General features: G+C 59.0%; 47 protein-coding genes (2 of these 47 cut by a window edge). 24 read left to right on the top strand and 23 right to left on the bottom strand.

Annotated elements, in window-relative coordinates; all coding sequences use genetic code 11:
- On the top strand, positions 1 to 455 hold the 3' portion of the coding sequence (locus HW556_RS03160) for a DUF1905 domain-containing protein (protein WP_176897889.1). Its footprint begins 40 nt before the window's first position; only the last 455 of its 495 coding nucleotides appear in the window; its start codon lies beyond the left edge, outside the window; it ends in the stop codon at positions 453 to 455.
- Positions 456 to 722: 267 nt separating this feature from the next.
- Here HW556_RS03160 and HW556_RS03165 read toward each other — a convergent pair whose 3' ends face one another.
- Positions 723 to 2,777: an alpha-amylase family glycosyl hydrolase gene (locus HW556_RS03165; protein WP_176897891.1), complete on the bottom strand. Its 2,055-nt coding sequence runs from the start codon at positions 2,775 to 2,777 to the stop codon at positions 723 to 725.
- Between the two features lie 174 nt (positions 2,778 to 2,951).
- Between HW556_RS03165 and ggt the strand changes: the two genes are divergently transcribed.
- Complete coding sequence (gene ggt / locus HW556_RS03170) at positions 2,952 to 4,742, top strand: gamma-glutamyltransferase (protein ID WP_176897893.1); 1,791 nt, start codon at positions 2,952 to 2,954, stop codon at positions 4,740 to 4,742.
- 167 nt (positions 4,743 to 4,909) lie between these two features.
- Here ggt and HW556_RS03175 read toward each other — a convergent pair whose 3' ends face one another.
- The 6 genes from HW556_RS03175 to HW556_RS03200 form a co-directional block, all read right to left on the bottom strand.
- Positions 4,910 to 5,245: a hypothetical protein gene (locus tag HW556_RS03175; protein ID WP_176897894.1), complete on the bottom strand. Its 336-nt coding sequence runs from the start codon at positions 5,243 to 5,245 to the stop codon at positions 4,910 to 4,912.
- Positions 5,246 to 5,460: 215 nt separating this feature from the next.
- A complete protein-coding gene (locus HW556_RS03180) occupies positions 5,461 to 5,835 on the bottom strand; it encodes a hypothetical protein (protein ID WP_176897896.1) in 375 nt (124 codons plus the stop codon).
- A gap of 227 nt (positions 5,836 to 6,062) precedes the next feature.
- The gene (locus HW556_RS03185) at positions 6,063 to 6,650 is read right to left on the bottom strand and encodes a YceI family protein (protein ID WP_176897898.1); all 588 of its coding nucleotides are present in this window, start codon (positions 6,648 to 6,650) and stop codon (positions 6,063 to 6,065) included.
- 86 nt (positions 6,651 to 6,736) lie between these two features.
- Positions 6,737 to 7,261, bottom strand: coding sequence for a hypothetical protein (locus tag HW556_RS03190; protein WP_176897900.1), 525 nt, complete (start codon positions 7,259 to 7,261; stop codon positions 6,737 to 6,739).
- 192 nt (positions 7,262 to 7,453) lie between these two features.
- Complete coding sequence (locus HW556_RS03195) at positions 7,454 to 8,134, bottom strand: helix-turn-helix domain-containing protein (protein ID WP_317170469.1); 681 nt, start codon at positions 8,132 to 8,134, stop codon at positions 7,454 to 7,456.
- A 63-nt stretch (positions 8,135 to 8,197) separates the two neighbouring features.
- On the bottom strand, positions 8,198 to 8,683 hold the full coding sequence (locus HW556_RS03200; RefSeq protein WP_176897904.1) for a hypothetical protein: 486 nt from the start codon (positions 8,681 to 8,683) through the stop codon (positions 8,198 to 8,200).
- A 403-nt stretch (positions 8,684 to 9,086) separates the two neighbouring features.
- On the opposite strand from HW556_RS03200, the gene HW556_RS03205 reads away from it, so the two are divergent.
- The 3 genes from HW556_RS03205 to HW556_RS03215 all read left to right on the top strand — a co-directional run bounded on the left by HW556_RS03205 (position 9,087) and on the right by HW556_RS03215 (position 13,295).
- The gene (locus HW556_RS03205) at positions 9,087 to 10,220 is read left to right on the top strand and encodes an acyltransferase family protein (protein ID WP_176897906.1); all 1,134 of its coding nucleotides are present in this window, start codon (positions 9,087 to 9,089) and stop codon (positions 10,218 to 10,220) included.
- Between the two features lie 86 nt (positions 10,221 to 10,306).
- A complete protein-coding gene (locus HW556_RS03210; protein WP_176897908.1) occupies positions 10,307 to 11,707 on the top strand; it encodes an alpha-amylase family glycosyl hydrolase in 1,401 nt (466 codons plus the stop codon).
- A 235-nt stretch (positions 11,708 to 11,942) separates the two neighbouring features.
- Positions 11,943 to 13,295: an alpha-amylase family glycosyl hydrolase gene (locus HW556_RS03215; protein ID WP_176897909.1), complete on the top strand. Its 1,353-nt coding sequence runs from the start codon at positions 11,943 to 11,945 to the stop codon at positions 13,293 to 13,295.
- A gap of 35 nt (positions 13,296 to 13,330) precedes the next feature.
- On the opposite strand, the gene blaOXA is transcribed toward HW556_RS03215, so the two are convergent.
- The gene (blaOXA, locus tag HW556_RS03220) at positions 13,331 to 14,167 is read right to left on the bottom strand and encodes a class D beta-lactamase (RefSeq protein ID WP_176897910.1); all 837 of its coding nucleotides are present in this window, start codon (positions 14,165 to 14,167) and stop codon (positions 13,331 to 13,333) included.
- Between the two features lie 104 nt (positions 14,168 to 14,271).
- Here blaOXA and HW556_RS03225 point away from each other — a divergent pair, with 104 nt between their 5' ends.
- A complete protein-coding gene (locus HW556_RS03225; RefSeq protein ID WP_176897911.1) occupies positions 14,272 to 15,225 on the top strand; it encodes an aldo/keto reductase in 954 nt (317 codons plus the stop codon).
- A 261-nt stretch (positions 15,226 to 15,486) separates the two neighbouring features.
- Here the strand turns inward: HW556_RS03225 and HW556_RS03230 are convergent, their stop codons facing one another.
- The 4 genes from HW556_RS03230 to HW556_RS03245 all read right to left on the bottom strand — a co-directional run bounded on the left by HW556_RS03230 (position 15,487) and on the right by HW556_RS03245 (position 19,557).
- Positions 15,487 to 16,608 carry a TolB family protein gene (locus tag HW556_RS03230; protein WP_176897912.1) on the bottom strand — a complete coding sequence of 374 codons (1,122 nt, stop codon included), beginning with the start codon at positions 16,606 to 16,608 and terminating at the stop codon, positions 15,487 to 15,489.
- A 72-nt stretch (positions 16,609 to 16,680) separates the two neighbouring features.
- On the bottom strand, positions 16,681 to 17,241 hold the full coding sequence (locus tag HW556_RS03235; RefSeq protein WP_176897913.1) for an NUDIX hydrolase: 561 nt from the start codon (positions 17,239 to 17,241) through the stop codon (positions 16,681 to 16,683).
- A gap of 33 nt (positions 17,242 to 17,274) precedes the next feature.
- Positions 17,275 to 18,042, bottom strand: a complete 768-nt coding sequence (locus tag HW556_RS03240) for a L,D-transpeptidase family protein (protein WP_176897914.1) — start codon at positions 18,040 to 18,042, stop codon at positions 17,275 to 17,277.
- A gap of 264 nt (positions 18,043 to 18,306) precedes the next feature.
- Positions 18,307 to 19,557: a ribonuclease D gene (locus HW556_RS03245; protein WP_176897916.1), complete on the bottom strand. Its 1,251-nt coding sequence runs from the start codon at positions 19,555 to 19,557 to the stop codon at positions 18,307 to 18,309.
- 228 nt (positions 19,558 to 19,785) lie between these two features.
- Here HW556_RS03245 and HW556_RS03250 point away from each other — a divergent pair, with 228 nt between their 5' ends.
- On the top strand, positions 19,786 to 22,740 hold the full coding sequence (locus HW556_RS03250; RefSeq protein WP_242478852.1) for a SusC/RagA family TonB-linked outer membrane protein: 2,955 nt from the start codon (positions 19,786 to 19,788) through the stop codon (positions 22,738 to 22,740).
- Between the two features lie 31 nt (positions 22,741 to 22,771).
- A complete protein-coding gene (locus tag HW556_RS03255) occupies positions 22,772 to 24,250 on the top strand; it encodes a RagB/SusD family nutrient uptake outer membrane protein (RefSeq protein WP_176897918.1) in 1,479 nt (492 codons plus the stop codon).
- A gap of 98 nt (positions 24,251 to 24,348) precedes the next feature.
- Here the strand turns inward: HW556_RS03255 and HW556_RS03260 are convergent, their stop codons facing one another.
- Positions 24,349 to 24,588, bottom strand: a complete 240-nt coding sequence (locus tag HW556_RS03260) for an SPFH domain-containing protein (RefSeq protein ID WP_176897920.1) — start codon at positions 24,586 to 24,588, stop codon at positions 24,349 to 24,351.
- A gap of 253 nt (positions 24,589 to 24,841) precedes the next feature.
- Complete coding sequence (locus HW556_RS03265) at positions 24,842 to 25,315, bottom strand: hypothetical protein (RefSeq protein WP_176897922.1); 474 nt, start codon at positions 25,313 to 25,315, stop codon at positions 24,842 to 24,844.
- Positions 25,316 to 25,482: 167 nt separating this feature from the next.
- Here HW556_RS03265 and HW556_RS03270 point away from each other — a divergent pair, with 167 nt between their 5' ends.
- Positions 25,483 to 25,743: a hypothetical protein gene (locus HW556_RS03270; protein WP_176897924.1), complete on the top strand. Its 261-nt coding sequence runs from the start codon at positions 25,483 to 25,485 to the stop codon at positions 25,741 to 25,743.
- A gap of 152 nt (positions 25,744 to 25,895) precedes the next feature.
- Here HW556_RS03270 and HW556_RS03275 read toward each other — a convergent pair whose 3' ends face one another.
- Positions 25,896 to 27,836: a CocE/NonD family hydrolase gene (locus HW556_RS03275; RefSeq protein WP_176897926.1), complete on the bottom strand. Its 1,941-nt coding sequence runs from the start codon at positions 27,834 to 27,836 to the stop codon at positions 25,896 to 25,898.
- A gap of 197 nt (positions 27,837 to 28,033) precedes the next feature.
- Between HW556_RS03275 and HW556_RS03280 the strand changes: the two genes are divergently transcribed.
- The gene (locus HW556_RS03280; RefSeq protein WP_317170467.1) at positions 28,034 to 30,634 is read left to right on the top strand and encodes a M14 family metallopeptidase; all 2,601 of its coding nucleotides are present in this window, start codon (positions 28,034 to 28,036) and stop codon (positions 30,632 to 30,634) included.
- A gap of 83 nt (positions 30,635 to 30,717) precedes the next feature.
- Here the strand turns inward: HW556_RS03280 and HW556_RS03285 are convergent, their stop codons facing one another.
- The 3 genes from HW556_RS03285 to HW556_RS03295 all read right to left on the bottom strand — a co-directional run bounded on the left by HW556_RS03285 (position 30,718) and on the right by HW556_RS03295 (position 33,432).
- On the bottom strand, positions 30,718 to 31,071 hold the full coding sequence (locus tag HW556_RS03285) for a hypothetical protein (protein WP_176897928.1): 354 nt from the start codon (positions 31,069 to 31,071) through the stop codon (positions 30,718 to 30,720).
- A gap of 215 nt (positions 31,072 to 31,286) precedes the next feature.
- Positions 31,287 to 32,513: an S-adenosylmethionine:tRNA ribosyltransferase-isomerase gene (locus HW556_RS03290; RefSeq protein ID WP_176897930.1), complete on the bottom strand. Its 1,227-nt coding sequence runs from the start codon at positions 32,511 to 32,513 to the stop codon at positions 31,287 to 31,289.
- A 139-nt stretch (positions 32,514 to 32,652) separates the two neighbouring features.
- Positions 32,653 to 33,432, bottom strand: coding sequence for a class I SAM-dependent methyltransferase (locus tag HW556_RS03295; RefSeq protein WP_176897932.1), 780 nt, complete (start codon positions 33,430 to 33,432; stop codon positions 32,653 to 32,655).
- 223 nt (positions 33,433 to 33,655) lie between these two features.
- Here HW556_RS03295 and HW556_RS03300 point away from each other — a divergent pair, with 223 nt between their 5' ends.
- Positions 33,656 to 34,249: a hypothetical protein gene (locus tag HW556_RS03300; protein WP_176897934.1), complete on the top strand. Its 594-nt coding sequence runs from the start codon at positions 33,656 to 33,658 to the stop codon at positions 34,247 to 34,249.
- A gap of 233 nt (positions 34,250 to 34,482) precedes the next feature.
- Complete coding sequence (locus tag HW556_RS03305) at positions 34,483 to 35,235, top strand: hypothetical protein (protein WP_176897936.1); 753 nt, start codon at positions 34,483 to 34,485, stop codon at positions 35,233 to 35,235.
- 22 nt (positions 35,236 to 35,257) lie between these two features.
- Here HW556_RS03305 and priA read toward each other — a convergent pair whose 3' ends face one another.
- The 5 genes from priA to rpsF all read right to left on the bottom strand — a co-directional run bounded on the left by priA (position 35,258) and on the right by rpsF (position 42,252).
- Positions 35,258 to 37,807: a replication restart helicase PriA gene (gene priA, locus HW556_RS03310; RefSeq protein ID WP_176897938.1), complete on the bottom strand. Its 2,550-nt coding sequence runs from the start codon at positions 37,805 to 37,807 to the stop codon at positions 35,258 to 35,260.
- Between the two features lie 300 nt (positions 37,808 to 38,107).
- The gene (locus HW556_RS03315; RefSeq protein WP_176897940.1) at positions 38,108 to 40,768 is read right to left on the bottom strand and encodes a GSCFA domain-containing protein; all 2,661 of its coding nucleotides are present in this window, start codon (positions 40,766 to 40,768) and stop codon (positions 38,108 to 38,110) included.
- A 294-nt stretch (positions 40,769 to 41,062) separates the two neighbouring features.
- A complete protein-coding gene (gene rplI, locus HW556_RS03320; protein WP_176897942.1) occupies positions 41,063 to 41,506 on the bottom strand; it encodes a 50S ribosomal protein L9 in 444 nt (147 codons plus the stop codon).
- 112 nt (positions 41,507 to 41,618) lie between these two features.
- Positions 41,619 to 41,870: a 30S ribosomal protein S18 gene (rpsR, locus tag HW556_RS03325; protein WP_019947036.1), complete on the bottom strand. Its 252-nt coding sequence runs from the start codon at positions 41,868 to 41,870 to the stop codon at positions 41,619 to 41,621.
- A 10-nt stretch (positions 41,871 to 41,880) separates the two neighbouring features.
- Positions 41,881 to 42,252, bottom strand: coding sequence for a 30S ribosomal protein S6 (gene rpsF, locus HW556_RS03330; RefSeq protein ID WP_176897944.1), 372 nt, complete (start codon positions 42,250 to 42,252; stop codon positions 41,881 to 41,883).
- Positions 42,253 to 42,718: 466 nt separating this feature from the next.
- On the opposite strand from rpsF, the gene HW556_RS03335 reads away from it, so the two are divergent.
- From HW556_RS03335 to HW556_RS03390, 12 genes are all read left to right on the top strand, one after another.
- Positions 42,719 to 43,993, top strand: coding sequence for a cytochrome c3 family protein (locus HW556_RS03335; RefSeq protein WP_176897945.1), 1,275 nt, complete (start codon positions 42,719 to 42,721; stop codon positions 43,991 to 43,993).
- A 165-nt stretch (positions 43,994 to 44,158) separates the two neighbouring features.
- Positions 44,159 to 47,188, top strand: coding sequence for a TAT-variant-translocated molybdopterin oxidoreductase (locus HW556_RS03340; protein WP_176897946.1), 3,030 nt, complete (start codon positions 44,159 to 44,161; stop codon positions 47,186 to 47,188).
- Between the two features lie 114 nt (positions 47,189 to 47,302).
- Complete coding sequence (gene nrfD / locus HW556_RS03345; RefSeq protein WP_246285049.1) at positions 47,303 to 48,757, top strand: NrfD/PsrC family molybdoenzyme membrane anchor subunit; 1,455 nt, start codon at positions 47,303 to 47,305, stop codon at positions 48,755 to 48,757.
- On the top strand, positions 48,750 to 49,274 hold the full coding sequence (locus HW556_RS03350) for a DUF3341 domain-containing protein (protein WP_176897947.1): 525 nt from the start codon (positions 48,750 to 48,752) through the stop codon (positions 49,272 to 49,274). Before nrfD ends, HW556_RS03350 begins: the two co-directional genes overlap by 8 nt.
- Positions 49,275 to 49,276: 2 nt before the next feature.
- The gene (locus HW556_RS03355; protein ID WP_246289507.1) at positions 49,277 to 50,017 is read left to right on the top strand and encodes a c-type cytochrome; all 741 of its coding nucleotides are present in this window, start codon (positions 49,277 to 49,279) and stop codon (positions 50,015 to 50,017) included.
- Between the two features lie 9 nt (positions 50,018 to 50,026).
- Positions 50,027 to 51,373: a quinol:cytochrome C oxidoreductase gene (locus tag HW556_RS03360; RefSeq protein WP_317170468.1), complete on the top strand. Its 1,347-nt coding sequence runs from the start codon at positions 50,027 to 50,029 to the stop codon at positions 51,371 to 51,373.
- A 94-nt stretch (positions 51,374 to 51,467) separates the two neighbouring features.
- Positions 51,468 to 52,544: a cytochrome c oxidase subunit II gene (locus HW556_RS03365; RefSeq protein WP_176897949.1), complete on the top strand. Its 1,077-nt coding sequence runs from the start codon at positions 51,468 to 51,470 to the stop codon at positions 52,542 to 52,544.
- Positions 52,545 to 52,568: 24 nt separating this feature from the next.
- A complete protein-coding gene (locus HW556_RS03370) occupies positions 52,569 to 54,419 on the top strand; it encodes a cytochrome c oxidase subunit I (RefSeq protein WP_218136851.1) in 1,851 nt (616 codons plus the stop codon).
- A gap of 252 nt (positions 54,420 to 54,671) precedes the next feature.
- Entirely contained in the window at positions 54,672 to 55,754 is a 1,083-nt protein-coding gene (locus HW556_RS03375) for a COX15/CtaA family protein (RefSeq protein WP_176897951.1), read from the top strand.
- 57 nt (positions 55,755 to 55,811) lie between these two features.
- Positions 55,812 to 56,663: a heme o synthase gene (cyoE, locus tag HW556_RS03380; RefSeq protein WP_176897952.1), complete on the top strand. Its 852-nt coding sequence runs from the start codon at positions 55,812 to 55,814 to the stop codon at positions 56,661 to 56,663.
- Between the two features lie 153 nt (positions 56,664 to 56,816).
- Entirely contained in the window at positions 56,817 to 57,404 is a 588-nt protein-coding gene (locus HW556_RS03385; protein ID WP_176897953.1) for a cytochrome c oxidase subunit 3, read from the top strand.
- 25 nt (positions 57,405 to 57,429) lie between these two features.
- Positions 57,430 to 57,671: the 5' end (the start) of a cytochrome c oxidase subunit 3 gene (locus HW556_RS03390; protein WP_176897954.1), read on the top strand. The gene runs 532 nt beyond the window's last position; 242 of the gene's 774 nt are visible here — the first part of the coding sequence; it begins with the start codon at positions 57,430 to 57,432; the stop codon falls past the right edge of the window.

Raw genomic sequence — 57,671 nt, forward strand, 5'->3', positions numbered from 1 at the left:
TTGATGCTCCCCTCGAAATGGACGGAGCCGACAACGGCGTGTTTGTAGTTGTACCCTTCGATGTGACGGCCGAATATGGCGTTAAAGGCGCGCTGCCCGTGCAGGGTACCATCGACGGATTTCCTATTCGCCTGAATCTGACGCCGATGGGCGGCGAGCACCATGGCTTCAGCGTGCGCAAAGAAGTGCGCAACGCCATCGATAAAACCTGGGCCGATACCGTGCATGTAGTGCTGTGGCACGATACCGACCCTAGTGGCCTGGAGCTGCCCGCCGAGTTGGCGCAGGCCCTCGACCGCACCGGTCTGCGGGCCAAGTTCGACGCCCTGCCCTTCACCCAGCGCAAGCAGCTGGCCCAGCACATCAGCCGTGCCAAAAAGTCTGACGCCCGCGACCTGCGCATCAACGAGGCGCTGGAACAAGCCGAATCGGGCCGCAGAACGAAGAACACCTGATTTGTTAGCTGTTAGCTGTTAGCTGACAAACGAAGAAGCCCGCACACTCGGTTGAGTGTGCGGGCTTCTTGTTTAGGCAAAAGCAAGAAGGCAGTTTAGACGAAACCCATTGACTGATCCAAGACTGTGGCGTGCATATATCGGCACGACGTAGGGGCGGGACTTTCCCCCGCCCGTCGTTGAACGATTCAAACCAGGACCGTTCGACGGCGGGCGGGGACAAGCCCCGCCCCTACATCGACCTCCCAGATTTCACAGGCGACCTGTTCAGATACGTTCCAGTACCAGGGCTGTGCGGCTTGTGAGGTAGAGGCTTAGCTTATGCACGCCGTTTTCCTCGAGGGTTTCGTAGCAGTAGTCGTCGTCGATGCGGGCGAAGCCGCCGAAATCGGGGGCATCGGAATCGAGTACGATACGGTAGCGGCCGGCAGCGGGCACCACGAAGCGGTAGTCAGGAATACTGTGCTCGGTGTGCAGGTTGAAGGCCAGCAGCAGCGGGCCGCGCTGGAAGACGAGGACCTGGTTTTCGGGGTCGAGGTGGAGCTGGCGGGCCGGGCCGGCGGCCAGCAGGTGGCTACTCCGGACCAGTTCAATCATGGCCCTATCGAAGTTGAGCAGGTATTGAAACTTGAGGTCGGGGTTGTCGGCCAGGCTCCATTGGCGGCGGGCAAAGTGGTGGCTCCAGTTGTTGCCTTCGCGCGGGAAATCGACCCACTCGGGGTGGCCAAACTCATTGCCTATAAAGTTGAGGTAGGCCTCGCCGCCCAGGCTGATAGTGAGCAGGCGGATGAGCTTGTGCAGGGCCACACCCCGGGCCGCAACCGGGTCGGTGTCGGTGCGGCCCATATGCTGGTAGATGGCGTCGTCGAGCAGCCATTGCGCCAGGGTTTTGTCGCCTACCAGGGCCTGGTCGTGGCTTTCGGCATAGGCCACGGTTTTTTCGCCGTCGCGGCGGTTGTTCAGCACATACCACAAGTCGTAGAGGTTCCAGTCTTCGTCGCGGGTGTGCTTGAGCAGCTTGATCCAGTAATCGGGGATGCCCATGCCCAGCCGGTAGCCGAACCCCACGCCACCCTCGGCAATGGGCCGACACAGGCCCGGCAGGCCGCTCATGTCTTCGGCAATAAGTAGGGCACTGCGCTTGATTTCGTGCACCAGCGTAGTGGCCAATTGCAGGTACAGCACCGCGTCCTCATCCACCTCGGGCCCGAAATACGACTCGTAGCCCCCGAAGCTCACGCCCTCGCCGTGGTGGTGGTAGAGCATGCTGGTAATCCCGTCGAAGCGGAAGCCGTCGATGTGGAACTCTTCGAGCCAGTAGCGCAGGTTGCTGAGCAGGAACTGCTGCACTTCGGGCTTGCCGTAGTCGAAGAGGCGCGAATCCCAGCCTGAATGCTCGCCCCGGGTTCCGGCATGAAAATATTGGTGGCCCGAGCCATCGAGGTTAGCCAGGCCCTCGGCCTCGTTTTTTACGGCGTGCGAGTGCACCACATCGAGCAGCACAGCCAGGCCTAGCCGGTGGGCTTCGTTGATGAGGTATTTGAGCTCTTCGGGCGTGCCGAAGCGCGACGACACGGCGAAAAAGTTGGCCACATGGTAGCCGAACGAGCCGTAGTATGGGTGCTCCATCACGGCCATCAGCTGCACGCAGTTGTAGCCACCGGCCGCAATGCGGGGCAGCACCTGCTCGGCAAACTCCAGGTAGGAGCCCACCCGGCCTTCTTCCAGCGCCATGCCTACATGCGCCTCGTAAATCAGCGGCTCGCGTACGGCGTTGGCCACCCGGAACTTATGGTCAGTCCAGGCAAACGGCGTTTCGGGCCGCCAGACCTGGCCGGCGAAGTCGTGGGTTTCCGGATTCTGCACCGCCCGGCGCAGGGTAGCCGGCAGCCGGTCCTGGGCACCCCGGGCCGATACCACGTGCACTTTATAGAGCGAGTGGTGCGTAAGGCGGTCTTTGTACTCTTTGTCGGGTAGAAAGACCTCCCAAACGCCGTCTGCGCCCTTGGTTAGCGGGGTGGCCTGCCGGTTCCAGTCGTTGAAGTCGCCAATCAGGCTCAGGGCCTGGGCGGCGGGCGCCCACTCGCGGTACCAGTGGCCCCGGCGGCGGCCGTCGTAGTGCAGGCCCAGGCGCTGATGGGCGGTAGCAAACTTGCTCAGCGAGCCATATTGCTGCCCGATTTCGGCCAGCCGGGCTTCCAGCCGCTCCTGGCGGCGGCGCAGCACTGGCTCGTAGGGAGCCAGCCAGGGGTCGTGCTGCACAAGGGGCAGCGCGGTGGCAGGAGCAGCGGCAGAGGCAGGCGAAGCAGTTGGCGTGGTCATGGCAGAAGCGGCAAAGGTGCAGGGTTGCGCTCAAAACTACGTGGAATCAGATGAGGTGGCTCAATTTTCCGGAAAGTTGGTGAACGGGTTGATTGCCGATAGGTAAATGCACTCCCGTTCAGGGCTCGGCGAAGAATGACGTTCTTTCGGCCGAAATCGAGCTCCACTACTCTTATGAAGCACTTTAGCCACTTTTTATTGCTGGCAGCCGGGCTGGCGGCCTGCACCACGGCCCCGCCCGCTACCTCGCCTGTGGCACTGGCCGCTCCGACACTGGCCGCTCCGGTACCAATGGCCACGCCCGTTGTTGCCAGCAAGGCCATGGTTACGTCGGCCCACCCCGAGGCCACCCGTATTGGGGTGGAGGTGCTGCAGCGCGGCGGCAACGCCTACGATGCGGCCGTGGCCGTGCAGTTTGCGCTGGCCGTAGCCTTGCCGGTGGCCGGTAACATCGGGGGTGGCGGCTTCGTGCTCTACCGCGGGGCCGATGGCCGGGAAGGAGCCCTCGACTTCCGCGAAACCGCTCCCGCCGCCGCCACCCGCGACATGTACCTCGATGCGGCCGGTAACGTGATACCCAACCTCAGCACCCGGGGCCACCGGGCAGCCGGCGTGCCGGGCACCGTGGCCGGCATGTGGGCGCTGCACCAGAAGCTGGGCAAGCTGCCGTGGCGCGACGTAGTAGAGCCGGCCGCACAGCTGGCACTGGGTGGCGTAACGCTTACCAAGAAAGAGGCTACCGGATTGAATGATAATCGGACGGCCTTCGCACGTTTCACCCCGCAAGGCAACGCATATATGCGACCCGACGCCAGTACGTACGACTTGGGCACCTACAGTAATCCGCAGCCTGATTTCCGTCCTTGGCAAGCAGGGGATGTAATTAAGTACGTACAGCTGGCCCGCACGCTGGGCCGCATCCGCGACCAGGGCGCGGCCGGCTTTTACGCGGGCGAAACGGCCGATTTACTCGTGGCCGAAATGAAGCGCGGCGGCGGCCTCATCACCAAAACCGACTTGGCCGCCTACCAACCCAAGTGGCGCACCCCGCTTAAAGGCAGCTACCGGGGCTACGAGGTGCTCACGTTTCCGCCGCCCAGCTCGGGGGGTGTGGCCCTGCTGCAAATGCTACAGATGCTGGAGCCCTACAACCTGCAGGCCGCCGGCTGGCACGCGCCCGAGGCCGTGCATTGGCTCACCGAGGCCCAGCGCCGCGTGTACGCCGACCGCGCCACCTACCTCGGCGACCCCGATTTTGGCCGCGTACCGGTAGTACAGCTGCTCGACCCAACCTACAACCGCCGCCGCATGGCCTCGGTGCAGCCACGCCGGGCCACACCCAGCGCCCAGGTAGCGGCCGGCACGGGCCTGCCAGCCTACGAGTCGGACCAGACCACGCACTACAATATCGTGGACGCCCAGGGCAACGCGGTGAGCTGCACGACCACCCTCAACGGGGCCTATGGCAGCAAAGTGGTAGTAGCCGGGGCGGGCTTTCTGCTGAACAATGAGATGGACGATTTCAGCAGCAAGCCCGGCACGCCCAACGCCTACGGGCTGGTGGGCGGCGCGGCCAACGCCATTGCGCCCGGCAAGCGCATGCTTTCCTCCATGACGCCGACCATCCTGCTCAAGGATAACAAGCTGGCCCTGCTCATCGGTACGCCCGGCGGCAGCACCATTATCACGAGCGTGCTGCAGGGCATACTCAATGTAATCGACTACGGCCAGAACGCCCAGCAGGCCGTAGCCGCGCCGCGCCTGCACCACCAGTGGCTACCCGACCAGCTCGATGTGGAAGCCGGCGCGCTATTGCCCGCCACCCAGGATTCGCTCCGCGCCCGCGGCTACCAGCTCAACGCCCGCAGCCCCTGGGGCCGCCTGGAAATCATCCGGGTACTACCAGACGGCCGCCTCGAAGGCGGTGCCGACCCCCGCGGCGACGACAACGCAGCGGGATATTAGGAGTGCGGAATTAGAAGCGAACGAAAACGCCTGCCGTCCTGACGAAGAAAGGACCTTACCTCACCGGAACAGCCGTAACAACGACTCGTTTCAGTGGGATAAGGTCCTTTCTTCGTCAGGATGGCAGGCGGCGTCATGCTGGCCTCTGGATCCTAGCTTTTAAGCTGCTACGACTTCAGCGACTTAGCGGCGTCGCTCAACGTCTGGCCGAGCTGCTGAAGCTTGTCTTTGGCATCTTCGGTGGCGCTGCCAGCGGCTTTGGTGGTGTGCTCGCCCAAGGTGCTCAGCGACTGGCTGATTTTGGAGGCGTCGCCGCTGCCGATGGCGGTTTTCAGGTTTTTCAGTTCGTCGGCAATAGCGCTTAGAGCAGGGCTATTGGCACCGTTGAGGGTTGAAACCCAGCTGTCGATGTTGCCGCCGGCCGCCGGGGCGGCTTGGCTCAGGCCGCCTTGCAGGGCCTGGAGGGTAGCGTCGAGTTGGCTGGTGGAAGTGGAAGCACTCATAGTTAGGTGTGGTTATGGTGAAAGAATTGAACACCACTAGTACCATGCACCAGCTTTAAAAGTTGATGGTCAAATAATTAAACATCTATCAGCAAAACATATCGAGCGGTAAATGGTGTGGGACTAAAGTCCTTTACAGACGAAAAAATTCGGGTTCGGGGATCCGCTTACGCGGTTCTCCGAACCCGAATTTTACACGAGCCTGATTTATTTGATTACAAGATTTTGGCCGAATCGGCCTGGGTCGATTTCAGGTTGCCGGCGGCTATTACCAGCGTCTGGCCCAAGTGGCGCAGTTGGTCGCCGGTGTTGTCGGTGAGGCTGTGCATGCCATGGGCGATGCGCGAGGTTTCGGTCCCCAGCCGCTGGAGGGTGGCGGCAATAGCAGGCCGGTCGTCGCGCTCAACGTAAGAGCGCAGGTTCCGCAGTTCGTTCTGCAGCGCGGTCAGGGCGGAGCCGCCCAGTCCATCGAGGGTGCTAATCCAACTGTCAATATCGCCCAAGCCGGCTTCTAAAGGATTGGCTCCCGGATTATCGAAGGTGTCATAGATGTTGCGAACGGTCTTGTCGATGCGGCTAGCGTGGTTCATAAGGCAAGGGTAAAGAAGGGGTTGATGAGTGGGATGTACGCCGGCCGGCCAACTGGTGTTGCCTGGCCAACATTGACTAAACGGGTTAAAGTCAACGCAATTTAGGCGTTACAACGCTACCGGCCCTGCTACCAATGCCCCGGTGAGTCTTCCAACACTTCGAATCCTCGCTTGATGCTACGTGAACAAGTGGCGACTCGGGCGGCCTTACCAAACAGCACTACCACTCATTCACCCACCGCCGTTAGGTCGAAGGCCAGCCGAAAATCGTTGCGGATAGCGTAGGAGCCCAGATTTTGAAAGAAGCTGCTGGAATTATAGTGGATACCAAACTGGGTGCGGTCGAGGGTGGCGCTGCCGCTGATGTGCAGCCGGCCATCGGGCCGCGGCTCCACCACGAGCGGAAAACGGACGGGCTTGGTAACCCCGCGCAATGTGAGTTGGCCAACGGCCATACCAGCCCGCACTTCCCGCAGCTCAAAAACGGCCGTCGGATACTTTGCCACCGCAAAGAAATCCTCTCCGCGCAGGTGTTCGGCCAGCTGCGCCTGCTCCTGGGCCAGGGTGGTCATATCGAACTCGAAACGGCCGTTACGCAGCGTGCGGCCGTCGTAGCTGAAGCGGCCGCGGCGTAGCTGCACGGTGCCGCTGGGCGCGTAGCTCCCCACTTCAGCATAGCCGGTCCAGGCAACGGCGGCTGGCCCGATCCGGTAGGTAGTGGCCGCCGGTGCCTGAACTGGCGGTTGTAGCGAAGAGGCGGAACCGTTTTGGGGTGTGGCAGAGGCCAGAAAAATTGAAAGGACGAGGAATTTCATCAATTGAGAAGAAAGTGGGCGCGCTTCTGAATGCGCGGCCCGGGTGCGGGAAGTTGAGTTGGGCAATGGCCGGCGGCGGCTCGTTGCTATTTCTGCGGAGTGGCTTCGGTTTCTATCAGTCCGAAGCCCTTATAGAGCTTGCCGGCCAAGTCGCGGGCCAGCACATACCAGAGCGCGTCGCCGCCGTACAGGCCCCGGGCACTGTCGGTGTAGCGGTAGTTTTGGGCGAAAGTGTAGGTACGGCCGGGGCTCAGGCGGCCGTTGGGGCACTGGAAAAGCGTGGCGAATTCGTTGGCATCCTGCTGCAGATTAACCTGCCAGCCGGCCTCGCTGTACCAGATGAAGCTACCGCACTCCACCACCGTCAGCTCCTCTCCTACCTCGGAGCGCACCATGGTGCTATGCTGCCACACGAAACCGCCGGGCTGCTCGGGGTTGGGTTTAGGGTACACCGGGTTGGGCGTATGCCAGAGCGAGAGGCCCACGGGCACCTGCCGAAGCTTATCGGGCAGAACGCGGCGGTGGTCGGTCCAGGCCGGGGCCGGAATTGCCTGGGCCAGCAGGGTAGCCGGCGCGGCGGTAAGCGCGGCCAATAGCAACAGTAGTTTCATGGGACTTGGGGGTTGAGGAACGACCCAAAGGTGCCCGTTCAAACTGCCCTAAGCGCCCCGAATCCAACATCGGGACGGCCCAAATCGTGATGTGGGCGTTAGTTTGGGGCATCGGTGGACTGTTTATCCGCCTGCGGGATGCAAACGCCTTTCCCTACCAGAAGTACCAGCCTCTCTTCGTGCATTTCCTACTCATTCGCTGCTGCTCCACTCGCGGGGAGCCTGGCCGGTAAACTGCTTGAAGATCCGGTTGAAGGTGGTTTTGGAGTTGAAGCCGCACTCCAGGGCCAAGCCCAGTAACGTAAGGCGCTGGGCATCGGGGGTGGCTAGGCGTCGCTTCACCTCGGCCACCCGGTAACTGTTTATCAGGTCGTTGAAGCTCTGGCCGAAACCCTGGTTGACGGTGAACGAAATCAGGCGCGGCGCCAAACCAGTATGCGCCGACAGCTCGGCCAGTGTGAGCGTGGGGTTGAGGTAGACCCGCTCCTCTTCCAGCGCCCGCCGGATGCGCGCCAGCACCGCCGCATCAACGGCCGGCGCAGCGGCCGCTAGCGTATCGGGCGTAGAGGCCGGAACAGGAGACGCGTTGCCAGGACGCGCGAGCGATACAGCGGAATCCGGAAGGGCACCTGCACCAATGAAGGCCGCAGTTTCGGGCGCGGCCGGGGCAGCCTCGGGCACGAAGCTGACGGCCCGCATATCGGCTTGGCGCAGGCCCACTATGCCAATCATAAATACCACGCCACCCAACAGCTCGGTAGAGTAGTCGTACTTATAGTAAAGCCCGAAAAACTCACGCAATACCACTTCCAGCAGCCATTGCAGGCTCACGAGGCCCACCAGCACCAACAGCACCAACAGCACCAACAGCACCCGCAACCAGCGCAGGCGTAGCTCCGAAGTTTCGGAGAAGTTGTCGGGCAGCCAGCTTCCGTACTACCGCAGCAAGTGCAGGCTCAGCCCCAGATATACCGTAAGCGACACCCAAATCCCAATAAACTCCAGCCGGTACGTGTAGGGCCGGTGCACATGCTCCCAGAACCAGGCCCGCGCGGCGTACGATTGAGTGCGCAGGCCCCAGTATAAAGCAGTCTGCAACAGCACCGGCCCAAAATGCCAGAGGTGCCCCGCCCGAAACCGAAATTCGTGGTTGATCAGGCTGCGCACGTAGAAATACAGCAGCGGCCCAAAGGCGAAGGAGTAGTAAATGGGCGCGAAGTACCAGTTGGCATTTTGGTCGTAGATGCCGGCCACCCGAAAAAAGCTATCGAGCAGCCACAAGGCAATGGCCAGCATAAGCAGCGCCAGAAACCCATTGGGCAGGCGGTTACGACGGGCCAGCGCCAGCAGCCCCGCTGCAAAAACGGCCTGCGCCACCACAGCTAACAGGGCCACCACAAGCGGGGTAAACGGTATCTGCATGGCTTTTACTGGAAGTTGGCAACTGGCTTTGGGTTGATGACCAGCCTAGCGGGTTACGGCGCAGATTATCCCTACCTGTTAGGGCTAAAAGGTAGCAAATCGGAAACGGGTGCGGCGCAGGACTCAATCAAAGAAGCTCTAGGCTGCCACTTGTTTGGCTACTTCCAGCTTGCAACCGTAGCGCCTGCCCACAACTCCGGTATTACTGGGGCTACACGATTCGTAATCTACCATCTCGGGTTCTTTGCAAACAAATTGGTAATCATTACACAAAAACCAAGACCATTCTCATCCAATACACTAAGTGAGAGACGGTTAATTACCATGCTCCAATATGCTACTTGGCTGTATTTTTATGTCCAGCCAATTGCAGTAAAATCAGGCTTGGTATCCTCGTTTACTTATGCCTATTTCCAGTGAATCCCCTGCTCTAAATATAAGGGCCGCTTCAGCATATCTTCCAGCCTTAACCGGGGTACGGGCCGTAGCAGCCTACCTGGTATATCTGCACCACTTCAATCCGTTTCGGGCAGGCTCCGGAGTGGAAGGAGAATTGGAAAAAATAGTGCGGGAATTTCACGTGGGGGTACCAGTATTTTTCGTGCTCAGTGGTTTCCTCATCACGCTGCGCTACGCTGGTACTGAACAAATGACTACGCAATGGTGGGGGAGCTACCTACGCAACCGGGTAGCCCGCATTTACCCCATGTATTTCTTGCTCACGGTCCTCACTTTTGCAAGTTTATGGTACCAGACCAGTGAGTTTTTCTGGAAAATCTGGCTGCTGAATGTTACGTTTCTGCGCGGCTTCTTTGAGGCGTTTGTGTACTCTGGAGTGGCGCAGGGCTGGACCCTGACGGTGGAAGAGTGTTTTTACCTAAGTGCGCCGCTTATTTTCCTGCTGCTCCGGTGGCGGCCCCGAGGGCTGTGGCTAGTGCCGCTGGTGTTGTTAGGGCTAGGCGCAGTGATGGTGCTGCTGTGCGGGCCGATGAAGTTGTACGGGCTGTTCGGCAATCTGCGGTTCATGCTGCTATTTACCTTTTTTGGCCGGGCTACCGAATTTTTTGTGGGTATTCAATTGGCTCTCTGGTTTCGGCAGGGTTGGCTGCAACCCAAAGCCGGCAGCCGCCGAACAGCTGCCGGGCTGCTGGCCTTCGGGGCCGTCGTTTTGCTGCTGAACGCAATTCGCGGACCTTACACTTTTGGTCAAGAGCATCCGGTGGGCATGATCCTCAACAATATTGTACTACCAGCAGCCATTGCGCTTTGGTTTGCGGGGCTGCTTACCGAGGAAACCACGCTACGGCGTCTGCTGGGGAGCCGAATGATGCAGGCATTAGGACGAAGCTCGTACGTTTTTTACCTTATCCACATGGGGGTTCCGCACGGCGTCGTTACCCGATTCGTCACTGCCCAACCGCTGCTAGTTTTTCTACTGCTGATTGCAGTGGCAATCATGCTTCACTATTTAGTTGAGGAGCCCCTGAATCGTTGGATAAGGACATTTCGGTGGCCGCGGTGGCGGGCAGCTATGTAACGGGTGCTGGCACGCAGGACAAAAACTGCGTAAGTTGAGCCATGTTTTCCTCCCGCTTTTCACTTTGGCTCTCCCTTGGGTTGGCCTTGCTACTAACCACCTGCCAGAGCAACTCCGTCGATACGCCGGCTGCCGACTGCGCGGCTCCCCCGGCACCGTTTGTGGTGCGCCACCCAGCCTGGGCCGCCAATGCCAGTATCTACGAAGTCAATATCCGCCAGTACACGCCCGAGGGCACGTTTCGAGCCTTTGAGGCCCACTTGCCCCGCCTCGACAGCATGGGCGTGGGCATTCTGTGGCTGATGCCCATCAACCCAATCGGGCAGGAGAAGCGCAAGGGCAGCCTCGGCAGCTACTACTCGGTGCGCGACTACCGGGCCGTGAACCCCGAAATGGGCACGCTGGAAGATTTGCGCCACCTCGTAGACGCCGCCCATAAGCGCGGCATGCACGTCATCCTCGACTGGGTGGCCAACCACACCAGCTGGGACAGCGAACTGGCCCGCCAGCATCCCGACTGGTTTCTGCGCGACTCATTGGGCCGCTTCCGCCCCCCGGTGGCCGACTGGCAGGACGTTATTGCGCTGGATTTTAGTAAGCCCGAACTACGCCGCTACATGACCGAAAGCATGACCTACTGGGTGCGTGAGGCCGATGTGGATGGTTTCCGCTGCGATGTGGCCGGGCTGGTGCCCACCGATTTCTGGAACGATACCCGCGCCGCCCTCACGCAGATCAAGCCCGTGTTTATGCTGGCCGAATGGGACGAGCTGCACGACCCACCCTTTCTCAAACCGGGCGAGTTCGACCCCAACACCCACCTGCTCGAAAAAGCCTTCGACGCCACCTACGCCCTGCGCCTGCGCTATTTGCTCGACAGCATTGCCCTGCGCCAGCAGCCCACACGCGCTATTGATACCTACCTGGCGGCCGAGCGGGCCAAGTATCCGGCCGGCGTGTACCTGATGAATTTCACGAGCAGCCACGACATCAACAGCTGGAGTGGCACCGAATACGAGCGGCTGGGAGCCAACGCCCTGCCCCAGGCCGTGCTGGCGGCTCTGCTACCGGGCATCCCGATGGTGTACTCGGGCCAGGAGGCTGCCCTGAAAAAGCGGCTCAGTTTCTTCGAAAAAGACCCGATTCCGTGGAATGGCTACCCGCTTCAGGATTTCTATACCACACTGCTGCAGCTTAAAAAGCGCAACCCGGCCCTGGCCAACGGCGACCCGTGTGCCGAATTTGAATCCCTGGCCGTCAGCACCAGCCCCGAGGTGTACGGCTTCGTGCGGCGCCGCCAGCAGCAAGCCGTAGTCACGCTCGTAAACTTCGCGAAGCAGCCCCGCGAACTGACCCTGCGTGGCCTCGGGCCGGGCACCTACCGGGAGCTGTTCAGTGGCCAGGTGCAGCGGCTGGGCTCGGGCTCGAAGGTGCCGCTGCGGGCCCACGCCTTCCGCGTGTTCGAGCGCCTGCCCGACCCGAACTAGCGCGGGCGGTCGTTCGACCGAACAGCCGGTTGCCTGCTGGCAATACGACCCGTTGACGGGCCGGTTGGAGCGGGGCCGGAAATCTGTGTGACCGGTCAGTTTCGTAGTTTCCGGACCACCGGGCAATGCAGTCCGCGGGCCACAGTTAACGACTATTAGCAGTCTCGACAGTGAGTACCTGAACAGTCCGGTCCGCTTCCGGCGGCGCGTCCGCTGGCCTTTATTTCTTCGCTCTATGCCTGAACGTTCTTCCCTGATCCACCCCGACGCCCACCTGTTTCAGGTGCGGCATCCTGAATGGGCCGCCACCGCCACTATTTACGAAGTCAATATTCGCCAGTACACGTCCGAGGGCACTTTTCGGGCCTTTATGGCGCACTTGCCGCGGCTGGCCGAAATGGGCATCAGCATCATCTGGCTGATGCCCGTTCATCCGATTGGCGAGCAGGGCCGCAAGGGCACGTTGGGCAGCCAGTACGCCGTGCGCGACTATTTGGGGGTGAATCCGGAGTTCGGGACGCTGGCCGATTTACAGACGCTGGTGGCCGAGGCCCACCGCCTGGGGTTGCGGGTGCTGCTCGATTGGGTGGCCAACCATACCAGTTGGGACAACCCGCTGGTGCACGAGCACCCCGAATGGTACCAGCACGACGCCCAGGGCCGGCTGGTGCCGCCCGTAGCCGATTGGCACGATGTGGTAGCGCTCGACTACGGCCAGCCCAGCCTCCGCCATTACATGACGGAGGCGCTATGCTACTGGGTGCGCGAGGCGGGCATCGACGGTTACCGCTGCGACGTGGCTGCGCTGGTGCCCACCGATTTTTGGGACGAGGCCCGGCCGGCGCTGGAGGCCATCAAGCCCGTGTTTATGCTAGCCGAGTGGGACGAGCTATACCCCTCGGGCGGCCTGAGCTGGGAGGAGTTCAACCCCGATACGCACCTACTGGAGCAGGCCTTCGACATGACGTTTGGCCTGCGGCTGCACTACCTGTTCGACAGCATTGCCGCCGGCCGGGCCAAGCTGGTGGCCATCGATGAGTACCGCGCCGCCGAGCGGGCCAAGTACCCGCCGCAGGTGTACCTGATGAATTTCACCAGCAACCACGACGTGAACAGCTGGGATGGCACCGAATACGAGCGGCTGGGGCCGCTGGCGCAGCCTTTCGCGGTGCTCACGGTGCTGCTGCCGGGCATGCCGCTGGTGTATTCGGGCCAGGAAGCCGGGCTCAGCAGGCGCTTAGACTTCTTCGATAAGGACCCGATAGCCTGGCAGGATTTTCCGCTGCAGGATTTCTATACCCGCTTGCTGCAGCTCAAGCGCCGCCACCCGGCGCTGCGCAACGGCGACCCGGCCAGCCGCTTCGAGCGCCTTCCCGGCCCGGACGACCTCTATGGCTTTGTGCGCGAAAAAAACGGTGCGGCCATGCTCTGCGTCATCAATAGTGGTTTGGAAACCGCCGCCCTGCCCCTGCCTGAGGCTACTGCCGGCACCTGGCGCGACGTGTTCAGCGACGAGCAGCTGATGTTTTGGGCCGGAGAGGAGCTACAAGTACCGGGGCACGGCTGGCGCGTGCTGGAGCAGGTGTAAAGGTTGGCAGCAGCTGCCAGCCTTTACACCTGCCGCTACTTCATCCATCCCAGTTCCTGCAGAACAGCGTCGGTGATTACGCGGCGGCTCGCGGCGAAACGGGCGTCGGCGGGCTGGCCGGCGGCGGGCTCCACGTTGAGGGCGAAGAAGGCCGTGCGTCCGTCGGCGCGTTCGATCCAGCCCACCAGCCAGGCGTTATCGGGGTTGCGGGCCGAGCGGAAACGCCAGCCGGTTTTGCCGTAAAGCGTGTACTGAGGTGTTTCCTGGAGGATGAGCAACTGTTTTACGGCCCGCTGGTGCCGCTTTGCCATGGGCAGCGCTTCGGCCTGGAGGCGACGCAGGAAATCAATCTGCTGAAACTGCGTAATGCGCGACTCGCCATCGAGCCAGAAAGTGTCGAGCGTGCTTTCCGTAACCACCATGCCGGGGTAGGCCAGCTTACGCAGCCACGTTTGGTAGGCGGACACGCCAATTCGGCGGGCCAGTTGCTGGTAGCACGGCACCGCCGACACGCGCAGAGCCCGGGCAAACGGCATATCCTCGTTCCATTGGGGGAAATTGCGCGTTACGCCGTCCCAGCGGCAAACGTCGGAGGTGTCGCGCAAAGCGCCGGTGGCGAGGCCGATGAGAGTATTAGGGATTTTGAAGGTTGAAGCGGGCAGAAACCCCTTGCGGCAACGGTCGGGCCGGTAGGCCACAAACTGCCGGGCCGGCGCGTCGTAGAGCAAAAAAGAGCCTTCTACGCCCTGCTGCTGAAAAATGGGGTCAAAATCGCGCTGGGTCATAGTCGGCCCCTGCCGGCGGGTGCTGCCGGCCAGCAGTCCCGGCAACAGCAGCCAAACCAGCAGCAGAAGTGGATATCTGAATAGCATGGTACGGGTTGATTCTGGCTTAAAGTAATGCGTTTTGATAACCTAACGGCCCGGCCAGGAGTTAGTTGATCTAGCCCAAATCCTACTACCCTGCTCCCTTTCATATGCAACAACACGAACTGGGCCGCTCGGGCCTGCACACCGCGCCCCTCGTGCTGGGCGGCAACGTATTCGGCTGGACCGCCGACCAGGCCACTTCTTTCCGGGTGCTCGATGCCTTCTTGGACGGCGGTGGCAACGCCATCGACACGGCCAACATGTATTCGGCCTGGGTGCCGGGCCATCAGGGCGGCGAGTCGGAGGCCGTTATCGGCAAGTGGCTGCAGCGCCGCGGCCGCCGCGACGATGTGCTCATCTTCTCGAAAGTGGGCATGCAAATGGGCGACGGCCGCCAGGGCCTGGGCCGCGACTATATCCGGGTGGCCGTGGAAGAGTCGCTCAAGCGCCTTAAAACTGATTATATCGATCTGTATCAGTCGCACCAGGATGATGAGGAGCGCACCGTAACCGAGCCGCTGGAGGCTTATGCCGAACTCATCAAAGAGGGCAAGGTGCGCGCCATTGGGGCCAGTAACTTCGGGGCCGGGCGGCTGCGGGCGGCCCTGCAGGCCAGCGAAACCCAGGGCCTGCCGCGCTACGAAACCTTCCAGCCCGAGTACAACCTGTACCAGCGCGAAGGCCTCGAAAAAGAGCTGCTGCCGCTTTGCCAAGAGTATGGCCTGGGCATTATCCCCTATTTCGGGCTGGCCTCGGGCTTCCTAACGGGCAAGTACCGCTCTGAAAAAGACCTGGCCAAAAGCGTGCGTGGCAGCAGCATCGGCCCCAAATACCTCAACGAGCGAGGCTACCGGATTCTGGATGCGCTCGACGCCGTAGTGGCCCGTCACGCCGGTGTCTCGCCCGCCCAAGTGGCCCTGGCCTGGATTATGGCCCGCCCCGGCCTCACGGCCCCCATTGCCTCAGCTACGAGCGTAAGCCAAGTGGAGGAGCTGACCAAAGCCATGCAGCTGGGACTGGATGAAGCCGACATGCACCAGTTGAGCCAAGCGAGTAGCTAACTCAAGTTGTGGCGTGAGCCTGCCGGAACGACGTAGGGGCGGGGGGTGGTCCCCCCCCCCCCCCGCCCGCTCCCCGCGGGGGCTGGGGGGCCACAGGCAACACCCTCTTCTTTCTCCCCCACCGCGGCCACCCCCCCCCCCCCCCCCCGCCGCGCGCGATGCAGACAAAAAACGGCGAGGGGGGGGGGGGACACACCCCCCGCCCCTACAGCGTGCTTTAGCTGCGTGTGCGTGGAAATGACGGTTCACGCATTCACCGAGTTACTTTGGCTCGGTGATGAAGTTGGGCAGGCCGAGCTTGCCGCGGCGGCCACCTAGCTTGAGGCCGTCATCCACGTAGCTGGCCTCGGCGGCGTTGGGGTTCTTGATGACACCCAGAAACGGATTGTCTTCGCGCGAGACGTAGATGTTACCGTCGGGGGCGCGCTGCAGAGAGCCTACTTTGCGATTGGCCGACTTGCCGATAACCGTTGCTTTACCGCTTTTCAGGTCGATCTGGTAAATCTGGGCTTGGCCGCCACCTTCGCCGTTGCTGGAGCCGTAGAGCTTGCTGCCATCGGGCGAAAACTCGACGCCATAGGCCTCGGGGTAGGGGCCGTAGGAGCGTGGGTTGCGCACCTGGCCGGTGGTGCGGTCGAAATCGAAAACCTCGTACTTATTGGCTTCGCGCCACAGAGCCAGCGCCAGCTGGCGGCCATCGGGCGAGAACTTGAGGGCCCCAATGGCGTTGCGGCCGGGGCCGGCGTGCATGCTGCCCACATTGCTCATTACGGGCTTGCTCTGCACGCCTTCGGGCGTTACGAGGTAGCTCACGAAGGCGTTGGAGTTCCAGCGGTGCGCTACTACCCACACGTCGCGGCCGTTTTGGTGGCGCACGGCGGCCAGCTTCTCAGCCACCGGAGATACGAGCAGAGCGTTAAGGCGCACTAGGTCGCCCAAGCCATTGTCGCGGGTCATGTCGAGGGTGGAATAGCGCAGGCCGTTGGGGCCGCCCTGGGCACCAGTCGTGAAGATGTAGAAGATGTTGCCGCTGCCCGGATCGGGCACAATCAGGGCACTTTGGGTGCTGGAGTTCGAGCCCATCAGCTTGCGGCCGTTGGGCATCACTTGGTGCTGGCGGTTGAACACCAGCTCGCCGTTGGTATAAAACAGCAGCTGGCCCTGCTTATTGGCCGCTACGGCCGAGCCCTCGTAGGTGGTCATTTTGCTGGTGAGCAGCGGGGTGGGCACGCCGCCATCGGCCGGGAACTGCAGGCCTGACTGCTGCCCAAACAGCCAGATGGACTGCTGCTGTTGCGCGAAGGCTGCGCCGGAGAGCAACAGCAGGGCCGGCAGCAGCAAAGGCAAAATCGAGAGGCGTTTCATGGCAGAGAAAGTAGTCATGCGTAGTAGAAAGGCAATATCGTGCCAATTTATGGGAGGGGGTGGGGGGAAGAAGGCCGTTCTTCCATGCCTCTATACTTCCCACTCCCCGGCCAGCAGGCGCGGGATGAGAGGCTGCATAATGCGGTAGCTGGCACCCCAAAGCGGATAATCGGCTCCAACGCGGTAGAAGGGCACCCGCCGCGGACCGGGCCAGCCGGGTAGCTCCCAAGTTTCTTCTACGTGGTTGAGGCCGTCGGCAAGGTGGCGGAGCGGGATTTCCAGCACCTCATCTACCTCCCGTGCCTGCCACTGCCAGCGGGCGGGCCGCTCAATACGGCCCAGAAACGGGCTGATGCGGAAGCCACTGGGTATAGCCACGGTGGGCAGGGTGGCCAGCAGCTGCACATGGGTGGGTGGCAAATACACTTCCTCAAAGGCTTCGCGCAATGCGGTGGCCTGCAGGTCGGCATCGGTGGGCTCGGGTTTACCACCAGGAAAGGCTAGCTGCCCGCCGTGCACCCCGAAGGCCGTGCGTCGGACCATCACGAGTTGCAGTTCGCCGGCCGCGTCGCGGAATATGGGCACGAGTACGGCCGAATCGCGCAGGTTTTGGGGAATTGGGAAGTCGTGGATGGAAAGCAGCTGAGCCATAGTCGCAAAGTACGCCGGCCGGGCCAGCGGGGTTTAGCGCACTACGTAGGCTCCGGTGGGGGCCACCGTCACGGTAGGTAACTCGTGGTGGATTTCGAAATACTCGTAACCCGGAGCCAGCTCCTGCCAGAATGCCAGGTGCGGGCTGGCCTGGCGGCGGGCCAGCTGGTCAGCCGACAGCTCGAACGGGAAAATGTGCACCGGAATGCTGAGCTGCCCGGCGGCTTGGGCTTCCACGGCCAGTACATACAGCTCCCGAATGCCCGCATCGGTGATGGGCAGGCAGCCGATAGTTTCGTTTGAGCCGTGCAGAAAAATATTGTCGCCGGGGTCGAGGCCGGGGGCGGTGCGTAGCTGGTCGGCCGCGTTGGGGTAGTCGAGGCCTAGGGAAAGCAGGTACTGGCTATTCGGGTTGAAGCGGTTTATGGTATAGAATCCTTCCGGAATCTGCCCGTCGCCGGCCCGGCGCTTGGGTCCCAGCGTGCCCGAAGTGCCGGCCAGCCCGAAGGTACGCAGCAGCACGAACGGCCCCGCGCCCCGGTTGCGGGCCCACACTTCCACCCGCCGCCCAATTTTAAAGGCCCGCACGAACAACTCCAACTGTTCGGCGACCAGCCCGTTGCGGCGCAACAGTGCCTGTACCGGTGCCTGATACTGGGCGTAGGCTTCGCGCACCCGGGGGTAGCGCAGTTGCCCGGTGCGGAAATTGGGCTCGGGGTCGGGACGGCGAGTGGCTGGGCGGGCCGCCAGGGCCACCACCAGTACCAGCGCCGCCACCGACAGAAGGAAAAGACTCCGCATCGGGAAGCAGGTGAAAATGTCGTCAAAAGTAGAAAGCAACTCCCTAACTCGGAACCCAACCAAACTGATATATAGCACAGGTTGTGGAGGGTGCTGTAGGGGAGGGGCCTGTCCCCCCCCGCCGTTCGCGCCGGTTTAACGGGAATTGTTCAACGGGAACCGTTCAACGGCGGGGGGGGGGGGGCGCCCCCCCCCCCCCCGTGGTTGCCGGTCCGGTTTCAAATTCGTCCAGCGGGGGGGGAAAACCCCCCCCGCCCCTACATCTTACTTCTCAAACGGCGCGGCTACTTTCGAAAAGTCCAGGTTATGCTTTTGGGCGGTTTCGGTGAGGAGCTGGTGCTGCCAGGGACGCAAAACCTGGTCGGCGCCCTGCTCGATGATGTCGTTGATGAGGCGGTTGCTGAGCACGAGGTTGGCCATGATGGCACTGTGGTCGGCGGCGAGGTGGGCTTTGAGCGTAGTCAGCAGGGCTTCGCGGGCGTCGGCTTCGGCGGCTTTGGCCCCACTCAGGCGGCGGCGCGATGGGAAGCCGCGCCGGTCGGCGGGCAGCGGCGGCTCGGGCGTCCGGTCTTCCTGGCTCAGGGCTACGAGGCGGTCGGCGAAGGTGCCGCGCTTTAGCTCGGGGTGCAGGCCGTTGGCGTTGCGCAGGTGGCCGGTGCTGGTAACGGGCAGGCGCGTAAGCTCGGCCAGCCGGTCGTTGCTGGCAATCATGTAAGAGGGCCGGTCGATGTGGCGCGCTACCTCGTCGCGCAGCATAAACAGGTCGCGGAACATGGGCAGCTCGGTGGGCTGAATTCGGTATTTGCCAGCCAGGCGCATATAGGGCCGCTCATCGCGCGAGTAGCGCACGGCTTCGAGGGCTTCGTGTTCCTGCTCGGCCCAGGCGGTGCGGCCCAGGGCGGCCAGTTTGGCGCTGAGGCGGTCGGTCAGCTCGAACAGATACAGCACGTCGTTGGCCGCGTACTGCTTCTGGGCCTCGGTGAGGGGGCGCTTGAGCCAGTTCGACTTCTGCTCGCCCTTGTCTACTTCCAGGCCCAGTTCCTCCTGAATGAGGCGGCCCAGCGAGATATTGTTGTCGGCCTCGGCCAGCAGCGTGTGCTGCACGCTGGTATCCACGATGTTGCGCACATGTACGCCGTAGAGCTCATCTAGCAGCAGAATATCGGACTTGCAGCTGTGAAATATGGTGGTAATGGCTGGGTCGCGCAGCACCTGCCAGAGCGGTTTCAGGTCCTCGGCCTCGTTCTCCAGCTCCAGCGGGTCAATCAGGTAAACGGTCTGGCCATCGAACACCTGAATGAGGGCCAGGTGGCGGCCGTAGCGGTGGCGCATGTCATCGAACTCTAGGTCGAGGGCAATGCGGGTACTTTGGAGCAGGTTGCGGGCCGCCTCGGCTACGGCCGATGCGTCCGTGATAAACTGAATATCGGGCATTAAGTAATCGGCAAGAATGACAGCCCGCACCAGCTGGCGGGCAATGGTAGTAAAGGTAGGTAGCAGGCGGCGTTCAGCCATAAATATGAATAGCCGAGAGTAAAACAGTTGCATTTCCGATAAAATATATTGCTTATTGCAGATACCTTGCAGTCCTCTCGGAATCCAAACCAGTACAGTGGTTGGATTCTGGTCTCGGTAGCAGCGCCCGGCTTCGTGCCCCGGCCCCGGCCCGATGCAGTGGCTGCTTCACTTTAGCTGCCTCTCTGAGAGGTCCCACGCATGAGAAAAAACTACTTATTCCCTCTGATGGGAGGATTGCTGCTGACTGCCGGCACGGCCGTTGGACAGACCCGCGCCGTGAGCGGCCGCGTAACAGATGCTACCGGCGCGGGTTTGCCGGGAGTAACGGTTCTGGAGCAAGGCACATCCAACGGTACAAGTACCGATGCCGGTGGCTCTTTTACCTTAGCAGTGCAACCCGGCGCCACGCTAACGGTTAGCTCCATTGGCTTCGAAACTCAAAATGTAGCAGTAGGTAGCCAGTCCAGCGTGGCCGTCACGCTCAAAACCAACGCTACCCAGCTCGGCGAAGCCATCATTGTAGGGTACGGTACACAAGTGAAACGCGAGCTGACTGGGGCAGTAACCCAGCTCGGAAGCAAAGACGTAGAGAACGTACCTGTGGTCAGCTTTGAGCAGGCTATTCAGGGACGTACGCCGGGCGTGCAGATCAACCAGACCAGCGGCAAGCTGGGTGCCGGGGTGCAGATTCGGGTGCGGGGTTCTTCTTCCATCACGGCCTCCAACCAGCCACTTTATGTAATAGACGGTATTCCCGTCACGTCGCAGGACGTGGGCTCGGCCTCGGGTGAGCCGCTTAACCCGCTGGCTGACATCAACCCCAGTGACATTGAAAGCATCACGATTCTAAAAGATGCCGCTTCGTCGGCTATTTATGGGTCGCGCGCTTCCAATGGCGTGGTGCTGGTGACCACCAAGCGGGGCCGCGCCGGCGACACGCGCGTGAGTGTGGGAGCCTACTACGGGCGGTCGGAAGCAACCAAGCTGCGCAAGTTCCTGAACGCGGATCAGTACAAGGAGCTATTCGCCGAAGCCGCCACCAACGTGGGCTATACCAACCCGGCCGAGGCGTTTGAGGAGAATGGACTTGACTTCGACTCACCATTCGATACACCCTGGTCAGATCTGGCATTCCGTAAGGGCTCGGTGCAGCAGTATGATGTGAGTGTGTCGGGCGGCGACGCTAAAACGCGCTTTTTCCTGAGCGGCTCCTACAGCGACCAGGAAGGTATCATCATCGGCAACCGTTACCGTCGCGGGTCGTTGCGGGCCAATCTCGACCACTCGCTGAGCGAAAAGGTGCGCATCGGACTCAACCTCTCGCTTACCCGCTCCGTCAACGACCGGGTAGCCGACGACAACGCCTTCTCCAATCCGGTGCAGCTCAACGCACTACCGCCCATTCAGTCGAACATCGATGTCACCGATCCAACCGGTCTCAACCGCAACACACTCTATTATAATGCGTTGTTGCAGGTAGATAACGCCGAGAACCGCTCCGGCAACTACCGCTCGTTCGGCAACGTGTCGTTGGCTTACGAACCCATCAAGGGGCTGACTTTCCGGACCGAAAACGGCTACGACTTCCTCAATCTCAACGAGCGGATTTACCAGGGCCTTTATACCGAAGATGGGGCACCAACCGGTTACGGCTACCAAAACCAACTTCAGGGCATCAATTATACCACTAACAACACTGTTACTTGGCTTAAAACCTTGGGCGAAGAGCACACGCTTGAGGCTCTGGGCGGTTTCTCGTTCCAGCGCTTCGACCAGCAGAACAACTCCTCCGAAGGACGGGGCTTTCCCAATGACCAATTCAAGCGTATTGCATCGGCCGCCCGCATCACGGCGGCCAGCAGCGCCGGTACCGGTTATACCTTCCTCTCGTACCTGACGCGCGTCAACTACACGTTCCGCAACCGCTACCTGGCCTCGGTCAGTGCCCGCCTTGATGGATCGTCGCGCTTCAGCCCCGGCAACCAGTATGGGGTGTTCCCGGCTGCTTCGCTGGGCTGGATCATTTCTGACGAAGGTTTCCTGCAGGACAATAATGTTCTCTCGTTCCTCAAAATCAGGGGTAGCTATGGTTTAACGGGTAACTCCGAAATCGGCAACTTCTCGTCTCGGCGCTTGTACTCGGCTGTTCCTTATGCTGATGTGGCCGGTATTCAGCCTACTGGCCTGGGCAACCCCGACCTGACTTGGGAAACAACCACCCAGGCAGATATTGGGGTGGAGTTTGGGTTCCTCGACGGCCGTATCTCGGGCGAAGTGGATGTGTACGAGAAAATCACCAACGACCTGCTGCTCGACCTGCAGCTGCCTTACACCGGTGGGTATCCTGTCGTGACGCGCAACATCGGCGATTTGCGTAACCGGGGCATCGAGTTCAGCCTCAACACCCGCAACCTAGACAAGGATTTCAAATGGCAGACCAACTTTAACCTGAGCATCAACCGCAATGAAATTACCAACCTTAACGGGCAGGAAATTATTGCCGGCGGCCGTAACCTGGGCCGGGTGCGGGAAGGGGAACCGATTGGCGTATTCTGGGGTAAGAAATTTGCTGGTGCTGACCCAGACAACGGCGACGCCCTCTACTACACGGCCGACGGGGGCACCACCAACGACTACTCGGCTGCGGTTGAGCAGAAGCTGGGCGACCCCAACCCTGACTTCACGGGCGGTCTGACGAATACTTTCAGCTTCAAAGGCTTCGAGCTAAGCATTCTCAACCAATTCGTGTCGGGCAACGACATTTATAATATTGGCGGAGTGTTTCAGTCAGTCAACGGCGACTACTTCGACAACCAGACCCTCGACCAGCTGAAGCGCTGGCAGAATCCTGGCGACATGACCAGTGTCCCACAGGCGCGCCTCTACGACGGAAATGGCACGGCGCCCTCTTCGCGCTGGATTTCGGGCGGCTCCTTCTTCCGGTTCAAAAACGTGACGCTGGGTTACACGCTGCCTGCCAGTCTGCTGAAGGTCGGTGGTGTTCGGTCGGCGCGGGTGTACGTGACGGCCCAAAACCTGTTCACCATCACCAACTATGATGGCTACGACCCAGAAGTAAACACCACGGCGTTCGGCCGCCCTAGCTACTTGCTTGGGCATGACTTCTATACGCCGCCGCTGGCTAAAACCTGGATTATCGGGTTCAACCTGGGATTCTAGGCCTTTCACGTTTTTGCTTTGACTTTCGACCATGAAAACTATATCCGCTTCACTCCGCCGACTGGTGGCTCCAACGGCCCTTCTGCTCACACTAGGGCTGCTGGGCTGCGATAAACAACTGGACATTGAGCCCCAGCAGTCTGTTGATGCTGCCACGGCGCTCAGCACGCCTGAGGGCGTACAATCGGCCCTAACTGGCGTTTATGCCCGCCTCGATCTGCCGCAGTCCTATGGTACCAATCTGCTGCTGATGGCTGATTTGCTGGCGGCCGATCTGCCTACGGCTGCCACTTTCACTTACATCGGCTGGCAGGGTACCTTCCAGAGCTACCGCGAGGTATCGCGCAAGCAAATGACCGATGTAAATACGGAGGCCGACCGCACCTGGAACCAGAATTTTCAGACCATTAACTTGGTTAACTTAGTGCTGGATGCGCTGCCCGTGGTAGCCGATGCCGACGATAAGCAGCGCATTGAGGGGGAAGCCCGCATGATACGTGGCATGCTCTACTTCGAGTTGGCCCGTCTCTATGCACAGCCTTACCGTACCACCGGTGCCTTCTCCAACGCGGCCCTGGGCGTGCCCGCGCCCACGGCCACGCCAGGGCTGCCAATCAACCTGAGCGCCAACAAAACGGAGGCTGATGCCGCCCGGCGAATTGCCCGCTCCTCGCTGGAGGAAACCTATACCCAGATTTTGGCCGACCTGACCGCTGCCCAGGACCTGCTGCCCGAGGCCAACGACCGCACCCGCTTCGATCAGTACGATGCCAAAGCATTTCTGGCGCGCGTGTACCTGCAGCGCGGTGAGTACGCGACAGCCCGCGATTTGGCCAACGAGGTCATCAACGATTCGGGCGCTTCGCTCAATGCCTCGTCGGTTTCCACGTTTACCAACAAGAACTCGTCGGAAGTGCTGTTCGAGATTCAGCAGAACGACCAAAACAACGCTGGTAACTCCAACGATGGCCTGGCTACGTTCTATTCGAGCAACGCGGCCGGCTTCGGCGGCCGTGGCGACGTGCGCATCTATCAGGCGTTTGCAGACCAGTATGGCGCCGACGACCAGCGGGGATTCAACCCCCAAATTGGGGCCTCCCTGATTTATGAAGGTACCGGCCGTCGGGCGGGCTTCCTGCGCACGTACAAATGGAACAACGCGGGGCAGAACATTCCGATTCTACGCCTTTCTGAAATGTACCTTATCCGGGCCGAAACCAACCTGCGACTTGGTACCAACGTGGGCGCCACGGCGCTGGTCGATGTCAACCGCATCCGCACCCGGGCCCGCGCTACACCCTTAGCCAACGTTACGCTGGCAAGCGTGCTGCAGGAGCGGGACTTAGAGTTTGCCTTTGAGGGCTTCCGGGTGCATGATTACAAGCGTACGGGCCGTAGCATCGGTGCCGGTACGGCGGCCATTCCGGCCAATGCCCCGGCGCTGGTTATGCCGATTCCGAAATACGAAATCAACCTGGGCAACGCCCTGCCCCAAAACGAAGGATATTAACTGCCGTTGCTATTGTCTACAGCAGAAAAGGCCGTCCCGGATTCCGGGACGGCCTTTTCTGCTGTAGACAACAGTGGTTACTTATCTGAAATAAGGACCTATGTGCCTTTGCTTCCCCCATGATGATGACTTTGGCGTTGGGCGAAAGAACAATTTCCTTGTTGACCTTCGGACTGAAAGGCCGACATATTGTATTTCTGGATTTTGGTATCGAAGCGCGCAATGTCAACCAGCGGATTCATCACGCTCAGGCCACTGAGCAGCGCCCGGGTCTGCACCTGCCCAAACAGCGTCTGCACACCCACCTCGCCGGCATCTACCTGAACAATGGTACTCAAAGCCATGCCGAGCAGCACCAGCAACCCGCTGACAACGCTCCACCTTAGGCTCCCAAAGCCAACACGTTACGGCGAATCGTCAGGCCAGTAACCAGTAAAATCAGCCCCATAATAGCAAGTAGCGTAGGGGATTTAGCAGGAAAATCAGTAGGTAATCTTGCTACAGGAATCTGAGAGAGTAGAAGCTAGGACGTATAATTGAGAAACAACATCATTCTCCGCTGCGCGCTGCATGACGTTGTTTTTTAGCTTTCTAGTCTTCGTCCTCCTCCTCGCGGCTGAAATCCAGCGTCGGGACCAGCTCCAGTGCTTCCCGGATAACATCGTCCATCAGGCGTTGGGTATCGGCGTCGAGGGTGCGCTCGAACAGGTGCAGCACCTGCTCGCCGTCTTCGTTCACATAGAGGTTAGCGTAAAGCTGGTCGAAGGTAGTGGCGCCCTTCTGCATGGCCTTGTCGATGCCTGCTACGGATGGGGCTTGCAGCGCGTTTTTCAGCACATCGAGTACTTGGCGGGCTTCCTCCATGTCGCCCAGTTCGGCCAGCAGCCGCAGTAGGGACAGGGCCACGCCTAGCCGCACGCGCTCGAAGCGGTAGGCAATATCGGCGGAGGCCGCCTGCCCGAATAGGTGGTAGGCCTCGCGGGTGGCGGGCGTGAGGTATCGGGCGGCGGCGGCGGGCTCGGCGAAAGCTAAGTCGAGCAGGCGCTGGTAGGGAGAGTTGGACATCGGCAGCAGGTGTAACGCCGGAGCAATCCGGAGAATCTGGCTTGAAAACGGGAACCTTGGGCCGCGAAGGTACGATTACAGGAGCGGCAGTAGCCAAAAAACCGGCCGACTGGTTATCTTAGCAGCTTCCCGCTCGTTCCGTCCAAATCCGCATCTGTAGCTCCATCATGACGCACAAAGAAAAATGGCTCGCCTTCGCTCCGGCCGGCCTCTTATCTATCGGCTTGGGTACCTGTCTGGTGCAATGGGCCGCCGACAAAAAGCGCCGCCACGAACCGACCAGCGAGTGGGTTGCCGCCGGCACAGCTGCCCTGCTCGTGCTCAACGCCGGCATCAGCCTCTTCGGCCGTGGCGTGGTAGAAAAAGTCAAGCACGACCTGCGCCACCAAATTCCCGAGCCCGACTACGGCAACATTGGAAGGCTGTAAGGGAAAAAAGAGAACGTCATTCTGAGCGAAGCCGGAGGCGAAGTCTAAGAATCTCTACTGCAATGCTAACCCTTTCGTTGGGTTTACTATTGCGGTAGAGGTTCTTCGACTTCGCCTCCGGCTTCACTCAGAATGACGTTCTCTTTTTCCTGTTAGAGCACCCGCACCTTCAGCTGCGAGGCTTTGGCGGGGGAGTGGTAGAGGCGGTGGTTGGCGGTCTGGAAGTCCTTTTCGTCGGCCTCGAAAATGTTGGGCACGAAGGTCTGGGGGTTGCGGTCGACCATTGGGAACCAGCTGCTTTGTACCTGCACCATCAGGCGGTGGCCCTTGCGGAAGGTGTGGCATAGGTCCTGTACCGTAAAGGGCACGGCCGTTACCTGGTTAGGCACGAAGGCCTCGGGCTGGCTGAAGCTGTTGCGGAACCGGCCGCGCATCACCTCCGAGCGCACCATCTGTTGGTAGCCGCCCAGCTTCACCGCTGGGTTCAGGCGTGCGTTGTCGGGCGTATCATTGGGGTATACGTCAATAATTTTCACCACCCAGTCGGCATCAGTACCGGTGGTAGCCACCTGCAATAGTGCCTCAATGGGGCCGGCCAGCGTCAGGTCCTCGGTCAGCACATCGGTCTGGTAGGTGAGCACGTCGGGGCGGCGGCTGGCAAAGCGCTGGTCGTCGGTCATGTACTCGCGGGTCATGCCCGTGGCCATGTTTTCGTTGGAAGGCACGGGCTTTGCCGGGTCGCTGATGTACTGGTCGAACTCGGCTTGGCCGCCGTTGGGGGCTTCAAACCCAATTTTACCGTCGGCCTGGAAATACATCGTGCGCTCCTGGGCCTGCTTGGGCGGCCAGGCGTCGAAGGTGCGCCACTTGTTGGTGCCGCCCTCAAACACGGTAGCTTCGGGTACATTAGGCCGCTTGTTGTCCTTCAGATACGATTTGAAAAACGGTGCCTCAATCTCCTTCTGGTAGTAAAGCGAAGGCGACTCACCGTAGGCCACATTGCCCACTACTTCGCCGGTGCCACGGGCCCAGCCGCCATGCACCCAGGGTCCCATCACAAGGCCGTTCTGCATGCCGGGGTTTTGCTTTTCGATGCTCTCGTAGATTTTGAGCGCCCCAAACAAATCCTCGGCATCATTGAAGCCGCCCACGGTGAGCACGGCGGTTTGCTTATTCAGGTTTTTGAGGTGGGGGCGCAGGTTGCGGGCCTGCCAGAACTCGTCGTAGTTGGGGTGCTGCATCATCTCGTTCCAGAACGCGACTTGGCCCTTGTAATAGCGGGCATCGGCGTTCTTGAGCGGGCCCATCTTCATAAAGAAGTCGTAGCCGTCGGGCGTGCCGTGGTCGAAGCGGGGGTTGCCGGTGGGCGTAGGCGCGGGTCGGGGTAACCCGAAAGAGGCCAGGAAATTGAAGGCGTGAGGAAGGAAGAACGCGCCATTGTGGTGGAAATCGTCCCAGAACCAGTCGGCAATGGGGGCTTGGGGCGAGGAGGCCTTAAGGGCCGGATGGCGGCCGAGCAGGCCAATAGCCGTGTAGAAACCGGGGTAGCTGATGCCCCACTGGCCCACGCGGCCGTTGTTTTTTGGCCCCTTCTTCACTAGCCACTCAATGGTGTCAAAGGTGTCGGTGCCCTCGTCGATGTCGTTTTTGCCTTTGGGGGCATCCTTGGCGGGCCGCATGTTCACAAACTCGCCCTCCGACATATAGCGGCCCCGCACGTCCTGGTAGGCGAAAATGTAACCCTCGCGCATCATTGTGGAGCTGGGACCGAGGCTCTTTTTGTACTTGCCCGCCTCGTAGGGCCCCACGGCGTAGGGCGTACGGCTGAGCATAACTGGGTAGCGCACCTTGTCGGCGTCGTTGGGCGCGTAGATGACGGTATAGAGCTTCACGCCGTCGCGCATGGCAATGCGGTGCTCTGTCTTGGTGTAGTTCTGCTGGATGTAGAGCGTGTCGGCCAGCACTTGGGCCAGCTGCTGCTTGTCCATGTTGGAGGACAGCGGGTACGAAACGGGCTGCTGGGCCTGGGCGGCCAGAGTGCCGGCCGTGAGCAGGGCCGCCAGCAGGGTCGGGCGGAAGTAGGAGTGGAGCATATTTCTGGTTGAGAGGGTGTAGCGCGAAGCTCCAGCTTCGCGTGTTGTTGCTGAGGTTGGGCCGATTTCGTTCAACGAAACGCGAAGCTGGAGCTTCGCGCTATAGCGCGCATTTTCGCTATCAACCAAGCAAGGCCTGCTCAAATATGCTTTCTTTGAGCCAGAGTTTCACTGCTCTCCGATTTTACTTCCGCTGCATGATGAAAAAACTTACGCTACAGGCCCTGAGTCTGCTGCTAGTGGGGCTACTGATGTGCTTTGGTGCCCTGGCCCAGACGCCGGCTCCGGCAGCCTACCCCAACCCGCTGGCTGGCCCGGCCGATGGTCCGTTGCTGACGCCCGCCCAATTTCTTGGTTACGAGCTGGGTGCCCGCTTCACGCCCCACGCCGAGCTGTTGCGTTACGTGGCCCACGTTGCGGCCCATAGCCCCGACCGGATGAAGCTGGAGCGCTACGGCAGCACCTACGAAAACCGCCCGCTGGAGCTGGTCTACATCGCCTCGGCCGCCAACCTGGCCCGCCTCGACGATATCCGGCGCGACAACCTGCGGCTGGCGGGCCTCGAAACCGGGGCCGTGAAGGGTGCTACGCCGGCCGTGGTGTGGCTGAGCTACAATGTGCACGGCAACGAGGCCGTGTCGTCGGAAGCCGTGATGCAGGTGCTGTATGACCTCGCTAATCCCGCCAACACTACCGCGCAGAGCTATCTGCAGAACTTGGTGGTAATCGTGGACCCCTGCGTGAACCCCGACGGGCGCGACCGGTACGCGCAGTGGTACAACCGCGTAGCCAACAAGCAAACCAACGCCTCGCCCCTGAGCTGGGAACACCGGGAGCCCTGGCCCGGTGGCCGCTACAACCACTATTACTTCGATTTGAACCGCGACTGGGCCTGGCAGACCCAGCAGGAAAGTCGCCAGCGCATTGCCGTGTACAACCAGTGGCTGCCGCAGGTCCATGCCGATTTCCACGAAATGGGCCCCTCGGCACCTTACTACTTCTCGCCCGCTGCCAAGCCCTTCCACGCCGACCTCACGGCCTGGCAGCGGCAGTTCCAGGACGTCATCGGCGACTACAACCGGAAGGTGTTTGACAAGAACAACTGGCTCTACTTCACCCGCGAAACCTACGACCTGTTCGCGCCCTTCTATGGCGACACCTGGCCGAGCTTCAATGGTGCTATCGGCGTAACCTACGAGCAGGGCGGCGGCGGCGTGGCCGGTATTGCCTACGCCAAAACCGACGGCGACACGCTCACGCTGAGCCAGCGCATCGAGCACCACCACGCCACCAGCCTAGCCACGTTGCAGGCCGCCGCCGAGCGCCACCAGGACCTGACCCGCGAGTTCCAAAAGTTCTACACCGACGCCCGCACCAAGCCCAAAGGCGAGTACAAGTCGTACGTGCTGGCCGGCTCCTCCGACCCCGGCCAGGTGCGCGCCCTCACGCAATACCTCGACCGCCAGCAAATCAGCTACGGCTTCGCGACCAAGCGCAGCCGCCAGGCCGGCTATAGCTACGCCACCGGCAAAACCGAAACCGTGCAGATCGAGCCCCAGGACGTAGTTATCAGCATGTATCAGCCCAAATCGACGCTGGTAAAAGTGCTGTTCGAACCCCAGGCCCAACTCGAAGACTCGCTCACTTATGACCTCACTGCCTGGTCGCTGCCTTATGCCTTCGGCCTGAACGGCTACGCATTGAAGGGGCAGCTGCCGGTTGCTGGTCGTCAGGTACCAGTCAGTTCAGTTGCTGGCAGCAAGAGCAGCTCAACTGCTACCGCCCCCTATGCCTACCTGGCCCGCTGGAATAATCTGCAGGATGTGCGCTTTCTGAGCCGTTTACTGCAACAGGGCGTGAAGCTGCGGGTGGCCGAGGAGCCCTTTGAAACTGAAGGCCAGAAGTACGGCCGCGGCACGCTCATTATCGCGCGTACCGGTAACGAGCGGCTTGGCGCGCGCTTCGACCAGCTGGTACGCGCCCAGGCTGATTCGGCGGGGGTACTGGTGCAGGCCGTGCAGTCGGGGCTTTCTACCAGCGGCGGCGACCTGGGCTCGCGCTCGGTGCGGCCACTGGCTATGCCCAATGTGGCCGTACTGGCTGGGCCGGGCGTCGATGCCACGGCGTTTGGCGAAGTATGGCACTTTTTCGAGCAGCAGGTGGGCTACCCCATCACAGTGCTCGGTACCGACTACTTCGGCAGCGTGCCGCTCAGCAAGTTCGACGTGCTGATACTACCCGATGGCCGCTACGACGACATCATGAACGAAAGAACCCTGGCCGCCGTGAAAACATGGGTGCGCGGGGGCGGCCGCCTCATTGCCCTCGAAGGAGCCTCGCGTTTCCTGGCTGGCCAAAAGGATCTGCTGCTCAAAGCCAAACCCACCGACTCGACAGCTACCAGCAAGAAAGATCCCTACATCGCCCTGCGCCGCTACGCCGATGCCGAGCGCGACGGGATTGATGGCCGGGTGCAGGGCAGCGTATTCCGGGTGCAGCTCGACAACACTCACCCGCTGGCCTTCGGCTATGGCAACACGTACTTCGCTTTGCTCCGCGAAGCACCCAATTACAAATTCCTGCCCGAAGGGGGCTGGAACGTGGGTGTCCTCAAAAAGAACGGTTACGCCTCGGGCTTTGCTGGCCGCAAAACCCGCACTGGTCTCACCGACAGCTTCGTGCTTGGTACCCAAGACCTGGGCCGCGGCCAAATCGTCTATCTGGCCGACAACCCGCTGTTTCGGGCCTTCTGGCAGGGTGGCAAGCTGCTGTTCGGCAACGCCGTATTCATCCTGTAATCACCGATTACAGCTGGTTCCTTGCATAAAAAAAGAGCTTGCCCACGGGCAAGCTCTTTTTTTATGCAAGGAAGGAAACGCGGTTAGTCAACGACGTCTACGGCTTTGTTTTTAACGGCCTTAGCGCCTTTCTTCGTGGCGCGAGCGGCTTTTTTGGCGGCGCGGGCAGTTTTCTTAGCGGCCTTCGAGGCAAAGTTGCCAGTTGCCTGAGCGCCGGTTTCCACGGCGTTGCCAGTTGCACGGGCGCCGGTTTCTACCGCGTTACCCGTTGCTTGGGCAGCCTCCACAGTGCCCTGCTTGGCATCCTGGATTACTTCGCCGGCTTTGGTCCGCTCATCGGCAGTAGGAGCGGGGGTAATGGTGGCTGGGGTGCTTTGAGCAAAAGCAGCGGCCGTAGTGAAAACCAGGGCAGCAGCTGTCAGAAATATCTTTTTCATGATGGAAAGCAATTGGAAAAAAAGGATTTGGGGCCTTATACGGCGAAATGCTGATGACGGTGAGAAACCAGCCGCACGAAACGGTAAACAGGCCCTTGTAACAGTAAGGTTTACTTGGTTACCTGCCTGAGTTGGTGTGTTTTGAGCTGTCCTTCTGTATAAGTAAGGACGCATGCTTCTATCCCCTTCCTTCTTCCGGCAGACTCGCCCATTGCTTAGGGCAGCAGCAACGAAGAGTCGCCGTAGCTGAGGAAGCGGTAATTATTGGCCAGGGCATGCTCGTACACGCGCCGCCAGTCGGGGCCCAGCATGGCGGCTACTAGCAGCAGTAGGGTGCTTTCGGGCTGATGAAAATTAGTAATAAGCCCGCGCACCAGCCGAAAACGGTAGCCGGGTGCAATCAGTAGTTGGGTGGTGGCGTGTAGCGTATCGGAGCCAGTGAGCTCCAGTTGGGCCAGTAGCGCCTCCAGTGCCCGTTGGGTCGATACCTCAGTGTCGGGCTCGTAGGGCTGCCACTGGCTTACGTGCCAGGCGGGCAGCCGGGCCGGATGCTGCACCAGCGCTGCCCCGAGCCAGTACATGCTTTCGAGGGTGCGCAAGCTGGTAGTACCCACGGGAATAATTGGTTGGCCATCCGCCAGGTGCGCCAACAGCCGCCGCAGCGTGTCGGCCGTTACGCTGAACGGCTCGCCGTGCATGGGGTGGTCGGCCATGTGGTCGGCCTTCACCGGCTGAAACGTGCCCGCGCCCACATGCAGCGTTACGCGGGCAGCGGCGGTGCGGCGCTCGGCCAGCTCGGCCAGCACGGCATCTGAGAAGTGCAGCCCGGCCGTAGGAGCAGCCACAGCGCCTTCGTGGGCGGCGTATACCGTCTGGTAGCGCACGGCGTCCACGTCCGTATCGGGGCGGTTGAGGTAGGGCGGCAGGGGCAGGTGGCCGGCGGCGCGCAGCACTTCGGCAAACGGCAGTTCGGTCGGTTCCCAGTTGAAGGCAATGAGGGCGTAGCCATCGTGCTGCTCGGTGCGCTCGGCCCGCAGGGTGGCCGGCTGGCCATGGGCCTCGAATTCCAGCGTTACGGGGCCATCTTTCCAACGGCGGCCGTTGCCCACCAGGCATTTCCATATGCAGGCCCCGGTTTGCTGCATGGCCAACTCAATAGCGCGGTGCGGCGCTACCGGCTCCAGGCAAAACAGCTCCACTATACCGCCCGTCGGCCGCCGGGCAAACAGGCGCGCCCGCACCACTTTGGTATCGTTGAACACGAGCAGGCTATCGGGTGGCAGCAATGCGGGCAGGTCGCAGAACGTCCGGTCGCCCAGCAGCCCCTGCTGATACACCAGCAGCCGCGACTGGTCGCGGTTGGCCAAGGGCTCGGGCGCAATGCGCTCGGGCGGCAGCTGGTAGGTGAAATCGTGAATGGAAAGCCGGCGCGGATCAGACATTTTTTTGAGCTGTAAGCCGCAAGCTACAAGCTGCAAGCTTCTTTCAGCTTTTCAGCAACACGAAAAAAGCCCTCTTGCAAGCAGGCAGCCGCCCAAACAGACTTGCAGCTTGCGGCTTGAAGCTGGCCGCTAAAAAAAATCATTTCTGGAAAAACAGCAAATGCTGCTGGGGTAGCGTTTCTACCGAGTCGGTAAGGCGCAGGCCTATGGCGGCCATTTCACGGCGGGCCTGCGCCACGCTCATTTTGTGGATGCGCTTGATGGGGACGTTGGGGTCTTCGGCGCGGTACTCGACCAGGGCCAGGCGGCCGTCGGGCGAGAGGGCTTGGCGAATGGCGCGGCCCATTTCGCGCGGGTAGTCGAACTCGTGGTAGGCATCCACCAGCAGCACCAAATCTACCTGGCCGGCGGGCAGGTTGGGGTTTTGGGTGGTACCACGTACCGGAATCACGTTATTGGCTCCCAGCTTTGCGGTGGTTGCGCGCAGGCTGGCCAGCATTTCGGGCTGGATATCGACTGCCAGCACCTTTCCCTGAGGCACCAGCGGGCTCATCTTAAAGGTGAAATAGCCCGTGCCGGCTCCAATATCGGCCACTACATCGGAGGGTTTTAGCTTGAGTGCCCGCAGCAGCTGGTCGGTATCTTCCTCGCGGGCGCGGTCGGAGCGGTCGAGCCAGGAAGCGCCCTCATGGCCCATTACGTGGGCAATCTGACGGCCCATGTAGTATTTGCCTATGCCATTCATGTCCTGCGGGGCACGCCGCTCGTAACCGCTGGTATCGGGAGCAATGTTGGCGCGGCGCTGCTCGGTAAGCTGGACGGCCGTTCCCTCGCTCAGCGACTGGGTGCAGGCCCCGATGCCCAGCAGCAGGACCCCCAGCGCACTGATGGGCAGGAATAATCTTATTTGGTTGACCATAAACGGAAGGCAAATGACGGACTTGCTGCTAACAGAAAGGCCGGTGGAACGGTTCGGGGCAGGCCCAATTGATGGGTGGCAGCCGCAGTAAGCTCTTGACCGGCTGAGCAAAGTTGCGGCACTGCCGCAGTCGATGGGACAATTTATCTGTTCTTGTGGGCTTATTTGCTAATTTAGCCCGTATAAGCTGCTTTCACATCTCCCAACTTTTCTTTCTTTTATTATGAAACACTTGTCCAATCTGTTGCGCAAACTCACCGCCGTAGCGGCCGTTGGCATTGCTCTAACGAGCTGCAACCGCGCCGAGTATGCGATGCTGCCCAAAACGTCGTCGGCTTACCACGGCACTCAGCGGTCTACCATAATCAAGCCAGCCCCGGCCCCCGAGGTTGCAGTAGCCCCGCAGGTTGCTGCTGAGGCAGTGGCAATGCCCGAGGCTGTTGTAGCCCCTGTAGCTGCGCCCGCCGCCGTTGCCAAGGCTGCCCCCGCTGCCGCTGCTCCGGCCAAGTTGGCCAATGCTGCTAAAGCCGTAAAGCTAAACTTTATGCAGAAGGCACTGGTGCAGAAAATCACCAAGAACGCCGACAAGATGGCCGCCAAAGCTGGCATGGTGAAGAAGTCGTCGGAAACGGCTGCTACCAACCGCATCGACGGCAAGCTGCGCCAGGGACTTATTCTAATACTGGTAGGCTTGCTAGTGGGCCTACTGGCTGGTCTGGTAGGCGGCGGTGTTGGTAATATTATAGCTGTGCTAGGTGCCATTATTGTCATCATCGGCGTCGTGCTCATCGTCCTGTACCTGCTCGACGAGGTATAAGCACGTCTCAACCCGCAGTAAAAAGCCCCGGTTGCCAATTGGCAGCCGGGGCTTTTCTGTGAAGTCTGATTCGTGCGCCGGCCACAGTGTCATTGCGGGCTTTCCGGGGCCAATAAGGGAATTTTGTAAAGTCTGATTTCGGTGAAGATGAAAATAGGCAGGGTTGAATATTTTAGTAGTTTTCGTCAGGCATCCAGCAATGGCTGCTCGTCCTATAGCTACACCCCATTTTTATGCTTAGAAGTACCTTGCTCGCCACGATGCTCACCTGGACCTTGTTAGCTGGCTGCCAGAGCGCCCGGTTCGCGCCCACCTTTCCGCGGGGCAGCGAGTATAGCGTGGCCCGCTCGCAACCCGTCGAAGTGCCACCACTCCCGGTTAAGCCCGCCAACGAGCCAGTACTATCGGCCGCGCTACCCGGCCCCGAGTTGGGCAAGGCCGATATTCAGCAACTCGCTGTATCAGAGTTGGTGGTCAGTAAGCCATTATCTGGGCAGGTCGCTCCGGTAATTGCTGTTCCCGATACTACGCTGAAACGTCTGTTGCGGCCGGAACCCAAACTCCGGGCCGACCCGCTCACAACGGTTATAAACGTGGCGGGCGCGGCCGCGGTGGTAGGTGGCGCAGGCTTTGCCATTGCCGGTGCCATCAACAACAGCTCGGGGTATTATCCCTTGGCACAAGTTATAGCGGGCATCGCCTTGCTGGCTGTTGGTATTCCGTTGCTGTTTCTTCAAGGCAAGAATGGGCGGCGGCGCCTGCTCCGGGAGGAACGCAAGCGCAATGCCGCGCCCGTAGGTGCCCCGGCACCAAAAACGGATGCTGCCAATGAACCATTGCAAAAGCTGGGGCTGGGCATGGGCATCGTTGCAGGGGTAATGTTACTGCTGGGGGCGTTGGCAGGAGGCTTCAGCTTTGCTCTTGCCCTCATTATCGGTCTGCCACTGGTCATAGTTGGACTACTGCTTTTTGTAGTAGGCTCTTAATTCCCGTTATCAGCAAGTTCAGCTACATCGGGTCCACGTCGGCGGCCAGGCGTACCTGCTTGAACTCCTTCTGGTCGCGCACTACGTCCATGGCGGCCAACACGTCGGCTTTGGCGGCCTTGAGCACGGTGTGTTCGCGGCTGAGCTTGATGGTGATTTCCTGAAGGTAGAAGTTGCGGATGCGGAAGATGTAGGGTGCCTCGGGGCCCAGCACGGCCTCGCGGCCCAGGCGGTCCACCAGTTCCTGGGTCAGTAGTAGCGCGGCCCGCTCGCCCACCGTTACATCCACGTGCTTCACCGTGAGGCGGATGATGCGCATGAAGGGCGGGTAGCCGTGCTCCCGGCGCTGGGTTATTTCGTACTCGTAGAACTCCAGGTAATCGTTGCGCATCACCTTGTCGAAGATGACCTGCTCGGGGTCGGCGGTCTGAATAATCACGCGGCCCTTCTTGCCCTTGCGGCCCGCTCGTCCGCTCACCTGCACAAACATCTGGAAGGCCCGCTCGTGCGCCCGGAAATCGGGGTAGTGGATGATGGAGTCAGCGTTGATGATGCCTACTAAGCTCACGTTGGCGAAGTCGAGCCCCTTGGTAACCATCTGGGTGCCCACCAGTACGTTGGTTTTCTGCTGCTCGAAGTCGGAAATAATCTGCTGGTAGGAGTTCTTGGCGCGGGTCGTGTCGAGGTCCATGCGCTGCACCTGGGCGGCGGGCAGCATTACCTTCAGGTCGTCCTCTATTTTCTCGGTGCCGAAGCCTACCGTTTTCACGTTGCGCGAGCCGCAGGCGGGGCACTGGGTCGGCATCCGGTCGTGGTGGCCGCAGTAGTGGCAGCGCAGCTCGTGGGCCTGCTTGTGGTAGCTCAGGCTTACGGCACAGTTGGTGCATTTGGGAATCCAGCCGCAGTCGAGGCAGTTGATAAACGGGGCGTAGCCGCGGCGGTTCTGGAACAGAATCACTTGCTCCTGCTGGGCCAACTTGCTTTCCATTTCGGCCATCAGCTCGGGCGTGAAGTGGTTGAGCATCGTTTTCTGCTCCCGGCTCTTGCGGGTGTCGACGAGCACGATTTCGGGCAGGCCGGCCTCGCCGAAGCGTTTGGTCAGGCTCACGAGGCCGTAGCGGCCGGCGCGGGCCTGGTAATAGGTTTCCACAGCCGGCGTGGCTGAGCCGAGCAGTGTTTTCGAGCCCTGGAAGTGCGCCATCATTAGGGCCACCTCGCGGGCATTGTAGCGCGGGGCTGGGTCGTACTGCTTGTAGCTCGATTCGTGCTCCTCGTCCACAATCGTGAGGGCAAGGTTATCGAAGGGCAGGAACACGGCCGAGCGCACGCCCACCACTACCTGAAACCGGCCCGAGAGCACCCCGTTCCACACTTCCACCCGCTCGTTGTCGGAGAATTTGGAGTGGTACACGCCCAGCCGCGAGCCGAATACCCGCATGAGCCGGGTGACAATCTGAGCCGTGAGGGCAATTTCGGGTAGCAGGTACAGTACCTGCCCACCACCATCCAGCGCCTGCTTGATCAGGTCGATGTAGATTTCCGTTTTGCCCGCGCCCGTTACGCCGTGCAACAGCACAATTTCCTTGCTCTGAAACTCGCGCATTACCGCGTCGCGGGCTTCCACCTGCGTGTCGCTCAGCGTGAAGTGCATGTTGGCCTGGGCGTCGTCCTCATCCAGCGGGAAGCGCGACACAATCTGGTCGAACTGCTCCAGAATACCGTTTTTTATGAGCGTGTTCACCGCCGAGGGCGACAGGTGCGGAGCCGACGTGAGGGCTGCTTTTTCGAGGCCCCGGTGGTTGGCGTGCTCGCTCTGGTACACGGGCACGCGCTGCAGGTAGCGCATCACCACATCGAGCTGCTTGGCTTTGCTGGCTAGCTGTCCGAACAGCTCCTCCAGGGCCGCCTCCGCTACGTAACGGTGCGCCAACCGCACCTTCTTCACCACTTTGGGCGAGAATTTATCCTTAAGATGCTCGAACAGGAACACCACGTCCTTCTGCATCAACGACTTGATGTACTTATGAAAGGACGCAATGCCCAGCACCTCACCCACCTCGGTAAACGTCAGCGACTTGCCCACTTCCTCGCCAGTACTCAGTGCATCCACCACCTTCTGCTCCTGCTCGCCGAGCGGGTAGGGGTGGGTTTTGGGCTCATAGGCCGGGTGCAGTTGCACCCGGCTCTCGGAACTGAGCTTGAGGGCGGAGGGCAGGGCCGCGTTTATCACTTCGCCCAACGTGCAGAGGTAGTATTCGGCAATCCAGGCAAACAGCTTTAGCTGGGGTTGGGTGACCACCGGTGCATCGTCGATGAATTCGAGGATGTACTTGGCCTGGTAGGCGGCGGGCGGCGTCTGATGCACGGCCGCCACAATGCAGCTCAGCGTACGTTTGGCCCCGAACTGTACCAGCACGCGCCCGCCAATTACCACTTGGTCGCTCAGTTCGAACGGTACGCGGTAGGTATAGAGGCGGGGCAGTGGCAGGGGCAGAATCACGTCGGCGAACAGCGTGATGCGGTCGGCCGCCGCTTCCGGCGCGGGCTGCACAAAATCAAACGAAAGACTCAACAGAAGGCAAAAACAGAAAGACGAACACCGGCTAGCTGGCAGCAGCCCGCGGCGGCGGAACAGTTAGTAAAGATACAGCACTAGCCGGCCCCGCGGAAGCTGCCGCCGCAAATTCTGCCCGTTGCTACCATCGGGTTGGGCGCTTTATGCAGCGGGGCAGGAGCTTGACCAAACAGGTGGCCGGTATTATCTGCTGATGATATCTCGGGCCGGGTAGCTGGTATTTCAAGCTGCGCAGTTGCAGTGGAATGTAGAGTCCTGATAAACACAAAACCCAGCCGGTGGGGCTGGGTTTTGTGTTTACTCTGCTTCTGGCTTTTCGGTCCCGGTTTTCTTGGCTGGCTTGGCAGCTGTTCGGGTTTTAGCCGGGGCCGGCTTAGCAGCGGTCGGCTTCGGATCAGTTGATGCCTTACCGGCCGCTGCTTTGGGCTTAGCCGCGGCTTTTGGAGTCGCCTTGGTAGTTGCCTCCCTGGTAGCCTTAGGTTTTGCTTTGGCTGGCGCTTTAGGCTTGGCAACCGACTTCGCAGGGGCCGCTGGCTTCGGTGTGGCCGCAGACTCAGTGGCTGCTTCCTTAGGCTTTGCCGCAACTTCGGGCGTAGCCAGGGCTGCGGCTGGAGCTTTCGGTTTGGCGGCAGCTCGCTTCCGGGCAGGAGCCTTGGCGGGTTTCGTTGCTGGAGCTGGCTGGGTAGCCGCTTCTGGTGGCGCAGCCTCGGTTGCTACAGCTTCGGGAGCCGCTTTGCGTTGTGCAGCGGGTTTGCGGCGAGCAGGCCGCGCTGCCGGTTTGGCCGCGGCAGGCTCTAGTGTTGCAGGAGCGGCAGGAGCGGCAGGAGCGGGTGTGGCTACCGGAGCCGCCGCTACTGGCGCAGCTTCAATGGGTGTTGGTGTGGCCGGAGCAACTGATGGCTGCCGGGCCGCTTTCGGCCTTGGGGCGCGCTGCTTTGTGGCTGGCTTCTTGCTTGCTTCAGCAGATACCGGTACGGTCGAGCTCGGCATCATCGGCTCAGCAGCATTGTCCTCCGTGGGCGTAGACGTTGCCTCCGTGGCCTTATCATCAGTGACGGGGGTAGGGCTTTCGGCATCAGTGGCATAGAGGGGCTGACGGCCGGGTCGGCCCCCATAGCGTGGGGCCTGCTCGCGCTTATTACCCCTCCGATTGTTGCGGCCACGGCGGGCTTCAGGCGTTGTCTCGTCGGCCTCCGGTGTGGCCGGCTCGGTTTCATCAGGGCTTGCTGGCTCGGTTGGGCTGTCGGCCGGAACAGGGGGCGTGGACTGCGGGCGGGGCTGGCGCAACTGCGCTTCCGTTACGTATACCACTTCCGATGCTGGCTCGTCGCCGTTGTCAGACTGGAGGGTGGCGTCCGGGGCAGTAGGCTGCAACTCGTCGGGTAGCGGCGCAGACGCGGTGGCTATGACGCTGCCCTCGGGCTGCCCTTCGACATTGCCCTGCTCAGCGGCTAGGCGGGCGTGCTTGCGCTTGGTGCGCTTGGCTCCACCCCGCGAGCGGCGCTTCTTACGGCGGGCCGCTTCCTCAGGCGTTTCCGGCTCACCCGATTGCTCGCTTTCGTCAGTTTCGTCGTCCTCGTCAGTTTCGACCTCGTCTGTCAGGTCGGTGATGGTGGGCGAGTAGGCGTGGTCGTAAGCCGATTCGGCCGATACAGTCGAATCGGTTGTGTCAGTTGTATCGGCTTCCTCTATTTCCGTCTCTTCGGCATCCTCTACCAACAGGCCAGAACCGGGCCGGATGAGGCTGGCCTGGGACGTAAGCCGGGTTTTGGCAAATACGGCCCGGTTGATTTCCTTCTTCGCAGCTTGCTTTTTACCGGCAGCGGGCTTGGCTACGGGCTCGGTGGCTGCCGCTGCTACCAGCTCGGCAGCGGGCTGCGCTTTCTGAGTCGCAGCCTGGTCGTCGAATGAGCCGATGTCGATGCGCTCCTCGCCATCGTCGTATACTTCTTCTTCGGCCGGGGCCGCCACTTTAGGCTCGGGCAGGTTGGCCAACTCACGCTCCACATGCAGCAGCTCCATGCGCACATCAGCGGTGGTGCTGAGCTTGCGCAGACGTTCGAGCGTGCTTTCCAGGAAGGCGCGGTGCTCGGGGGCAGCCGGGTGCAGGGGCCGGTGGCCTAGGTTCTGCCGGATACCTTCCCACTCCTTCTTGAAGCGCCCGAAAGCCGCGTCGAAGTAAGTGCGCGTAAATTTCTCCCACACGTAGTTCTCGGCCGTTTCCGAGAGGTGGAGCATATCGGCGGCGTAAAAGCGGTAGTCACGCAAATCGTCTACTAGCAGCTCGTAAGCCGGGAAGTAGGTAACATCGGGCAGCAACTCGCTCAGGTAATGGCAAGCCACGCGCAGCATCGCCTTGCTGGCCGAGTTTAGCACCAGCGTATCCTTGAGGTGGCGCACGGGGCTCACCGTTAGTATAAAGCGCAGCTTGGGACTTACGCGGCGCAGGTAAGCGTGGGTTTCGGCCACGGCTGCAATAATTTCATCGGCCGTCAGCAGCTCCTTATCGAACTGATCAGCCGCAACCTTATGGCAGTTGCTCACCAACTCGTCGGTTTCACGCAGGCGGTAGGCAAAGGCCGAGCCCAGCGTGAGTATCACTACATCGGCCGTGGCGAGAAACACGCCCACCTCGCGGGTAAGTTGGTTGATATGCTGCAACAGCTCCACCGGCGAGTCGGCCCCGATTTCGGCGTGCAGGTCGTAGCTCTGCCAGCGGCCGCGGGCTTCTACCAAGTGTTGCTGCCAATCAACATCCTCGCCAGCCGCTGCGCGTAGCAGCTTGCAGGCCGAGATGGGGTTGAACACGGTGCCGAACGGGTTAACCAGCGTCGCGACCTTGAACTCGGTCAGGCGCGCGCCGATAGCATCCGAAAAGCAGGAGCCCAGCGTGAGCACCCGGGCCGAAGGCGGCAGCTGGTGGGGGAGGGGCGTAAGCGGAATTTCAGTACGAAACATTGGGCTGAATTAGACCCCGGACGGGCCAACGGGCAGGCAACCTACTCAACCGCCCGCTTGCGGCCAAACGGGCCGGTCAGCGGGGCGCATCTCCTACATGGAAACGCGGCTCAGTTGCTGCCTTGAAGATGGGAGAGAGATGCCGCCAGCCGCTCCGAAAAGCAGCCGACTGAGCAGTTGTACGAACAAAGGTCGTAATAAGTGCTGCAGTATACGGCAGCGCCGATAAACAAAACGCCCGGCTGCTAAAGCAACCGGGCGTTTTGTTTGCCTCAATGGCGTTTCTGTGGTAGCCTACTCGGCCACTACGTTGAAACGAATCTTGTGCTTCACCTCGCGGTGCAGGTCGGCCGAAGCAGTGTACTCGCCTACCGACGTGGGGTCGGTGTCGAACGAGAGACGCTTGCGGTCTACCTCGATACCCTTCGCCTTGAGGGCGTCGGAGAGCTGCAGTGTGGTTACGCGGCCGAAAATTTTGCCGCTTTCACCCACCTTAGCCGGGATGTCGAGAACCATGTCACCGATCTGGTCGGCCAGGCCCTGGGCATCGCCCTTCACCTTGTCGGCCTTGTGAGCGGCCTGACGGACGTTCTCGGCAACGATTTTCTTGTTGGTTTTGTCGGCCAGTACGGCCAGGCCCTGGGGCATCAGGTAATTGCGGCCGTAGCCGGGCTTTACCGTCACGAGGTCGTTCTTGTAGCCGAGGCCCTTAACGTCGTCTTTCAGAAATACTTCCATGATTTTTCTAGTATTGAGTATTGGGTAGTTAGTAGTGAGATGAAGTAGACATTTGTGGAATTAACACCAACGAAATCTAACTACTCAATACTAACTACTCACTACTAAATGTCTATTTCAACGAGTCGGTTACGTAGGGCATCAGGGCCAGGTGGCGCGCCTTGGCTACTGCCTGGGCTACTTTACGCTGGAACTTGAGGCTGGTGCCGGTAATACGACGGGGCAGAATGCGGCCCTGCTCGTTGACGAACTTCAGCAGGAAGTTCGGGTCTTTGTAGTCGACGTACTTGATACCGGCTTTCTGAAAGCGGCAGTACTTCTTACGGGCGTCCTGCTTGTGCAGACGCTCGTTGGCGAGACTCATTTTACGTTGCTTAGCCAACTGCTTCGGACGTTTTAGGTTTGGGTTGATTCATTTCGCCTTTGCGACGACGGCCAGCGTACTCCAGAGCGTACTTATCGAGTACGGTAGTCAGGAAACGGATGACGCGCTCATCACGACGGAAGGCCAGCTCCAGCACATCTACAATGTTGCCTTCGCCGGTGAACTCCACGAGGAAATAATACCCGGTGTTTTTTTTCTCGATCGGGTAGGCCAGCTTTTTGAGGCCCCACGATTCGAGGTTGATGATGTCGGCGCTATTTTCCTTAAGCACCTGCGAGAACTTCTCGACCGTCTCTTGGACCTGACTCTCGTTTAGAACGGGAGTGAGGACGAAGACCGTCTCGTAATTTCTTACTGCCATTACGACGGGGTGGAATATGATGTGAAAAAATAAATGAGGGGCAAAGGTATGCTTTTTAGCCGCAATAACCAGCTATATTCAAGTAGATTACAGGGAAAGTTTTGTAGCACAGCTTTTTGAGTGCTTCTGCTCAAACCTTCTCCTTAATAGTGGGGTTTTTTGGCTGAGCAGGGCATGAGACAATACTGATGTGGCAACAGGTTCGGAGCCAAGCCGAATAGCTGGGCGTTGGGGCAGGAAAAGGCGCAAAATTAGAGAGCTTAGAATAAGTCTAAGCTTGCCTATAAGGTCGATTTTTCGCCCCCGTTGGTTTGTTCTCTGGCTTTCCCAAGTTACATTTGTGGCCTTGAAGCACCCCCGCGTTTCTTTTTTTTAGCTAATCTGTGCGATGGATAGCATCCGACTACGTTCCCTTCCCCGCCTCTTTCTTGCTCTGCTTCTGTTCTTTGTCAGCTTTGGTTATGCCATGGCGCAGGGAGCACAGCCAGCAGCCGGCGAAATAGGCTCATCTAAAAACCCCAGTGAGGTGGGTGTAACGCCCGGCACCGTAGCCGCCGCTGCGCCGGCCGCCGCTGCTGGTACCACTACCGCCGATCCGGCTGCTATTGCCGCCGGTGATGCCTTGTTCAAAGGCAATTGCGCCCAGTGCCACGCCATCAACGAAGTGGTAGTGGGACCAGCTATGGCTGGTATCACCAAGCGCCGGCCCATGTCGTGGATCATTCCGTGGATTAAAAACTCGAGCAAAGTAGTCGCTAGCGGCGACGCTTATGCAGTAGCGCTCTATAACAAGTACCAGAAGCAGCAGATGCCGAGCTTTCAGCTTTCAGATGCTGAAATCACATCTATCGTTGCTTACATAACCTCGGAAGAGGGTAAGCCTACGGTAGGTACAGGAATCGCCCCAACCGACGGTTCACAAGCTTTGGTAGATGGCACAGCTGCTGCCAACGGTGAGGCCAGCAGTTCGATGAACATCCTGCTGATTGTGCTGGTGGTGGTGCTGATTGTACTGGTGGTAACGCTGGTTATCATTGCCAACATCATGAAGGACGTGCTACGGGGCCGCAAGGACCTTGACGGCCGCGACCGGGAGCAGATCGAGGAGCGTTTCGACTACAGCCGCATTTACAAGTCGACGGCCGTGCGCGGTATCGTGGGCACCGTGTTTGTACTGGCTGTGCTCTATGAAACTATCCAAGGCGCCATGGGCGTGGGCCTAAGCCAGGGTTACCAGCCTACCCAGCCCATTGCCTTCTCGCACAAGCTGCACGCTGGTGAAAACCAGATCAACTGCGCTTACTGCCACACTTCGGTGTACAAGGGCAAGTCGGCCAACATCCCGTCGCCTAACATCTGTATGAACTGCCACTCGCAGATCAAAACGGAGTCGCCGGAAATCAAGAAGATCTATCGTGCCATCGAGCGCAAGCAGCCTATCCAGTGGGTGCGAGTACACAACATCCCCGATCTGGCCTACTTCAACCACTCCCAGCACACCCAAGTGGCCGGTCTGGAATGCGTAACCTGCCACGGTCCTATCGAGAACATGGAAGTGGTTTACCAATACTCGGCCCTCACAATGGGCTGGTGCATCAACTGCCACCGCGAGACGCCGCTCAACACCAAGGGCAACGGCTACTACGACAACCTCGTGAAGCTGCATGACTCCAAGAACGGCGCAGTTCCCTTCACGGTATCGTCGAACGGCGGCACCGAGTGCTCGAAGTGCCACTACTAAGCGCTTAGTGCTGAAGGTTGCGGAAGGTAACGAAAACTGCCCTCCTTAACCTTCAGCCCAATAAGCCATACATACAACTTCCCAAGTCAAGACAAGTACCCTCTTGCAAACCGCAGGGCGTCGAACATAAGACCCCCGGTGCGCAGGAACCCAAGCCCCCAACAAATGCAAGAGTCGCCCAAGTACTGGAAGGGAATTGAGGAGCTGGAAAACTCACCGGAGTTCATCAAGAACGCCATGACCGAGTTTGCCGACTTCATGCCGGTGAAGGAAGGCCATGGTTCGACGGATGCGACAGTAGCCCCGCGCCGCGACTTCCTGAAGCTGATGGGCTTCGGATTAGCCGCCGCGACGCTGGCCAGCTGCGAAGCGCCCGTTCGTAAGGCTATTCCTTACCTCAACAAGCCCGAGGAAGTAGACCCCAGCATCGCCAACTTCTACGCTTCCACGTTCTTCAACGGTCAGGACTACAACAGCGTACTGGTAAAAACCCGCGAAGGACGGCCCATCAAGCTCGAAGGCAACCCCGAGTCGCCTATCACCCGCGGCGGCCTTTCGGCTCGTGGCCAGGCAGCAGTGCTTAGCCTGTATGATAATGCCCGCCTACAGTTCTTTACCAAGAAGGGCCAGCGCATTGCTACCGACCAGCTTGACCAGGAAGTACGGGCCGCATTGGCCGGTGCCGGCCGCGTGGCCATCGTGTCGCCGACTATCATCAGCCCTTCGACCAAAAAAGTAATCAACGAGTTCACCACTCGCTTCGGTGGGGGTGAGCACGTGATGTACGATGTAAATTCGTCATCAGCCCTGCTCCGGGCTAATGGTGGTGTACTGCCGGCCTACGATTTCAGCAAGGCCGACGTCATCGTAAGCCTCGATGCTGATTTCCTGGGTACCTGGATTTCGCCCGTCGAGTATGCCCGCCAGTACGTAGAGAACCGCAAGGTGTCGAGCGAGCGGCGTACCATGTCGAAGCACTACCAGTTCGAAACCAACCTTTCGCTTACCGGCTCCAACGCCGATGTGCGCGAGTCGCTGAAGCCTTCGGCTATGGGTGCGGCTACTGCCGACCTCTATAATGCCGTAGTAGGTGGCGGCGCTGCCCCGGCCTCCAAGAAGCTCGCCGAAGCCGCTACCGCCCTGCGCCGGGCTGGTTCGCGCGGCCTCGTCGTATCGGGTATCAACGACCCCGGTATCCAGACGCTGGTAGCCGCTATCAACCAGACCCTCGGCTCAGCCGCTGTCGATACGGCTAACCCTTCTTATGTCCGTCAGGGCGACGACGCCCGCATGGCGCGCCTGATCAAGGACATCATTGCTGGCCAGATTGGCGCGGTGATTTTCTACAACGCCAACCCCGTGTACGACCACCCGATGGGTGCCGAACTGGGCAAAGCACTGCAGGCTGGCAAAGTAAAAACCAGCATCTCGCTCAACGACCGGCTCGATGAAACCGGCAAGCTGTGTCTCTACGCTGCTCCCGACCACCATTTCCTGGAGTCGTGGAACGACTATGAGCCTAAGCGCGGCTACCTGAGCCTGGCCCAGCCCGTAATTACGCCACTTTTTGCAACCCGTCAGGCGCAGGATTCGCTCCTGACCTGGGCTGGTAACCCGACCACGTACTACAATTACCTTCGCCAGCAGTGGCAGGGCGTATTGGGCAGCGCAGGCTTCGTGAAGGCTTGGGATAAGGTCGTGCACGATGGCGTGGCTCGCGGTTCGGCTCTGCCCGCTCCGGCTGCCCAGCTGGAGCCCGCAATGGACGCTAACAGCGCCATGAGCGCGATTCGCGCCAACAAGGGCGCTGGTATTGAGCTGGCTGTTTATGAGAAAGTTGGCCTGGGCAACGGAGCCCAAGCTAATAACCCTTGGCTGCAGGAACTGCCCGACCCGATTTCGAAGGCTACCTGGGGCAACTACGTAACTGTTCCCCGCGCCTATGCCGTGGAGCAGAAGTGGGAGCAGGGTGATGTGGTGAAGGTGACGGCCAATGGCAAGAGCATCCAGCTGCCCATCCTGATTCAGCCTGGCCAAGCTGCCGGCACTATTGGTATTGCCATCGGCTACGGCCGCGAGGCTGCCGGCAAAGTGGCCGATCAGATTGGTGCCAATGTGCTGCCACTGCTGACGATGCGCAACGGAGCCGTCAACTACACCACCCCGGTGCAGATTGAGGCTACCGGAACGCAGTCGCCGATTGCCCAGACCCAAACTCACCATACCATCATGGACCGCGAGGAAGTGGTGCAGGTGGCGTCGCTGAAGCAATACCAGGAGAACCCCAAGGAAGTAACTGAATACGTTAGAATTTCGACTCCCGACGGGTTAGAGGCACCAGCAAAAGTGTCACTGTGGCAGGATTACGAATACAAGAACCACCACTGGGGCATGGCCATTGACCTCAACTCGTGCATTGGTTGCGGGGCGTGCGTAATTGGTTGCCAGGCCGAAAACAATGTGGCTGTAGTAGGCAAGCAGGAGGTAATCAACCGCCGCGAAATGCACTGGATGCGTATCGACCGCTACTATAGCTCCGACGCCACCAAGGAAGATTTCGACGAGAAGGGCAAGCTTGATACGTACGCGGCCATGGAAGATCCGTCGGCCAACCCGTCGGTAGTGTTCCAGCCCCTCATGTGCCAGCACTGCAACCACGCGCCCTGCGAAACGGTGTGCCCGGTATTGGCCACCACCCACAGCTCGGAAGGTCTCAACCAGATGACCTACAACCGTTGCGTGGGTACGCGCTACTGCGCCAACAACTGTCCTTACAAAGTGCGTCGTTTCAACTGGTTCTCTTACTACTCTAACGAGAAGTTCGAAACCGTTAACGGCCACATGTTCACTGACCTGGGCCGCATGGTGCTCAACCCGGACGTAACCGTTCGGGCCCGCGGCGTAATGGAGAAATGCTCCATGTGCGTGCAGCGGATTCAACTGGGCAAGCTCGAAGCCAAGAAAGAGAAGCGTCGTCCGCGGGATGGCGAAGTCGTCTCGGCCTGCGCCCAGTCGTGCCCTACCCAGGCCATCGTGTTCGGCGACATGCGCGACCCCGAGTCGCGCCTTTCGCAGCTGTTGCGCCGCGAGGATGGCGAGCGGGCTTTCCACGCCCTGGACTCCATCAACGTGCAGCCAAACATCACGTACCTGACCAAAATCCGAAACACGGATCAACTCGATTTCAACGTTTAATTATCGGTGCTTAGCTTGTTGGGGATTTAGGGAGTTGGTTTTTTAGCGCCAGTTCATTCGCCACGAAGCCAAGTCCCCGAATTCCTGAAGCCCCAACAACCAAATTCAACCATTATGCAGCACGTATCACCTGTACGGGAGCCGCTCGTAACCGGGGGGAAAACGTACCACGACGTCACTCAAGACGTGTGCCGCCAGGTAGAAGCCGCCCCGAATATTCGGTGGATGGCCGCCCTGAGCGTTGCCCTTCTGCTCCTCGGCGTATTCTTCTACTCGGTTTACCGCACCCTGTGGTACGGTATCGGCGAGTGGGGTCTGAATAAAACCATTGGCTGGGCCTGGGATATCACCAACTTTGTGTGGTGGGTAGGTATCGGCCACGCCGGCACCCTGATTTCGGCTGTATTGCTGCTGTTCCGTCAGAAGTGGCGGACCTCCATCAACCGCGCTGCCGAGGCCATGACCATTTTCGCCGTAATCTGCGCGGCCATGTTCCCTGTATTGCACATGGGCCGTCCGTGGCTGGCTTACTGGGTATTCCCACTGCAGAATACGTTTGGCTCGCTGTGGGTGAACTTCAACTCGCCCCTGCTCTGGGACGTATTCGCCATCTCGACGTACTTCACCGTGTCGCTGGTGTTCTGGTACACGGGTCTGGTTCCTGACTTCGCTACCATCCGCGACCGGGCTAAGGGCCCAATTGCCAAAGTAGCTTACTCGCTGCTGAGCATGGGCTGGAAAGGTTCGGCCAAGCACTGGAGCCGCTATGAAACTGTTTCGCTGATTCTGGCCGGTGTTTCGACTCCGCTGGTACTCTCGGTACACACCATCGTATCAATGGACTTTGCTACCTCGGTCGTACCGGGCTGGCACACCACCATCTTCCCGCCCTATTTCGTGGCTGGTGCTATCTTCTCGGGCTTCGCCATGGTACTGACGCTGATGCTCATTACCCGGGTTGTATTCAAGCTGGAAGACTACATTACCATCGAGCACATCGCCCTCATGAACAAAATCATGATGGTAACCGGCTCCATCGTGGGTGTGGCGTATATCACGGAGTTCTTCATTGCCTGGTACTCGCAGGTAGAGTATGAATCCTACGCTTTCATCAACCGGGCCACTGGTCCATACTGGTGGGCTTACGCGGCCATGATGACCTGCAACGTGATTACGCCTCAGCTGGTGTGGTTCCGTAAGGTGCGCTACAGCATCCCGCTCACGTTTATCCTCTCGATCATCGTGAACATCGGTATGTGGTTCGAGCGTTTCGTGATTATCGTTACCTCGTTGCACCGCGACTACCTGCCTTCTTCGTGGGCTATGTTCTCGCCCACAATTATCGACGTAGGCATCTACGTGGGTACTATCGGCCTGTTCTTCACGCTGTTCCTGTTGTTTGCCAAGTTCTTCCCGGTTATCAACATGGCCGAGGTGAAGTCGGTGCTCAAATACACGGTAGACAATGGCCCGACCTATACCGGCCGGGACCCGCACCACGCCCCTCAACCCGTTACCACCCACGGTGTGCCCGCTTCGGCCCCGGTAAACTACGATAAGCATGACTAAGCGCTTCGCCCTCGGTATTTTCGAAGACGAGGACGTGCTGCTGCACGCCGTGGAAAACGTTCGGGAAGCCGGCGTTAAAATCTACGAAGTCTTCACCCCGTTCCCAATCCACGGCATCGACGACGCCTTGGGTATCGAACGGTCGCGCCTGCCCATTGCCGCGTTCTTCTTCGGTCTCACCGGCCTGTCGTTTGCGCTGTGGATGCAGATTTACATGCTGGGTTTTGACTGGCCGATGATTATCGGTGGTAAACCCCACATTGCGTTACCCGCTTTCATTCCGGTATCGTTCGAACTGACGGTGCTTTTCTGCTGTCACGGAATGGTTATTACCTTCTACGCCATCAGCAAACTATATCCGCGCTGGAGAACACCAGTACTGGACGTTCGCTCGACTGACGACAAGTTCGTTATGGCCATTGAGGTGAATGAGAACACCGATATGAACAAGCTTACGCAGATTCTGCGTGAGAATGGCGCGTCGGAGGTTAATCAAAAAGAAATGTCCAAGTTCTAATGATGCACTTGCTGAAAATATCGCTACAGGCGTCGGCGGTGCTGCTGGCTGCGGCGCTGACCACGGGCTGTAATCAGGCCAACGACCCAGGCTTGGAGTACGCTCCTGAGATGTACACTTCCATTCCGTACGAGCCACTGAGCCAGGTAGGTGCTAACCGCATCAACCCAATGGGTATCAACGAGCGTACGCCGGCCGTCGGAACCATTCCGCGTGGTAAAATGGCCTACTACACGCACATCGCTAAGGATGATGTAGAAACGGCAGAGACTACGCTAACTAATCCTTATGCCTATTCCAAAACTCACTTGGAGGAAGGCAAGGTACTATACTCGCGTAACTGCCAGCATTGCCATGGTGAGCAGGGTGATGGACAGGGTCCGGTAGGTATCAAGTTCAAAGGGGTGCCCAACTACTCTACAGGTGCCTATAAGAACCAGAATGACGGTCACATTTACCACGTTATTCAGTGGGGACGTAACCGCATGATGCCACACGGCTCGCAGGTGAACCCTGAAGAGCGGTGGAAAATCGCCATGTATGTGCGGGCTCTGCAGCTTGGCAAAGGCCCAGATGGGCTGGCTGATATGGTAAAAGTTGGCAGCCCTAATGCCAACGTACCCACGGCCGACTCGATTATGACGTCAGGCCAGATGAAAACGAACCCTACAAAAGCTGGCTCGAACGAGATGTCGAAGAACCCCGGAGCGGGCGACCCGGCACGCAACGGCGAAGCTATTTAATCCCCTGCTATGGCAACTCTGACACATCAGGAAAGCGTTACGGCGGAGTATCTGGAGGTAACTCCAGGCGCTCGTAAGAACTTCATGCTCATTATCATTGCCGGTGTAGTTCTGCTGGTAGTGGGTGTTATCGTCTCGCTGTTCGGCGGTGGCGGCCATGAGGCGGCCGAAGGAGCAGCCGCTGCTCATGGAGCCACGGCTGCCCACGGCGCAGCTGTTGCCGGCCATGGTGGCGGTGAACATCATAGCAGCGCGCCTTGGCTAAAGCGAATTATAGTGAGCTTATGGCACAGCAACGTATTCTTTACGGGCGTTTCGGCCATTGGCACCGTGTTCATGGCTATTCAGTACGTAGCTTATGCGGGCTGGTCGGTTGTGGTAAAGCGAATCAATGAGGCCCTCAGCGCTTGGTTGATTCCCGGCTTGGTGATTATGCTGATCGTGTTCGGCCTGAACTTCATTAACTACGACCTGTTCCATTGGACCGTACCCGGTATTATGGACAAGGCTGATGCCAACTACGATGCCATTGTTGCCGGCAAATCAGGCTTCCTGAACGTGCCGTTCTATGTTATTCGGATGGTCATTTATCTTGGCCTGTGGATCTACTTCACCAAGCGACTACGTGATCTGTCGTTGGCCGAGGACCTGAACGGTGGCACCGCTTACTTCCACAAAAGCATCAATGTATCGGCCCTTTTCCTGGTGTTCTATGCCGTAACATCGTCTATGTCAGCATGGGACTGGGTGATGTCGGTTGATGTGCATTGGTTCTCTACTCTGTTCGGCTGGTATGTGTTTGCCTCATGGTGGGTATCCGGTATTGCAGCCGTTACGTTGTGCGCCATCCTGCTCAAGCAGGCCGGCTACCTGCCCCTCTTGAAAGACGGCCATTTGCACGATCTGGGTAAGTTCATGTTCGGCTTCAGTATTTTCTGGACCTACCTGTGGTTCTCACAGTTCATGCTCATCTGGTATGCCAACATGCCTGAGGAGTCGGTGTACTTCAACCAGCGTCTGGGTGGCTTCAATGGTCGCTACACCTGGTTGTTGTATGGCAACCTATTCGTCAACTTCGTCTTCCCCTTCTTGGTGTTGATGACCCGGGATGCGAAGCGTCAGATGATCATGCTTAAAATTGTGAGCATTGCCATTCTGATTGGCCATTGGTCTGACTTCTATTTGATGTTCATGCCCGGAACAATGAAGGGGGAAAACGGGTTTATTATTGAGATTGGCATCGCGCTGATTTTCCTCGGCAGCTTCCTGATTTTGATGACCAAACGTTTGGCTCAGGCGTCGCTGACCCCGATTCATCATCCCTTCCTCGACGAGAGCGTTCATCACACTACTTAATCTCAGACCTGAGTATTGAGTAGTAAAAAGTTAGTCTTGTTTTGATGACAAGTACGCTCTTTTAGCCTCTCAACTCTCACTTCTACCCTTGCAAATGACTACTCTGAGCATTGTTCTGGTTTTGGCGCTGTTACTGGTCGTATTCGGCCTGTTGTTTCGTCTCCAGATTCTGACTTCTATTTTCTCAGGCAGCTCTAATCGGGAGGTGGGCGTCAGTAACCGCGTTAATGCCATCATGTGTATGGTATTCCTGATAGGTGGCGGCGCTTGGTTCGCTTGGTCGTTCATTGAGAACTTCGACAAGATGAACCCGCCGATTGCTTCCGTACACGGCTTGGCTACCGATAAAATGTTTTGGGTGTCGATGGCCATTCTGGGCGTAGCCTTTGTGCTGACTCAGGTATTGCTGTTCTGGTACTCTTACCGGTATCAGCATAAGGAAAACCGTCGGGCCTTTTTCTTTCCCCACAACAACAAGATTGAGGTTATCTGGACGCTGATTCCAGCTATTGTAATGGCGGCCCTGGTGTTTGCTGGCTGGAAGGAATGGACTCGTATCACTGGTCCTGCCCCTAAAGACGCGGTTGTGCTGGAGATAATGGGCAAGCAGTTCAACTGGCTGGTGCGTTATCCTGGTCGCGACCAGAAGCTGGGCGTGGTGAACTACCGCTTAATTGATGCTGTAAATGAGTTCGGCTTCGACCTGAGTGACCAGAACGGTGTCGATGACTTCACAGCCGGTGAAATCCACGTTCCTAAGGGGCATCCGGTGTTGTTGCGCATCCGCTCGCGCGACGTACTCCACTCAGTATACATGCCCAATTTCCGGGTACAGATGTATGCTGTGCCAGGTATGCCTACCAAGTTCTGGTTTACGCCTACCAAAACAACCGATGAGATGCGGGCCCAGACCGGTAACCCGAATTTCAATTATGAACTGGCCTGCAACCAGATTTGCGGTCGTGGTCACTTCGCAATGAAGATGAGCATTATCGTGGATGAGCCTGACGATTATGTCAACTGGTTCGCTCAGCAGAAATCGTTCTCAGATCAGAACCCAGAAGTATTGGCCAGCTTCAAACAGAAGTCGGAAAAACTGGTTAACAAAGTGCCAGCCACACCGGCTGCTGCTGCGGTGGTAACGCCTGCAGCCGCTAAGGCTTCGCTTTAAACATTCTTACTGCACGTTTTACCTATGGCAGCTAACTTTCCCACGCAAAAGCAGGTGCAGGGTGGCATCGGGGCAACCGAACCGGGCCACGACCACGCGCACCACGACGAGCACCACGAGCAGAGCTTTCTGCAGAAATACGTTTTCAGCACCGACCACAAAGTAATTGCCAAGCAATTCCTGATTTCAGGTATCTTCTGGGCTGTTATCGGCGGTACGCTATCCAGCCTTTTCCGCTTGCAACTAGGCTGGCCTGAGGCTACTCTGGAGTGGCTCACGCCGTTTCTGGGCAAGTGGATTGAAGCTGGTAAGCTAAACCCGGAATTCTACCTGGCGTTGGTAACGATGCACGGCACCATCATGGTGTTCTTCGTGCTGACGGCTGGTCTATCGGGTACGTTCTCCAACTTTCTTATTCCGTTGCAGATTGGTGCCCGCGATATGGCGTCGGGCTTCATGAACATGCTATCCTACTGGTTCTTCTTCGTGTCCAGTGTGATTATGTTCGCCTCGCTGTTCATCGAAACCGGACCTGCTGCGGCTGGCTGGACAATTTACCCGCCTCTTTCGGCACTTCCCCAAGCTATTTCCGGCTCGGGCGCTGGCCAAACACTTTGGCTGGTATCGATGGCGCTGTTCATCGTATCGCAGCTGCTGGGCGGTGTGAACTACATCACCACCGTTATCAACCTGCGGACCCAGGGCATGAGCATGAGCAAGCTCCCCCTGACTATCTGGGCTTTCTTCCTGACGGCCATTCTAGGTCTGCTGGCTTTCCCGGTACTGTTCTCGGCTGCCTTGCTGCTGATTTTTGACCGCTCGTTTGGTACTTCATTCTTCCTGTCGGATATCTACATTGCTGGTCAGGCCTTGCCAAACACCGGTGGTTCTCCTATCCTGTTCCAGCACTTGTTCTGGTTCCTAGGACACCCCGAGGTGTATATCGTGATTATGCCTGCGATGGGCATGGTGTCGGAAATTTTGGCTACCAATGCTCGTAAGCCCATCTTCGGCTACCGCGCCATGATTGGTTCGCTGCTTGGCATTTCGTTGCTTTCCTTCATCGTGTGGGCTCACCACATGTTCGTAACCGGTATGAACCCTTTCCTTGGATCGGTATTCATGTTCCTGACGCTGATTATTGCGGTGCCTTCGGCCGTGAAGGTATTTAACTGGCTGGCTACACTGTGGCGCGGTAACATCCGCTTCACTACGGCCATGCTGTTCTCTATCGGTTTCGTATCGTTGTTCATTGCCGGTGGTCTGACGGGTATCGTTCTTGGCAACGCTGCTCTCGACATTCAGTTGCACAACACGTACTTCGTGGTAGCTCACTTCCACTTGGTAATGGGTTCGTCGGCTTTCTTTGGCCTGTGGGCTGGGGTATATCACTGGTTCCCCAAAATGTTCGGCCGCATGATGGACGAGAAGCTAGGCTACATCCACTTCTGGTTGACGTTCATTGGGGTGTATCTGGTATTTCTGCCGATGCACTATGTCGGTATTGCCGGCTTCCCCCGTCGCTACTACGCTTGGACTGGTTTCGATACGTTCAGCCAGTTCGCCGACTTGAACAAGTTTATTTCAATAGCTGCCATCGTGGCATTTATTGGCCAGTTCATCTTCATCTTCAACTTCTTCTACAGCATCTGGCGCGGCCGTCGTGCCACCGAGAATCCTTGGAACTCGACGACGCTGGAGTGGACAACGCCGGTTGTTCCCGGCCACGGCAACTGGCCCGGCGACATTCCCGCCGTGCACCGCTGGCCCTACGACTACAGCAAGCCTGGCGCTGAAGAGGACTTCATTCCTCAAACCGTACCCTACTCGCAGACGCAGTCTTCAAACTTGCCCTACGAGAAGGAAATGGAGTAAGCACCATTTGGTGAGTGCATTAGAAAACAGGCCACCGTACCAACGGCGGCCTGTTTTTTTGCGCGATAATCATCAATGGACGCTTAACTAAATAAGGATAATTACAGCCTTTACAAGAAGCAATTTGCACCTTGGATGGTTGTGTATAAGAGAAAGGGCAACAGGGGTAAGGCTTACATGACAGGCCCTCAACTATTCTTCAAAATAGCTTTTTCACTGGCTAACAGTTTGCAGTAAACAGTCCTTAAATCAATGGTAACTCCTGCTTTTGTGCGCCGCTTCCGGTTCGTAGGTATCCTGACCGTAGCGGCCGTGTACGTTCTGATTCTGATAGGTGGCATTGTACGTAGCACTGGCTCAGGCATGGGCTGCCCCGACTGGCCTAAGTGCTTTGGTACCTGGGTGCCGCCTACGCACATCAGTCAGTTGCCGGCCGATTACAAGGATATCTACCTGGCCCAGCGGGTGGCTAAGAATGAGAAGCTGGCTGCCCGGCTCGAAAGCATGGGCTTTCACCAAGTAGCAGGTGATATTTTCGACCATCCTTCACAATACATCGAAACTGATTTTAACCCGGTTAAAACCTGGATTGAATATATCAACCGCTTGGTAGGGGCACTTATCGGAGTGTTTGTGTTTGCCACTGTGCTATTTGCGCTTCCCTATTGGCGGCGCGACCGGCCGGTGTTCTGGCTGGCATTGGGCTCGTTTCTGCTTACCGGCGTGCAGGGTTGGCTGGGGTCGTTGGTTGTCTCTACTAACCTGCTGCCCATTATGGTAACCATACATATGGGCCTAGCCCTTGTGATTGTAGGAATGCTGCTGTATGCTGTGATTCGTTCGCAGCGCCCGGGTAGTGGTATCGAAGAAGGTATACAGTCGTTGCCGGGCCTGAAAGCTGCGCTAGTGGTGGCCGTGCTATTCACCTTTGGCCAGATTGTACTGGGTACCCAAGTGCGTGAGGAAGTGGATCTGCTGGCTTCGGCCAGTCATTACCTCGGCCGCGCCGGCTGGATAGACCAGTTGGGGACCACCTTTAAGGTGCATCGTTCGTTCTCTATCCTCATTGTGCTGCTTAATGCCTACATGGTATATACTCTCTATAGGCTGCCTTCGCGGGGGCTGCACCGGCTGGCTGTGGCTATTGCTGTGCTGGTGGTAGGCGAAATTCTGGCAGGCATCACGCTGGCCTATTTGGCCTTTCCGGCTTTCGCGCAGCCCATTCACCTCACGCTGGCTACTGTACTCTTCGGAACCCAGTTTCAGGCACTGGTAGTCTACAACCGGGCCACGAAGATGCAGCCGCAGGTGGCTACTCCGGCCGTTGTTGCGTAGCTTTGCAGCCCCGTTAGGGGGTGGTTTTCCGCCATACATACCGTTTTTCTCCCGTTAATGCGTAAGGCTAAGGCGTACTTCCAGTTGATTAAGTTCCGGCTGGCCCTCACGGTGGCTTTCTCCAGCGCCATTGGCTATTTGCTTGGGGCCAATGAACTGCATTGGGGACAGGCACTGCTGGTAATGGTAGGCGGGCTCGCCGTTACGGGAGCGGCTAACACAATCAACCAGATTTTCGAAATTGAGCTCGACCGGCAGATGAAGCGCACTGCGCAACGGCCGTTGCCACTGGGTATTCTTAGCCCGCTGGAGGCCTGGGGGTTCACGGTTATATTGGGCGGGGCTGGGCTCACGCTGTTGGCGCTCGTGTTCAATCCGCTGTCGGCGGCACTGGCGTTGCTTTCCCTAATTCTGTACGGGTTCGTGTACACGCCGCTCAAAACAATCTCACCGATTTGCGTGGCTGTTGGGGCCATTCCAGGTGGGTTGCCGCCGCTTATCGGTTGGGTGGCAGCTACCGGCTTTCTGGGCCTGCAGGGCTGGATTCTATTCGGCATCCAATTTATGTGGCAATTCCCGCACTTCTGGGCAATTGCTTGGGTGCTCGATGACGATTACAAGAAGGCCGGATTCAAGATGTTGCCCTCACCCGGCAAGAAGGATTTGCGCACGGCCTTCCAGATAATGACCTACACCATGGTGCTGATTCCGCTCAGCCTGCTGCCCTTCTACTTTGGAATGACCGGCACTGTGTACCCGATGGTGGCAGCCGTGTGCGGGGTGCTGTTCCTGATGCAGACATTTTACTTGATGCGGACTGTCAGCAAAAAAGCCGCTATGAGCATCATGTTCGGCTCCTTTCTGTACCTGCCCATCGTGCAGATTGCGCTAGTGCTGGATAAAATGTAACTCTTTGTTTAGAAGTGAGATTTGCAACCTGAGAAGTGAGACAAAAGGCTGCATCTCAGTGTTAAAAACAAACAGATGCAGGGCTCGGATTCTTTCAATTCCATGTTCTGATGTCTGGCTCACTTCTCACCACTCAATCTCATTTCCATAAATATGCTTGCTAACGAAGCCCTGAATACCAAGGAGCCGGCTACTGGAATACATCCGACCCGGTTTCTGCTCATGCTGATGATGGTCAGCATCTTCATGATTTTTGCCGCCTATACGAGTGCCTACATTGTGCGTCGTAACGAAGGCAACTGGCTGGAATTTAATTTGCCTCCGGGCTTCCTGTACACCACGGTAGTGCTGCTACTGAGCTCGGCTACGGTGCAGTGGGCGTGGGTGGCCGCGCGCCGCGACGACCTCAAGCAAGTACGCCTAGCATTGTTGCTCACCTTCGGGTTGGGCATGGCGTTTCTGATAGGCCAATGGTTGCTCTGGGGCCAGCTAGTTGAGGGCCGCATCTTTTTTGCGGGTACCGATTCCAACCCTTCCGGTTCATTTCTGTATGTATTAACCGGAGTTCACGGTTTTCACCTCATTACGGGCCTTATCTTTCTGCTGGTTGTTGTGTGGAAAAGCTTTAAGTATCAGGTGCATTCCCGTGAAATGCTCTCCATTGGCAACGTTACCATCTACTGGCACTTCCTGGGTGTACTTTGGTTGTACCTGTATTTGTTCTTACTTTTGAACCACTAGATTGTTGTAAACTCCCCCGCACGCTATGTCCACCATTTCCCCGACGACGCAGGCAATTTCCGATTCTGCCCTGGATAAGCCGCGCACTGGCACCTGGGACGGCGGCAACGAGCCCTTCAATGCCAGCTACGGCAAGCTGATGATGTGGTTCTTCCTGCTGTCGGACGCCTTCACGTTCGCTGCCTTTCTGACTACTTACGGCCTCATCCGCCACCGGTACCTGCCTTACACTGGCTCGCCTGAGGCCTTTGAGTTCTCTACCGCTTA

Source organism: Hymenobacter terrestris (assembly GCF_013377905.1).
Classification (GTDB): domain Bacteria; phylum Bacteroidota; class Bacteroidia; order Cytophagales; family Hymenobacteraceae; genus Hymenobacter; species Hymenobacter terrestris.

Excerpts from the sequence above, each read along its gene's own strand:
- rplI (WP_176897942.1), bottom strand. The coding sequence starts at position 41,506 with ATGGAAGTATTTCTGAAAGACGACGTTAAGGGCCTCGGCTACAAGAAC.
- HW556_RS03295 (WP_176897932.1), bottom strand. The coding sequence starts at position 33,432 with ATGGTCAACCAAATAAGATTATTCCTGCCCATCAGTGCGCTGGGGGTC.
- HW556_RS03185 (WP_176897898.1), bottom strand. The coding sequence starts at position 6,650 with ATGAAATTCCTCGTCCTTTCAATTTTTCTGGCCTCTGCCACACCCCAA.
- HW556_RS03280 (WP_317170467.1), top strand. The coding sequence starts at position 28,034 with ATGATGAAAAAACTTACGCTACAGGCCCTGAGTCTGCTGCTAGTGGGG.
- HW556_RS03365 (WP_176897949.1), top strand. The coding sequence starts at position 51,468 with ATGACTACTCTGAGCATTGTTCTGGTTTTGGCGCTGTTACTGGTCGTA.
- HW556_RS03205 (WP_176897906.1), top strand. The coding sequence starts at position 9,087 with ATGCCTATTTCCAGTGAATCCCCTGCTCTAAATATAAGGGCCGCTTCA.
- HW556_RS03340 (WP_176897946.1), top strand. The coding sequence starts at position 44,159 with ATGCAAGAGTCGCCCAAGTACTGGAAGGGAATTGAGGAGCTGGAAAAC.
- HW556_RS03375 (WP_176897951.1), top strand. The coding sequence starts at position 54,672 with ATGGTAACTCCTGCTTTTGTGCGCCGCTTCCGGTTCGTAGGTATCCTG.
- HW556_RS03270 (WP_176897924.1), top strand. The coding sequence starts at position 25,483 with ATGACGCACAAAGAAAAATGGCTCGCCTTCGCTCCGGCCGGCCTCTTA.
- ggt (WP_176897893.1), top strand. The coding sequence starts at position 2,952 with ATGAAGCACTTTAGCCACTTTTTATTGCTGGCAGCCGGGCTGGCGGCC.
- nrfD (WP_246285049.1), top strand. The coding sequence starts at position 47,303 with ATGCAGCACGTATCACCTGTACGGGAGCCGCTCGTAACCGGGGGGAAA.
- HW556_RS03190 (WP_176897900.1), bottom strand. The coding sequence starts at position 7,261 with ATGAAACTACTGTTGCTATTGGCCGCGCTTACCGCCGCGCCGGCTACC.
- HW556_RS03335 (WP_176897945.1), top strand. The coding sequence starts at position 42,719 with ATGGCGCAGGGAGCACAGCCAGCAGCCGGCGAAATAGGCTCATCTAAA.
- HW556_RS03275 (WP_176897926.1), bottom strand. The coding sequence starts at position 27,836 with ATGCTCCACTCCTACTTCCGCCCGACCCTGCTGGCGGCCCTGCTCACG.
- rpsF (WP_176897944.1), bottom strand. The coding sequence starts at position 42,252 with ATGGCAGTAAGAAATTACGAGACGGTCTTCGTCCTCACTCCCGTTCTA.
- HW556_RS03265 (WP_176897922.1), bottom strand. The coding sequence starts at position 25,315 with ATGTCCAACTCTCCCTACCAGCGCCTGCTCGACTTAGCTTTCGCCGAG.
- HW556_RS03255 (WP_176897918.1), top strand. The coding sequence starts at position 22,772 with ATGAAAACTATATCCGCTTCACTCCGCCGACTGGTGGCTCCAACGGCC.
- blaOXA (WP_176897910.1), bottom strand. The coding sequence starts at position 14,167 with ATGCTATTCAGATATCCACTTCTGCTGCTGGTTTGGCTGCTGTTGCCG.
- HW556_RS03290 (WP_176897930.1), bottom strand. The coding sequence starts at position 32,513 with ATGTCTGATCCGCGCCGGCTTTCCATTCACGATTTCACCTACCAGCTG.
- HW556_RS03300 (WP_176897934.1), top strand. The coding sequence starts at position 33,656 with ATGAAACACTTGTCCAATCTGTTGCGCAAACTCACCGCCGTAGCGGCC.
- HW556_RS03250 (WP_242478852.1), top strand. The coding sequence starts at position 19,786 with ATGGGAGGATTGCTGCTGACTGCCGGCACGGCCGTTGGACAGACCCGC.
- HW556_RS03175 (WP_176897894.1), bottom strand. The coding sequence starts at position 5,245 with ATGAGTGCTTCCACTTCCACCAGCCAACTCGACGCTACCCTCCAGGCC.
- HW556_RS03285 (WP_176897928.1), bottom strand. The coding sequence starts at position 31,071 with ATGAAAAAGATATTTCTGACAGCTGCTGCCCTGGTTTTCACTACGGCC.
- rpsR (WP_019947036.1), bottom strand. The coding sequence starts at position 41,870 with ATGAGTCTCGCCAACGAGCGTCTGCACAAGCAGGACGCCCGTAAGAAG.
- HW556_RS03180 (WP_176897896.1), bottom strand. The coding sequence starts at position 5,835 with ATGAACCACGCTAGCCGCATCGACAAGACCGTTCGCAACATCTATGAC.
- cyoE (WP_176897952.1), top strand. The coding sequence starts at position 55,812 with ATGCGTAAGGCTAAGGCGTACTTCCAGTTGATTAAGTTCCGGCTGGCC.
- HW556_RS03215 (WP_176897909.1), top strand. The coding sequence starts at position 11,943 with ATGCCTGAACGTTCTTCCCTGATCCACCCCGACGCCCACCTGTTTCAG.
- HW556_RS03230 (WP_176897912.1), bottom strand. The coding sequence starts at position 16,608 with ATGACTACTTTCTCTGCCATGAAACGCCTCTCGATTTTGCCTTTGCTG.
- HW556_RS03350 (WP_176897947.1), top strand. The coding sequence starts at position 48,750 with ATGACTAAGCGCTTCGCCCTCGGTATTTTCGAAGACGAGGACGTGCTG.
- HW556_RS03385 (WP_176897953.1), top strand. The coding sequence starts at position 56,817 with ATGCTTGCTAACGAAGCCCTGAATACCAAGGAGCCGGCTACTGGAATA.
- HW556_RS03370 (WP_218136851.1), top strand. The coding sequence starts at position 52,569 with ATGGCAGCTAACTTTCCCACGCAAAAGCAGGTGCAGGGTGGCATCGGG.
- HW556_RS03165 (WP_176897891.1), bottom strand. The coding sequence starts at position 2,777 with ATGACCACGCCAACTGCTTCGCCTGCCTCTGCCGCTGCTCCTGCCACC.
- HW556_RS03235 (WP_176897913.1), bottom strand. The coding sequence starts at position 17,241 with ATGGCTCAGCTGCTTTCCATCCACGACTTCCCAATTCCCCAAAACCTG.
- HW556_RS03200 (WP_176897904.1), bottom strand. The coding sequence starts at position 8,683 with ATGCAGATACCGTTTACCCCGCTTGTGGTGGCCCTGTTAGCTGTGGTG.
- HW556_RS03240 (WP_176897914.1), bottom strand. The coding sequence starts at position 18,042 with ATGCGGAGTCTTTTCCTTCTGTCGGTGGCGGCGCTGGTACTGGTGGTG.
- HW556_RS03360 (WP_317170468.1), top strand. The coding sequence starts at position 50,027 with ATGGCAACTCTGACACATCAGGAAAGCGTTACGGCGGAGTATCTGGAG.
- HW556_RS03355 (WP_246289507.1), top strand. The coding sequence starts at position 49,277 with ATGCACTTGCTGAAAATATCGCTACAGGCGTCGGCGGTGCTGCTGGCT.
- HW556_RS03225 (WP_176897911.1), top strand. The coding sequence starts at position 14,272 with ATGCAACAACACGAACTGGGCCGCTCGGGCCTGCACACCGCGCCCCTC.
- HW556_RS03245 (WP_176897916.1), bottom strand. The coding sequence starts at position 19,557 with ATGGCTGAACGCCGCCTGCTACCTACCTTTACTACCATTGCCCGCCAG.
- HW556_RS03315 (WP_176897940.1), bottom strand. The coding sequence starts at position 40,768 with ATGTTTCGTACTGAAATTCCGCTTACGCCCCTCCCCCACCAGCTGCCG.
- HW556_RS03305 (WP_176897936.1), top strand. The coding sequence starts at position 34,483 with ATGCTTAGAAGTACCTTGCTCGCCACGATGCTCACCTGGACCTTGTTA.